Here is a 54,656-nt window from a genome sequence, read left to right as displayed (position 1 = left end):
CACGTCGATGCCGATGGCATAGCCGAGATTGCCGTTGCCTGCTGCCTTGGGCAAATCCACCTTCGGCGTGCCGACCGCCTCGGGATCGCTGCTGTCTGTGGTCGTGGCAGCGGCCGCCATTGCCTGCGCCGCCGGCTCCGCGGGCGCGGCCTCGGTATCGGTGGTCTTGGCCGGCTTGCCGGTTGCCTTCGTCGCGGTCGTCTTGGTGTCGGCGCCTTTGGTGCCATCCCTGGCGCTGGTGCCGTCGGCAGCTTTGGCATCGGCCGGTTTGGCGCCGACCTTGGCCGCCGCATCCGGGCTGCCGGTCGCTGATGAACCATCTCCGGCTGACTGCGCCGACGAAGAGCCCGACGGTCTGCCCGCAGCCTGCCCGCCTGCTCCCAGCGCCGTCCCGCCATTGCCGTAGCCGGCAGCAGAGTTTCCTGTAGCAGAGTCCTGACTCTCCTGCGCAAATGCTACTATTCCTGCATTTCGGCTAATATAAGAGAGGGCAGAAATATCCCCGCCAACGACATTTGCGACAAGCACTGCCACGCCAACAAGCAAACGTTTCATGAGTCCCCCGAGCCAAGTTGCTTATCGATACTCACCTTTCATTTGATGGATACGACACGCTCCCGTCACAAAGCGAATATCCACAGACTTATTTTTCGGAGGGAGAACAGAAAGCTGCGCAAGCTCGGCGAATGTTAGTCGGGTCAAGCATCTTTTCGCATAATGCAACCCATCGCTCTGCAGCGTGGGGGTAGAACGTGGCGGAGAATTTCATGGTGTCGGGCACTGCACTTGTCATCGGCCGAGGGCCGAGCACGGACGACCCGTCAGCTGGCCTATCTCTCGCGCGCCGGAAATAATCCATGCGCGAGCCAAAGAGCACGCCTTGCGCGGTCATATGCGCCACCGGCAAATCGCGCGGCCGCCGCAGCGTCTTGTTGGCGCTTCATTGGTTCGTACGAGCTACGGCTGCAGTCCGGGCAGCCCGGCAGGCCTAGCCCGGTTCCGTCTCGTCCATCATCTGCTTGACGGCATCGGCCGCCCTGCTCATGCCATCTTCGTCGGTGGCCCAACCCGCGAAGCGTTCCAATAGGAGAGCGAACGTCACCGATTCCTGTTCATCCCATTGCGCCAGTGACCCGGCGAAAATCCGCCATTTGGTCTGACGCACCGCCGTCACCAGACGCTCGCTCCTGGCGGTGAGTTTGAGGCAAATGCGCCGGGCATCGAGTTGCGATGCGACAGGAAGGCGTAGCCACGCTCGACGAGGGCCTGGAGAACGCGCCGCAGGCTTTCCTCGGTCTTCTCGACGGCAAGAACTTCGGCAAGCTCATCGTGCGGGTCGCGCAATAATTGCGTCGGGCGAAAGTCAGTCTGGTTGGCGGTCCGCGGCCGGGCGGCGCCCGTCGATCCAAAGGGCGAGCAATGTGCAGGCCGCACCCGACAGCAGATAGGCGCCGGCGGCGATGAGGCCGAAATTGCCGGCCAAAAGCAGGGCTGCAAGCGGCGCGAAGCCGGCGCCGAACATCCACGCCAGATCCGAGGTGATCGCCGAGCCGGTATAGCGATGCTGCCGGGAAAAGCTCGAGGCGACGACGCCCGACGATTGCCCGAAGCTCAGCCCCAGCAGGATGAAGCCCAGCACCATGAACAGCGCTTCGCCGATGGTGCCGCCATCCAGAAGTTGCGGGGCAAAGCCGCTGAAAGTGGCGATGGCGATCGCCGAACCGCCGAGCAACGCACGGCGTCCGACGCGATCGGCCAGCGGACCCGATGCAACGATGGCCGCAATGCCGAACAGCGCGCTCACCGCCTCGATCGCCAGGAAGCGTGCCGGCCCCTCATTGGTGAACAGGAACACCCAGGAGAGCGGAAACACCGTCACCATGTGGAACAGGGCGAAACTCGCCAGCGGCGCGAAGGCGCCGACGACGACGTTGTGGCCCTCGGCCCTGATCGTGTCCCGTATGCGCGTCGGCTGCAGGTCACCGCTCTCGTACAGTTTGGAGAATTCGGGCGTGACGACAATGCGCAGCCTGGCGAACAGGGCCACGACGTTGATCGCGAAGGCGACGAAGAAGGGATAGCGCCAGCCCCAGGTAAGGAAGTCGTCGGCCGACAGATTGGCGACGAAGAAGGCGAAGAGAGCGCTGGCCACGATGAGGCCGATCGGCGCGCCCAATTGCGGGATCATGGCATAGAAGCCGCGCCGATTCGCAGGTGCATTTAGCGCCAGCAGCGAGGGCAGTCCGTCCCATGTTCCGCCGAGCGCCAGGCCTTGTCCGATGCGGGCAAGCGCCAAAAGCCAGATCGCGACCGCACCGATGTCGCCATAGGCCGGCAGAAACGCGATGGCGACGGTCGAGGTGCCGAGCAGGAACAGCGCGATGGTCAGTTTCGCCCCGCGGCCATAGGCGCGATCGATGGCCATGAACAGCACGGAGCCGAACGGGCGCGCGACGAAGGCCAGCGCGAAGATGGAAAAGGAATAGAGCGTTCCCGCAAGCGGATCATGCGTCGGAAATATGAGCTTGGGAAACACGATGACGGACGCAATCGCATAGACGAAGAAGTCGAAGAATTCCGACGTCCTGCCGACGATCACGCCGACCGCTATATCGCCCGCGCTGACCTGGCCATGATGCGAGCCGATCAGCTCGCTGTTCGTTTCGGCAATCGAAGTCTGAGCCATCTTATCCGTCGCCACCGCGTGGAATGAAGTGTCCGGGACCCAATTCTGGGGATTCCCCAAGGGTTCCATTGTGCACTGCACACTGCTCCAAAGCCATGCCGGCTGGGCATTGGACAAATTGTCCAATGTTGCCGCGCCGCCGCGAGCAGTAGCCCTTGATCGATACCGCACTGCAACATGAACGGTTGCCGCGGTCCATCGAGGGCAGCGTTTGATGAAACGATTTGGAGCCTTGCTTCTGTTTCCCCTGGCCGGGCTGTTGAGCGGCTGCGATCTGGTCGTGCTGGCGCCCGCCGGCGATGTCGCGGCCCAGCAGCGCGACCTGCTCGTCGTCTCGACCCTGCTGATGCTCGTCATCATCGTGCCGGTCATGGCGCTGACTGTCTTTTTCGCTTGGCGCTACCGGCAATCCAACGCCTCGGCGACCTATGCACCGGACTGGGATCATTCGACCAAACTGGAACTGGTGATCTGGGCAGCCCCTCTGCTGATCATCATATGCCTTGGCGCCTTGACCTGGCTCGGCACGCATTTGCTCGACCCCTACCGCCGGATCGACCGCATCGAGCCGGGCCAGCCGGTCACGGAGCTGCACAAGTCGCTGCGGGTCGAAGTCGTGGCGCTCGACTGGAAATGGCTCTTCATCTATCCCGACTATGGCATCGCCTCCGTCAACGAACTGGCCGCGCCGGTCAACCAGCCGATCGACTTCCGCATCACCTCGTCGGCGGTGATGAATTCCTTCTACATTCCAGCTCTTGCCGGGCAGATCTATGCGATGCCGGCGATGGAGACCAAGCTGCACGCCGTCATCAACCGGCCGGGCACCTATGTCGGCTTTTCGGCCAATTACAGTGGCGCCGGCTTTTCCGGGATGCGCTTCGCCTTCCACGGCCTGTCCGAGCAGGCCTTCGACCAGTGGGTCGCACAGACCAGGACCGCGTCGGCGGCGCTCAACCGCGAGACCTATCTCGACCTCGAAAAGCCGAGCGAGAACGAACCGGTCCGCCACTATGCCTCCGTCGATCCCGACCTCTATGGCGCCATCCTCAATCTGTGCGTCGAGCGCGGCAAGATGTGCATGAGCGAGATGATGTCGATCGACGCCAAGGGTGGCCTCGGCCTTGCGGGTGTGCGCAACACGCTGCCGCTGCAATACGACAAGCTCGCCCGGCGCGGCGCGGTGTTCGGCAACGAACCGTCCTATGTCGCCAGCATCTGCACGGCGGAGGAGGCGGCTGCGGCGGCGCGCGCGGCCAGCGATGCCACGCCGACGGACTGGCCGGCCAGGAATCTTTCCCCGCTGCGCGGGGCGGGGCTGCTCAGGCCCGGGACCGAGAGCCGTCGCGCCGAGGCGAATACGCCGCCGCTCGGCCTGCTGCGGCAAGAATTGTGAGAGACAGCCGATGCCCGACTCTTTGACCAAATTCATCTTCGGCCGTCTCACCTTGGACTCGCTGCCGCTGCATGAGCCAATCGTCGTCGCCACCTTTGTCGCGGTGGCGCTCGGCGGCATCGCTCTTCTCGGCGTCATCACCTATTTCAAGCTCTGGACCTATCTGTGGCGCGAGTGGTTCACCAGCGTCGACCATAAGAAGATCGGCATCATGTACATGGTGCTTGGCCTGGTCATGCTGTTGCGTGGCTTCTCGGACGCCATCATGATGCGCCTGCAGCAGGCCATCGCCTTCAACGGTTCCGAGGGCTACCTCAATTCGCATCACTACGACCAGATCTTCACGGCGCACGGCGTGATCATGATCTTCTTCGTGGCAATGCCCTTCGTCACCGGGCTGATGAATTTCGTCGTGCCGCTGCAAATCGGCGCGCGCGACGTCTCCTTCCCCTTCCTCAACAATTTCAGCTTCTGGATGACGGTCGGCGGCGCCATCCTGGTCATGGCATCGCTGTTCGTCGGCGAATTCGCCCGCACCGGCTGGCTCGCCTATCCGCCGCTCTCCGGTATCGGCTACAGTCCCGACGTCGGCGTCGACTACTACATCTGGGCACTGCAGGTGGCGGGCGTCGGCACGACGCTGTCGGGCATCAACCTGATCTGTACGATCATCAAGATGCGCGCGCCCGGCATGACGATGATGCGCATGCCTGTCTTCACCTGGACGTCGCTCTGCACCAACGTGCTGATCGTGGCGTCCTTCCCGGTGCTGACGGCGGTGCTCTCGCTGCTGGCGCTCGACCGCTATGTCGGCACCAACTTCTTCACCAACGACTTCGGCGGCAACCCGATGATGTATGTGAACCTCATCTGGATATGGGGTCACCCGGAAGTCTACATCCTCATCCTGCCGCTGTTCGGCGTCTTTTCCGAAGTCACCTCGACCTTCTCCGGCAAGCGCCTGTTCGGCTACACCTCGATGGTCTACGCCACGGTGGTCATCACCATCCTGTCGTACCTCGTCTGGCTGCACCATTTCTTCACCATGGGCTCCGGTGCCAGCGTCAATTCCTTCTTCGGCATCACCACGATGATCATCTCGATCCCGACCGGAGCGAAGATCTTCAACTGGCTGTTCACGATGTATCGCGGCCGCATCCGTTTCGAACTGCCGATGATGTGGACGATGGCCTTCATGCTCACCTTCACCGTCGGCGGCATGACCGGCGTGCTGCTTGCCGTGCCGCCGGCGGATTTCGTGCTGCACAACAGCCTGTTCCTGATCGCCCACTTCCACAACGTCATCATCGGCGGCGTGCTGTTCGGCCTGTTTGCCGGCATTGCCTACTGGTGGCCCAAGGCCTTTGGCTTCAAGCTCGATCCGTTCTGGGGCAAGGTGTCGTTCTGGTGCTGGGTGGTCGGCTTCTGGTTCGCCTTCATGCCGCTCTACATCCTCGGCCTGATGGGCGTGACCCGCCGCATGCGCGTCTTCGATGATCCTTCGCTGCAAATCTGGTTCGTCATCGCCGCCTTCGGCGCGGTGCTGATCGCCTGCGGTATCGCCGCCTTCCTGGTCCAGATCTTCGTTTCCATCCGCAAGCGCGAGGCTCTGACCGATCCGACCGGCGATCCCTGGGACGGCCGCACGCTCGAATGGTCGACCTCTTCGCCGCCGCCCGCCTACAACTTCGCCTTCACGCCGGTCGTGCGCGACAACGACGCCTGGTGGGACATGAAGAAGGCCGGCTACATCAGGCCGCTCTCGGGCTTCAAGCCGATCCATATGCCCAGCAACACCGGCACCGGCGTCATCCTGGCGGCCTTCAGTGTGGCGCTCGGCTTCGGCCTGATCTGGTACATCTGGTGGCTGGCGGCGCTGAGCTTCGTCTGTCTCATCGCCACGGCGATCGGCCACACCTTCAACTATCACCGCGATTTCCATATTCCGGCTGCCGAGGTCACGCAGACGGAGGAGGCGAGGACGACGCTCCTCGCCGCCCAGGGCTAGGGTTTGAGCATGGCTTCGACAGCAACCACGGCCGGAACCGAACCGGTCTTCCACCTGGAAGAAGAGCATGTGCATGCCGAAGGCAGCAGCACCATGCTCGGCTTTTGGCTCTATCTGATGAGCGACTGCCTGATCTTCGCCATGCTGTTCGCGGCCTATGGCGTGCTCGGCGGCAACTACGCGGCGGGACCGGTGCCGAAGGACCTGTTCGATCTCGATCTGGTGGCGGTCAACACCACCATGCTGCTCTTGTCGTCGATCACCTATGGCTTTGCCATGCTGACCATGGACAAGGGGCGGGTCGCTGCGACGCAAGCCTGGCTTGCCGTGACCGGCCTGTTCGGCCTGGCGTTCCTGTCCATCGAGCTCTACGAATTCGCCCACATGATCCATGAAGGCGCGACACCGCAGCGCAGCGCCTTCCTGTCGTCCTTCTTCACGCTGGTCGGAACCCACGGCCTGCATGTCACCTTCGGCATTGTCTGGCTGGTGACTCTGATGACGCAAGTCGCTCGGTTCGGCCTTACCGAGGCGAACCGCCGCCGGCTGATGTGCCTCTCGATGTTCTGGCATTTCCTCGACGTCGTCTGGATCGGCGTCTTCACCTTCGTCTACCTGATGGGGATGTTGCGATGAGCGCTCATGATCATGCCGAGGGTCACGACCACGCCCATGGCGGAGCCGCGCACGGATCGTTCAGGGGCTATCTGATCGGCTTCATCCTGTCGGTGATCCTCACCGCCATCCCGTTCTGGCTGGTCATGAGCGGCGCCATCGACAACAAGCAGGCCACGGCCATCGTCATCATGGCCTTCGCTGTGGTGCAGATCGTCGTCCACATGGTGTTCTTCCTGCATATGAACACCGCTTCGGAGGGCGGATGGTCGATGCTGGCTCTGATCTTCACGCTGATCCTGGTCGTCATCGTGCTGACCGGTTCGCTCTGGGTGATGTACCACCTCAACGCCAACATGATGCCGGGGCTGCACGACATGCGCGAGATGCCATGAGCCCGGCGCCGGGCGCGGGGAGGACCGTGATCGAGGCACGGATCGGGCAGGCCGGCATCAACTTGCGTGCCGAGCCGCGAAAGGACGCCGACAGATCGCCACTGTCGCGGCTTTTCCTCGCACTGCTCGGGCTCCTCGGCGTGCTGGTGTTTCTCGGGCTCGGCATCTGGCAGCTGGAAAGGCGGGTCTGGAAGCTCGACCTGATCGCCCGCGTCGACCAGCGCATCCACGCTCCGGTTGCCGATGCGCCCGGCCCGGAGATATGGGGCGGCATGACCGCAGCCAGTAGTGAATACAGCCATGTGCGATTGGCCGGGCACTTTCTGGGCGGCGCCAACACGCTGGTGCAGGCGGTGACGGAGCTTGGCGGCGGCTATTGGGTGCTGACGCCGATGCGGACCGATCGTGGCTTCGTCGTGCTGGTCAATCGCGGCTTCATTCCCCAGGAGCGCAAGGCCGAGTTCGAACAAGAGAGCGGCGGCTTCGCTTCGTCGACCGTCATTGACGGGCTGTTGCGCATGAGCGAGCCCGGCGGCGGCTTTCTGCGCAACAACGACGCCGCGGGCAATCGCTGGTATTCGCGGGACGTCGCGGCAATCGCCACCACGCACGGCCTGACGGATGTCGCCCCCTATTTCGTCGATGTGGAGGCATCCGGCGTGGACAGCTGGCCGCGCGGCGGCCTGACCGTCGTGACTTTCCGCAACAGCCACCTCGTCTACGCTTTGACCTGGTTCACGCTCGCTGCGCTGCTCGCCGCAGCCCTGGCCGCGCCGATCATCGGCGGCCGCTGGCGGCGAGGACCGGCAAGATGAGCGTCCCGACGCAAACGCTTCGCAACGACAAATCCTTTGCGGTATCCCTTGCGGGCAACGGCGGCACGGTCTCGGATCCCGACGCGGCGGCGGCGAACAGGAAGAACCTGCTCCTGCTCATCCAGCTGCGTTGGCTGGCGGTGGCGGGTCAGGTGCTCACCATTCTGGTGACGGAATATTGGTTCGATATTTCGTTGCCGCTGCCGGAGATGGGCGGCGTGGTGGTCTTCCTAGTCGGCCTGAACATCTTCAGCCTGTTCGCTTCGCGCGGCCGGCGCCCGATCAGCAACGCGCAGCTGTTCGTCGCGCTCATTTTCGACATGGCGGCGCTGACGACTCAGCTTTACCTCAGCGGCGGTGCCTCGAACCCGTTCGTGTCGCTCTACCTGCTGCAGATCACGCTAGGCGCCGCGCTGCTGACACCCTGGTCCACCTGGAGCCTGGTGGCCGCCGCTTCCGCCTGCTTCGTTTTCCTCACCTTCCAGTTCCAGCCGATCGCGATCCCGCATCACGGCGGCAGCGACCTGCTGGCCCTGCATATCAGGGGCATGTTCATCTGCTTCGTGCTGGCGGCTGGCCTGATCGTGATTTTCATGACGCGCATCAACCGCAATCTGCGTGAGCGCGATGCCTATCTCGCAGATCTGCGCCAGCATTCCGCCGAGGAGGACCACATCGTGCGCATGGGCCTGCTGGCCTCGGGTGCCGCGCATGAACTGGGCACGCCGCTTTCGACCATCTCCGTGATCCTCTCCGACTGGCGCCAGATGCGCAGCGTCACGCGCAACCGCGAGCTGGCGGGGGACGTGGCCGAGATGCAGGCGCAGATCGAGCGCTGCAAAAGCATCGTGTCGGGCATCCTCATGTCTTCGGGGCAGGCGCGGGGCGAAGGCACGATCCGCACCAGCATCCGCCATTTCCTCGATGATCTGGTCCAGGAATGGCGTGTCAGCCGCCAGCCGTTCAATCTGGAGTACAGCAACGATTTCGACCCCGACGAGCAGATCGTCTCCGACACGGCGCTGAAACAGGTCATCTTCAACGTGTTCGACAACGCCCAGGAAGCATCGCCCGATTGGGTCGGCGTCACCGCCGAACGGCATGGCGAGAAACTGGTGATTGCCGTGCGCGACCGCGGGCCGGGTTTTGACGAGACTATTCTGGCCGCGCTCGGCCAGCCCTATATGTCGAGCAAGGGACGGCCGGGCGGTGGCCTTGGCCTTTTCCTCGTCGTCAACGTGGTTCGAAAGCTGGGAGGCGATTTTTCGGCGCGTAACATGGAGCGTGGGGCCTGTGTTACGCTGTCACTGCCGCTGGCGGCACTGCACGATGGAGATGATCATGAAGCCTGATCGATCCCTGTTTATCGTCGAGGACGACGCCATCTTCGCAAAGACGCTGAAACGCTCCTTCGAAAAGCGCGACTACGACGTCGTCGTCTGCCACGGCAGGGAAGAGTTGGCTCGCGCCCTCGAAACAGCGGTTCCGGCATACGCCGTCGTCGATCTCAAGCTTGGCGCCGGCGGCTCCGGGCTGGAATGCGTCAAGCTCTTGAGCGCCCGCGATGCTTCGATGAGGATCGTCGTGCTGACCGGCTTTGCCAGCATCGCCACCGCGGTCGAGGCGATCAAGCTCGGCGCATGTCACTATTTGGCGAAGCCCGCCAACACCGATGACATCGAAGCCGCCTTCGGCCGGGCCGAGGGCGATGTTTCCGTCTCGCTGAGCAGCCGCCCCACCTCGATCAAGAACCTCGAATGGGAGCGCATTCACGAAACGCTCGTCGAGACCGGCTTCAATATCTCCGAAACCGCACGTCGGCTTGGCCTGCACCGGCGCACTTTGGCCCGCAAGCTCGAGAAACGCGTGGTGAGATAGCCGGACGCGCTGCGCTGCAAGGGCAGAGACCAGCCTTGAGGCCGCCAGCCGCCCGGCAGGAGTATTCAATGCTTCCCTACGCGGTCTGGGATACATATCTGTCCGGATAGACACCGGAACAGGCAACAGACTTGGCGCAACGATCGGGCAGTGCTGATCTTCCACTTCACGGCGGACGCGTGCCGAAATGGCTGGGCGACCGCATGACGCGCCTTGGCGCCGTCATGTGCGAGGCGATCATCCATCACTATGGCCGCAACGAATTGCTGCGGCGGCTTGCGCATCCGTTCTGGTTTCAGTCCTTCGGCGCCGTCATGGGCATGGACTGGCACTCGTCCGGCATCACGACCAGCGTCGTCGGCGCCCTGAAACGGGGTCTCACGCCGCTCTCAGGCGAACTCGGCATTCATGTCTGCGGCGGCCGTGGCGCGCATTCGCGAAAAACCCCGCATGAACTGGCCGCCATTGGCGAGCGCATCGGCTTCGACGGAGCGCGCCTGGCAACCGTCAGCCGGCTTGTCGCCAAGGTCGACAGCGCCGCCGTTCAGGATGGCTTCGACCTCTATCTGCACGGCTTCATCGTCACCGATGACGGCGACTGGGTGGTTGTGCAGCAAGGCATGAACGGCGACAGCAAGGTGGCACGGCGCTACCATTGGCTGTCCGAAGGTCTGAAGAGTTTCGTCGATCAGCCGCACGCCGCCATCGAAGGCGCCAACCAGGGCGAGATCGTCAACCTGACAGACCATCGTGCCGAGGCTTCGCGCCAGGGCCAGCTGGACTTGCTGCAGGACCTCGGCCCGGATCGCATCCTGCGGGAATTCGCTGCCCTGGAGCCAGGCACCGCACCGGCTCCGGAGCAGCCGCTGCTGCCGCATCTGGTCATGCCGGCTCACCATGATGTTCGCGAAAGCGATGTCGTCATGCGTCGTCTGCATGGAAACATGGCGGCCGCCGCCGAGCGTGGCCCGGCGGACTTTTCCGAGCTTCTGCTGGTTCCCGGCGTCGGCGCTCGCACCGTGCGCGCATTGGCCCTCGTCGCCGAAGTCGTCCACGGCGCGCCGTGCCGTTTTTCCGATCCCGGCCGTTTCTCGCTCGCCCATGGCGGCAAGGACAGGCACCCGTTCCCTGTTCCGCTCAAGGTCTATGACGAGACGATCGGCGTGCTGAAGTCGGCCGTGCACAAGGCCAGGCTTGGCCGCGAAGAGGAAATCGGCGCGCTGCGGCGCCTCGACGATCAGTCGCGGCAGGTCGAGCGATACGTCACCGGCCCCAGCCTGAAGGAAATCGTCGCCGGCGAATTCGACCAGTCGCATCTGCTTGGCGGCCGCAGTGTCTTTGGCTGGGAACCGGCGCCGGACAATGCGCCTGCGGAGCTCAACAAGAAGGCGTGACGGGCCGACCGTGCTCCCGCATCATCATGCCACGCGACGGTACCTGTAATGGTCGCGGATGAATTCATTGAAGAAGCGGCCTTTCGAGGCAGCCTTCTGGAAAGCCGCATAGATTGCCGGGGCAACGTCCGCGTAGTCATAGCGATGGCCGCTCGGCACGAACCAGACGGAGAGGGTCCTGGTCGCGGGATCGTAGTGGGTGTTTCGGATCGCGGTCGATGGCATCTCGGCACCTGACGGCTCAGCCAGATAAATCCGCCAGACATGGTGCGGTTCCCTGCCATCGCCACCGCTGTCACGCACGCAAGAGCGGCTCGATATTGCCTTGCGGTCCAGCCTTCACCATCTAGGCGGGATGTCGCAGCTCAAATTGAAAGCCATCGGCCACGCTCCGGTATTCCAACATGATCTCTTTGGGGCTGCTGAGAATCTGCCCGAGGGCTTTGCCTACCAGCCAGAGTTGATCACGCCGCAGGAAGCGACGGAACTTGCGCGGCATCTTGAGGGACTGCCGTTCCAGGCGTTCGATTTCCATGGCCATCTGGCAAACCGGCGTGTCGTCGGGTTTGGCCTGCGCTACGATTATGACCGGCGCGAAGTCGTCGAGGCGGCGCCGATCCCTGATTTCTTGCTGCCTGTGCGCGAGAAGGTCGCGGCCTTTGCGCGCCGGCCCGGGGAGGTGTTCGCGCAGGTGCTGATCAATGAATACCGGCCTGGCGCCGGTATCGGCTGGCATCGCGACAAGCCGCATTTCGAAGATGTCGTTGGCGTCTCCCTGCTGGCGCCCTGCAGCTTCCGGCTGCGGCGAAAGAGCGGTGATAAATGGGAGCGCCGGACCATCGTCGTCGAGCCAAGGTCGGCCTATCTCATGACCGGGCCTTCACGGACCGAATGGGAGCACAGCATCCGGCCGCTTGCCGAGCATCGCTACTCGATCACCTTGCGGACACTGCGGTCTCAAAAGCCCTGAGCGTCCTGCTGGCCATGAACGCCACGCCGATCTGGTCATTTCACGCCGATGCCGGCGGTCAGGCCGCCGTCTATCTTGTAGTCGGCGCCGGTGCAGAAGCCGGCCTTGGACGAGCACAGGAAGGCGATGAGTTCCGCCACTTCTTCCGGTTCGCCGATGCGGCCTAGCGGATGCGCCGCGCCGAAGCGCCTGTAGGCCTCTTCGACATCGGCATCGCTGCCATTGTCGCCGCGCGCGGCTTTCTCCAGGATCGGCGTGCGGATCGAGCCCGGGCTGACCGAGTTGACCCTGATGCCTGATGCCGCATAGTCGAGCGCCAGCGAACGTGTCAGCGTGTGGATCGCCCCCTTGGTCGTGGCATAGGCGGCGACGTTCTGCTGGCAGGCGAAGCCTTGCACCGAGGCGACGTTGACGATGGCGCCGCCACCGCGCTTGATCATTTCCGGAATGCCGAAATGGGCGGTCAGGTAGATCGATCCGACATTGACCGTCATCGCCCGGTTCCAGGTTTCCCAGTCGGTCGTCGTCGCGGTTCCGTAAGGATGGACCGCGGCGGAATTGACGATGACGTCTATGCCGCCGAATTTCGCGACGCCGGCCGCGACCGCGTCGCGCACCTGATCGGAAACGGAGACGTCAACCGTTTGCACCATCGCATCCGCTCCGGCTTTGGTGAGGCCTTCCTGCATGGCGGTATTGGCGGCCCGGTCGATGCCGCAGGCGATGATCGCAGCACCGCCCTGCGCCAGCCGTCTTGCGGTGGCGAGCGCGATGCCGGTCGTCCCCGTCACCAATGCCACCTTGCCGTCGAAATCCTTCATCGCGGGAGCTCCTTCATGCGCTATCGAAAAACCTGGTTCCGAGTTTGACACTCATCGTAGTCAAACAATAGGTTGCCGGTCTCTCGTAAAAAGGAAAGTTGTAATGGAACAGTGCTGGCGCTGGTATGGTCCGGATGATCCGGTGACGCTTGAACATGTCAGACAGGCTGGCGCCACCGGCGTGGTTTCCGCACTTCACCACATCTACGATGGCAGGGCCTGGCCCGAAGCCGATGTGCTCGAGCGCAAACGGATCATCGAGGCCGCCGGCCTGACATGGTCGGTGGTGGAAAGCATCCCGGTCCACAATTCCTTCAAGATCGGCGCGCCCGAACGCGAGCGCTATGCCGGCTACTATCGCGACAGCATCCGCACGCTCGCCAAGGCCGGCATCAAGACGATCTGCTACAATTTCATGCCGGTGGTGGACTGGACGCGCACCGACCTCATGTATCGCCTGCCGACAACCGGCTATGCCTTGCGCTTCGATGCCATCGATTTTGCCGCCTATGATCTTTTTGTGCTGCAACGCAAGAACGGCGCCGCCAGCTATACCCCTGCGCGTATCGCCGAGGCCGAGAAGCGGCTGAAGGCGCTGGCACCGGAGCAGATCGACCAGATCGAGCGCAACCTCATCGCCGGCTTGCCGGCAACCGAGCGCAAATATGACCGCGACAGTTTCCGCGAGGCTTTGGCCGAGTATGACGGGATCGGGCCTAAGGAATTGCGCGACAACCTCGCCTGGTTCCTGCGCGAGATCATTCCTGTGGCGGAAGAGGAGGGGGTGCGTATGTGCATCCATCCCGACGACCCGCCCTTCTCGCTCTATGGCCTGCCGCGCGTCGTATCGACCGCGCAGGATGCGCGCTTCATCCTCGATGCCGTTGACAGCCCGGCCAATGGGCTGACCTTCTGTACCGGCTCCTACGGCACCCGCGCCGATAACGACATTGTCGCGATGGTCAAGGAATTCGCCGACCGCATCCATTTCGTCCATCTGCGCAACATCACCATCGAGGAGGACGGCTCGTTCTACGAAGCCGAGCATCTCGAGGGCGGCACCGACATGGCGCATGTCATCCTCGCTCTGATGCAGGAGGAGGCACGCCGCCGCAAGGAGGGCCGTGCCGACTGGCGCATTCCGATGCGGCCGGATCATGGCCACCTGCTCGCCGACGATATCGGCAAGAAGAAGATCAATCCCGGCTACTCGCTGATCGGCCGCCTGAAGGGCCTCGCCGAACTGCGCGGCATCATGCGCGCCGTGGAGAAGTTCGGGCTGGCCTGAAGCTTAGTGCAGGTGCCTGAGCTTGTCGGGGTTACGCACGACATAGATGGCCGCGATCTTCCCATCCTCGATGTCGAGTGCGGTGGTCTGGAGTTCGCCATCGGCTTCCAGGGTGACGAACCCCGGCAATCCGTTGATGAAACCGACGCGGACAAGTTTCGAGCCATGCGCGCGCAACCAGGCCGCAACACGTTCGTACTGCGCCATCACGGCATCGAAACCCAGAGCCGGCTCGGTAGCCGCCGGACGCTTGCCGCCGCCGTCGGCGCGGGCGATGACGTCGGCGCTCAGCATGGCGCCGAGCGCCTTCATGTCACCGCTGCGCGAGGCCGTGAAGAAGGCTTCGGCAAGCTCGAGGCCGCGTTGTCTTTCAACAGCAAAGCGGGGTCGCGCCTCGCGGACATGGCCGCGTGCCCGGGCCGCCAGCTGGCGGCAGGCCGCCGGATCGCGATCGACGGCGGCCGAGACCTCGTCAAATCCCAGGCCGAACACATCGTGCAGCAAAAAGGCCGCCCGTTCGAGCGGAGACAGGCGTTCCAGCGCCAGCATCAGCGGCAAGGTGACGTCTTCCACCTCGTCCTCTTCGACGACGGGATCGGGAAGCCAGGGCCCGACATAGGTCTCGCGCTTGTGTCGCGCGGATTTGAGCTGGTCGAGACAGAGCCGCGTCACCGTACGGCGCAGAAATGCCTCCGGTTCGCGCACCGCGGCGCGATCGGCCTTCATCCAGCGGATGAAGGCCTCCTGCACCGCATCCTCCGCATCCGACACCGAACCCAGCATGCGGTAGGCGACGCGCATGAGCTTCGGACGCAGCGGGCCGAAGCCCGCCGCGGCATCGTCGGGCGCTGGGCTCGTCATCAGGCTGCTGCCACCCGGGCGGCCTTCACAGCCGCCGGATCGGCATACAGGCCGAAACCGACAGCGATGCGGTTCCAGGCGTTGATGATGTTGATCGTCAAGGTGAGCTTGATCTGCTCCTCCTCCGTGAAATGCGCCTTCAGCTCTTCATAGCCGCTCGCATGGCCAGCACCTTCCGACAGCCGGGTCAAGGCCTCTGTCCAGTTGAGTGCCGCGCGTTCGCGATCGCTGTAGCAAGGTGCCTCGCGCCAGGCCGGCAAAAGGTAAATGCGCTGCTCGGTTTCACCGTTCTCGCGCGCCTCGGTCGCGTGGAGATTGATGCAGTTGGCGCAGCCATTGATCTGCGAGGCACGCAGCTTCACCAGTTCGGTGAGGCTGTGCTCGAGGCTGGCGGCGGCGGAGAGCTCGATCGAGGAGCGCTGCCAGCTCTTCATCAGCGAAGGGGCGGCGGCGAAGAGGTCGATTTTTGCGGTCATGGTTGGCTTCCTCCTGTTGGTGCCAATCCCATGACGAGCGTGGAAATGCTGATGTGACATCCACGCCAGATTTTTTTATGTCCCGATCTTGGAGGCGGCGCCTGTTGGAAGCGGGCAACGGCTTCTGCCAAGCGGCTTCCATCACCACATCATGAACGGCGCGACATCCGCATCCGACACCTTGCCGGCATTCACGTCGGCGATGGCCTGGTCGACGATGGCCACGCCCTCGGCCACCTCGTCTTCGGTTAGCGTCAGCGGCGGCATGAATTCGTGTCGGAAAGCAGCCAGCCGGCGCCGCGGCACGGCGTTGGTCGGCAACAGCGCGATTGAGGACTTTCGGCGCTGCGCTATTTCAGGAATCAGGTGAAGAGTCGACCGGCCTTTGCGGAGAGTTCGACATTCCGGCCGACCCGGAAGAGCCGGCGACCTGCTGCTCAGTGCCGATCCCTCGAAAGCCGCTCGACTAACCCTATCGCACATCATGGCGGAAGTCCGCCCGACCCGCGAGCACACAGGATGCAATCGCCGAACGCCGGCCGATATTCAGCTTCGCGAAGATCCGCCTGATATGCTCGCGTACGGTGTAACCGCTGATGCCGAGCTGCCGCGCGATCTCTTTGTCCAGCTTGCCGTCAGCGATCAGTAGGGCGATCTGGAGTTCGCGCCGGGTCAGTATTTCGGCGGCCGAAGGCGGAAGATCGGTGGCAACGTCCGGCATGTAGACGGCGTCATAGATCAGGTAGTGCGTGCCGGCACACACGATGCGTCCCACCGGCCGGCGCTGATCAGTATGACCGTTTGGATCCCCGCGATCGTCATCCGCGTAACGGATGGCAACCAGCGAATGGCCGTTCACGACAAAGTTCGACGTATCCGTTCCCGGATCGCACTTTTTCCGTGACGCGGCAATCTCGTCAGCGAAGTCGGAAAGTCTCTGCAAGTTCTCGGCACGTGCAACCATGGCCGAACGCCCCAGTTGGCAGGAAACTCAGTACAATCACAAGCCCTGGCGCCCTAACAAAACTGCCACGCCGCCGAACCCCGGCGCAACCAGTATGAAAGCTGCATTGATGGTTCCGACTATAACACCTTCCGAAATATTAGCATTCCAAAAATCATCATCGGGTCGCCAATTTTCACCTTTCAGCGCCTGAATCCGGCCCGGATCGAACGCAAGAGGTCAGGGGTAAGCCTGACGCCTCGGTTGAACAGGCCGGCCGGGGCAAGCGGCACCCCGGGCCGGCACCCCCAGGCACCACCCGAATGTGGACGTGGACCGGCGGTGTGAACCGCGATCACCACCGGTGGGCCGGCCTGCTGGCGATGGATCCAGACTGGAGCGCCGCTATGTCCCGGACAGGTATCGACGCTGTAGAAAAGCTGCCGTTCCGTGATCCGGTCCAGGCGCTCGGAATGCTCCCATTGCGTGCCGTCCGGCTTGTCGGCCGGATAGCCCGAAATGTGAAGGAGCCGAGAGCTGCGAAGCCTCTCGAGATCCTGGCGGTTCGGCGACCAGAGCTGGAAGTGTCCGGGCGATGGCGAAAAAGGCCGCTCGAGCTCGATCAGCCCGACATCGTGCAGGCCAGAGGGACGGCGGCGGTATGGCGGGTTGACGTGCCATTGCTTGGCCCACTGCCAGCCGAACGGCCGCGCGTCACGCGAGGCTCGACCCGGCGTGACACGGATGCGCACGGCGAGATTGGGCAGGCCGAGCCGTTGCCGGATCGGACTGGTGATGCAGTGCGCCGCGGTCAATAGCCGCGTCGGCGAAATCAGGAAGGCGGTACAGCCGGTCATCCTCCCGTCGCCGAAATCGCGCTCGATGTGGCAGACCGCACTATGCGGAAAGCGGTTGGTGTGCGTGACCCTGGCGCGCCCGTCGGTCGGCCCAACCACCGCATAGTCCGCTTCGTCGGCTAGCCGGTCGAGTTCGAAGGGGGTGGGCGAAAACAGCATCATGTGTCTTGCTCGCGTTCGGCCTCCGGCAGCGCGGTATCCACGGGCATGGCCCCCGGTTGCGCCGCATCATCGATCCCACCTTCATGCGCGGGCTCTTGCGACGCCTCGGCCTGATCCGCGTCAGCACTTGCCGTCAGGCCGAGCAAGCCTCGCAGTCGCTCCATCAGAAGATGAGCCTCGTCGCCGCGGCCTTCGAGATAGGCCGCCGCGCGATCCATGAATTCCTCGTCGGAGTCGAAGGGTATTTCGGCCGGGCGTGGCGAGGCGGCGCGCAGCGCTTTGACCTCCTGAAGAACGATGGCGTCGAGGTCGGCCCATACCGACCTTGCATGCGGTGCGACTTGCCCGTGCATGGGAATCTCCCTTGGTTCAATTGTTGCGCATCAGCGCCATTTCATCGAATGTCGTGCTGTTGGGGTCGTAGAGCAGCGGGCGCTCCCGGTCCTGCAGCCAGCCTTCATAGTTCCTGGCCCGCCTTGGATGCATGGCCTGGCGGGTGAGCCGGGCTGCCTGGACCAGGATCTGGCCCGGCTGCAGATTGCGGATCGCGGTGTTTACCCTGGGGTCGGCTCGGCTCGGCTGCCGGTAATGTTCGATAATTCTCTGCGCGATCGAATTGTTGCCCTTGGTCATGCCGATGCTGAGCGGGCGGTCGCGGTCGATGCCGGCGCGGGTGATGCGATAGACCTGCGGCCCTGGCGCCAGGAACGGCCGCAGCAAAGCATCGACGCGTCCGCCCCGGCTCGCGGCGGTGCGCGCCGCGTCGATCGCGGCCAGCGAGACCGGCGGCGTCCAGCCGCGCCAGCCCGGCAGTTGTGACCCGCGCGCCCGCACCGACGTCTGGCCGCGCGCCGGACGCGGGGCCCGCCCGCGCCGTATGGCTGTCTCATCAAAGGAAGAGGCATCGCCGCAACTGCCGCAGCCACAGCTCGGAAAATGACGGCGTCTGACCTCGACGGCGCGAAAGCCCTGCTGTCGCCGACAGCGCGAGCAGCCGCATGGCGAGCGGTGAGCGACCGTTTGCGCGGCCTCGTTGACCAGCGCGTCGAGTTGTTCGTCGAGATATGACATGCCGATCCCTTTCTCGTAACTCGTTTCTCCGCTCGGGCTCGGATCTAGCCGGATCCGGCGACCATGCTTGGGTCCGCCGCCGTCGCCCGCCGGCGCAGCCTTGCCACGGTTCGTTCCCTTTGCTCGATGGTCGGCAAGGGAAAGGACGGCCGTGCCGGTCGGGGTGGGCGAATGTCCAGGTAGCGCGCGATGTTGGCGTCCGGGCTGAGCTCCAACTGGAGAATCGAGGCCGGCGCTGAAAGCAGCGAGACAACGCCTGGGCCATGACCAGCGACGGTGCTGTCGCTGTGCACGATGACGCCCACCGACACATGCCCTCCCAGCCGCGACCGGCCATAGCGGTTGTCGGCATCCATGATGCCGACAATGTCGCCGAACCGCAGCGACCCGAGCTTGTAGCGCCGCACCATGCCGGGATCGGACATCTGGATATCGTAGTCGCCGCGCAGCACATTGTTGCGGCCGAGACCCGAGCCCATGACGCGGGCGGGGATGCGATGCGTCACCTTGACGTGGATCCTGCCGTTGCGCTCGACCGGCCGCCAGCGGGCGAGCAGCCGCGGCGAGCAGTTCCAGATCGCAACGTCGGGATAGTCGGTCAGGCGCAGGCCAAGCCCATAGGCCCAGACCTGGATGCGATCGCCGATCGCCATCTGCCGCATGGCCGGCAGCGGAAAGTCGATCAGCACGGTGTCGACGCCGCCATGCTTGCCGGTCACCACACCGCGCGCGCCGGCCGCGCGGCCCGTGGTGACGATCGCGTGGTTGCCGACGCAGGAATAGCTCTGCAACGCCTGGTTGGCGGCGTCCGGGCTGCCGCCGGCGGCGCGCGCCTCGTTGCGGATCGACACCGCCGGTTCGACATGGTCGCCGGCCAGCCCGACGCAGGGGTCGCCGACACGATGGTTGAGCACGATGCCGCCGGTGCCCGGCAGCGAGCGCGGCCTGCCATCATATCCGATCCGCCATGGCGTGCCCCTCTCGGTCGGCGAAGCGACCTGTCCCGCGACGCTGATCATCACCAGGTCGCGCGCATTGGTGCGCAGGCCGTGGACCGGGTGGATGCGAGGCGGTTTCATGCCGCAGCCTCCTTCGGCACCAGTTCGTACCAGAGCGCACAGGCATTGCGCCAAGGATCGTCCGGCGTCCCGTCATCGTGGTCGGCCGGATCTTCCAACGCCCAGTCGGTCTCGCTCCAGCCGTCGGGCAGCGCCAGGATGACCGGGGCGACCACCTGCACGATCGCGGCATTGCGGCCGCTCGCGGCGATTGGAGCAGCAGCGGGCCAGAGCGCCGGGCCGGACCACCCCGGGATTGCTCCAGGATGGCGTTTGGTGGGAAATGCCAGCCGCTCGAGATAGTCGCACAATGGCGGCCTGGCGCCGTCATTGCCGGCGATGGTGAGAACATAGGTGCTGTCGGGCTGAAGCGCGGCGGAGAGCGCGACCACGTCGCGCGCGCACTCGTCGAGCGGAGCGGCGGTGCCGGCCACATCGCCAAAACGTGTTTCGAGCGCGGCGCAGCAACCTTCAAAGCGCGGTAACAGGGCTGTTTCCTCACGCTCGGGCAGCGCGCTTTCATACTGGGCGTCACCAATCCAGTGCACCCGGGATGACAGGCGGCCGTTCTGCCACGCCCGGCGCCATGGTTCGAGCTCCAGTGTCAGTTCCTTGAGGATGGCATCGCGCGTGCCGGGGGCGAGCCAACCGCCTCCCATCTGATCGGGCCGACGCCGATAGTATTCGTCGTTGTCGAGCAAGGTGTAGAAGCCGCGCGGCAGCCACACCCGCGCTGATTGCGAAAGCGTTACCGTCACCAGCAGCCCCATCGGTGACAACGCCAGCGGGGCGTCGATGACGATGTTCGGCGGCTTGGCCGCGAAACGCCCCGCAAGAGCAAGTTGGTGGTCCATCGCTGACACCCTTCAGTCCCGGCGAACGGTTCAGGCAGCTATTCGCGACGCGGTGTTGCGGTTCAGTCCATATGACCAGTGCACGCGATCGCCGTCGAGGCCGGGGAAGCGCCGCCCTTCGCGTGTCAGCCGGTAGGCGGCCAGCCATGCGTCGGCCTGCGCGCCCATCTTCTTGGCGTCCGCGTCGAACTCCGCCGGCGTGATCGTCGTGCGGAAATCGTTTTCGGCGATGTATTGCAGGATTCGCCGCCCTGCATCGGCCATCTTGGCGCGTTCCGACATCTCGGTGGCGCCGCCCAGATGACGGTTGGCGACGGCTTCGATGACGTCCCATTTGGTGTTGGCGTCGAAGGATTTCTTGATGTCCGGTGCGTCGAACAACTCGAAAATCTGCTGCACATACTGTCCGGTTTCACGGGTCAGAGCCAGGATGTTGCCATAGCTCGAACGGTCTAGATGATAGCGCAGATCGGTGCCGACGCGCTGTACCGTGGCCAGGGCTGCGAAAGGCCGGTCGTTGATGGTGGAGCTGCCGCGAATAACCTGGCCGATGGTCAGATCCTGGAAGTACTGCGACATCGCATTCATGAAGGCGACCAGCTGGAAGTGGAAGCTGCGGTTGACGATGGCTCCGGCGGGCACCGGTGCGCGGCCATAATTGAAGACGCGGCGATAGGCGATCAGCCGGTCGCGGCGCTTGTAGCGGATTGGCCGCCATTTCTCGAGGATGTAAAGCCCGCGCGCGCCGGGACCGCGCTGGATGCGGATCTGGCCGTTCTGGAACAGCCGGCGCAGCACGTCGACCACCTGGAATAGCTTCATGCGGTCCATCTGGTAGATGTAATAGAGTTCGGCCGATGCCTGCAGCTGCGGCGGGATGATCGATTCGTCGAAATCGTTGCGCAGCAACGGCATCTGCAGCGAATCGAACGGCTTGATCGGTCCATCGCCGAAGCCGACCAGATCGGCGAAGCTGGTTGTTGCTTTGCTGGATGAGCGGTCGAGCAACTCCCCGTAGCGCCCCTCGAATTCGCTCTCGAAAGCGGCGCGGTCGGCCGGCGACAAACCCGCCAACTCGTCCCTGAAGAAGCGCTGGAACAGCCGCTGGATGACCTGGTTGGATTCACTAGCCATAATCAGACCTCATCTTGCTCGAATTGGCGGCTCATAGTTCTCAGGCACTTGGGTTCTCAGGCACTTGGCGGCGGTTGCCCGCCGGACGCTGCGTCCTGGCTGGCGGCAATCGCATTCATCACGGCCGGCGCGAGGTCGAAGAATCGCACCAGTTCGCTATCGGTGACGACCGAGGGCAGGCCGCTGCTAAACGTGTTGGCATCGCGTAGGCGCTTGACGAACTCGTTGCGGCGATTTTCCTGCGGCTTGCCCTTCTGGAATGTCACGATGTCCTGCAACGACATGAATTTCGCGTGGTTGAACCAGAGCCCGGCGTTCGTCCGGCCGACGATGTCGCCCGATGTGTCGACAGCCGCGGCATAGAGCGCCGTGACATTGTCCTTGTCGCGCAGGCCAAGCGACTGCACCGTTTCATCCAGCCTGTCGATCGCCTTGCCGATCTCGCCAAGCTTCTTGTCGATGGCGTCGCCATTGGGCTGGTTCTTCAGCGCGGAGGCAATGGTTTCGACCGCGACGGTCAAGCGGTCGAAGGTCTTCGATTGTTCACCGTCGGGGAACCCCTTGATTGCCTTGGCAACGTCGCCGATGGCCTTCTGGGTCCCCTTGCTGCCGCTGTCGACCTTGTCGGTCAACAGATCGATCGACTGCGGCGTCTCGGCCTCCACTTCGAAGCGGGCTTTGACCCCGGCGTGGAACTTGTTGGCCGGGTGGTAGGGAAACGGAATCTTCGCAGCCATTGTCGTGCTCCTTTGCTGCCCACTCAGGCCGACCAGTAGTCGGGGCGGTTCTGACCCATGCTCGCCATCGAACTGGCGATCGGCGACGGCATCTGGACCGGGCTCGGCAGATTGGTGCCCTGGCCGAACGTATCGGCGAGGATCCGGCGGATCATCCAGCGGATCAGCGACTGGTTGTTGCGGAAATTGAAGACGTTGAAGTCGCATTGTTGGGTCAGCGACCGCACCAGGCGCTCGGTTTGGTCCTCCGCCTGATAGAAAGTGCGCAACTCACGCACCATCAGCCCTTTCAGGCTCGAATCCCAGGCGCCGGGACCACCGAACGGATTGAGCAATTCTCCGGAGATCGTGCCGAGCTTGCTCTTCAGCTTGTCGCTGAATTCGCACAGAAGCACGCCGGGATTCTGCAACTGGTCGGTCAGCTCCAGCACCGCGTCGACGACGATGCCGACGGCGGTCGCACGCCTCTCCTGTTCGCCGAGGCCGTCCGGATCCGTGCCGACCGCATAGAGGTCGATCGCCCTGTCGAGCAGGAACAGCAGGTAATCCAGCAGCACCTGGCAGCTGATATCGTCGTCGTCGCAGCCGCAGCCGGCGAAGCAGTCGACCTGCTCGAGCAGGAAACCGCGCGCGATGGTCAGGTTCATCAGGCGGATGGCGCCCTGGTCTGGGCCGCCCGCGCCGTAGAGGCCGTAGACGATGATCGGCGGACGCGCGACGTAGAGCAGCCGTGAGCTGCCTTTCGAGACGAAGGCGTCGACAAACAGCTGCAGGCTGGAGACGAAAGCCACCAGCGGCGGCGATTCCGGTGGGCCTGAAGTGATCGGCACGTCGATCGGAACCGGGATGCTCTGGCCGAACTGGATCAGGCGCTGGAAGCGGTGGACCAGCATCGCCGATGCGGTCGACAGCTCGCGCAAGCCTTCGACGCTTGCCCCGGTCGATAGGTCGACCAGGTCGTCCATCGCCTGCGACAGCGCGTTCTCCTCCAGCAGCGCGCGCAGGTCCGCCTGGCCGCCGGCCTCCAACTGCTGCACCAGATTGCGGTAGGCTTCGATGCCACGTGGCCAGTCTTCCTGGCCAAGCGTGCTTTCAACCGAACCGGTCAGGCTGCGCAGCGCCATGATGACGGCGTTGCGGCGTGCCTGCAGCTCTCCGGCCGCCGAACGCACGATCGAGGTGCTGCGGGTGATGCCGTTGGACGCCAGCCCCTCGCCGATGGCGACAAGGATCAGCCCGGCCAACACATCGCAGCTCTGGGCAAACCGCCTGAACAGGATGGCGCTGCCGTCGGTGAGCGTGCCGACATAACGCGCCAGGCGCGAATACTCGCCGAGCTGGCGGCGCGCCGACATGGCACGGTCGTGATTGACCGAATCGAGAGCAAGCCTGGCGGCAGCCAGTCCATCATTGGCGAGCTGCCGGATCGAACGGCCCCAGCCGATCATCTCGATGCGGATGTCCTTCAGTGGCGAGGAGGTCGAAAGCGTCTGCAGGTCGCGTTCGAGATCGTCCTGCGCCTGCGCCATCTCGACGGAGGACGGGCCCGTGTTGCGGGCTTGCGGCACATAGTCGGGCACACTCGAATAAGGCAGGCCGGCTTGTTCGCGTCGATCCCTGTCTGCTTCCTCGGGATAGAAGTTCAAGAGAGCGTTGGCGATCTGGTCGGGATCGCGCGGATCACTGACGCGCAGCGTCTTGCGCAGCAGATTGTCCACGGCAACCGTGGCAGGAGACCGAAATTTCGAGACCGGGCTGGCGGCGGCTGTAAATACGTCGACCATGACATCTCACCTCATGCAACGAGTGCGGCTGGGGACGGTTGCGCAGTGGGCCGTCGGTTTGCCTGACGCTGGGCCAGGTTTCTGATGACAAGCTTGGCAATGGCGTCCGGTTCGGCGCCGGCTTCCAGCGCGAAACGGCTGGCCGACACAAGAAAACGTGGCGGCAGGTCGGGCACTTGCCCGGCCGCGATCAGGATTCCGCCACGGCGGATGCGGGCTTCGTCGGCGCGCGTGAAAGGGATGGCGTCGGCCAGCGCGTGCTGCCCAAGACCCCGGCGCGGCTGGTAGGCGATCTCATCGACCACCGCTGGAATGAGGCGAGGGACCGAAGCAAGCAGAACCGGAGGCAGCCTGTGGCCGCGCGCCGGATTGTAAAGGCCTCGCCAGACGCGTTCGGCGCGCGCCGCCTCGGCGGCAAAGCCCATGCGCCGCAGCATCTCGGTCAGGATCAGAACCCGGATCCAGCCGGTTGGATGCGCCCCGCCGGGGCGGTAGGTGAGGGCACGCGCGCCGGGATGGGCGAGGAACTCCATCATGCCCCAGACCGACGCGGTGCCGCCGAGCAGCAGCGCCGCGAGATCGGCGAAGATTTCCTTGTGCCAGCGGCGCAGGATCGTCACCACCAGCGGATCGAATCGCATCGAAGCCAGGCGGTTGGCGACCGCTTGCGCGTTCTCCTGCCACAGGCCCATGTCGGCCTGCAGATTGTGGGCGACTTCATGCAGGAAGACCGACTGCCAGGGATTGTCGCGATCCCAGGGAACGCGGATGACCGGGAACGGGTTGCTGTCGCCGAGCAAACGGGCAAGCGCGACACCACGGCGCTGCGTCGCCGGCGAATAGCCATGTTCCATATAGGTCAGCGGCTTCAAGAGGGGACCTCCGAAGACGCCCGGCAGGGCAGCACGGACGACCGTGTAGCAGTCGAGCGCGATCGCGTCATGGGCGGCGAGCGCCGGCGCAAAGCCTGAACCGCGCTGCGACATGACCTCGAAGAACATGCCGAAGGTCCGGCGCAGCCGATCGATCCTGCGGTCGAGCATGGCCATCTGGCTGAGCGCGGCCTGGGCGGTGCCAGGCGGCCAGCCGCGCTCGATCTCGGCGATATGCCGGTTGATGGCGTTGCCGATGGCCGCCAACCGCTTGTTGGCGGCGTGGAAGTGAGCCCGCGACGGCGCATAGGGCAGGTCTTCGGGACGAAGCCCGATGCGCCTCGGTGTCAGGCGGTTGAGGCGCTGTGCGCGAGCCTTCAGGGCCCGCAGCTTGGTGTCCAGGAACCGCCTGGTCGAAGAACCCGTGCGCATCGCCGCGATCCTTCTTGTTGCACCGACAGGGTTTCAGTTGGGCCGGATGGTGATGCTGACCGGACCGCGGATCACGATACGCCGCCGGCGCCCATGATTTGGGCCATATCCGCCTGGCCAACCGCCGGCAGCCCGCCCCAATGCTCGCCCGGCGATACGCGCCAGGTTGCGTCCCGGAGCCATGCCGGCGCGAACCGCCGCGGCGGTGCGGCGCACGATCTGGCGCCCTCGCTGCAAGGGTCGCGTCAGCTGCCGGCGCAGACCCTGCCCGCGCGCCGCGACACGACGCGCGGTGCGTGCCAGAACCAGCGGCCGGACCGATGCCGGGGTGCGGCGCGTGACCGCGGTACGGCGGACGCTGCTGGCGATGCGCGGCAGAGCGCGGATCGCGGTCGGCCCGCCACGGTTGACGAGCTGGGTGGCAGCTCTGCGCACGGTGCGAACGGCCTGGGTGCGTGCGGCCGCGGGCATGCGTGCGGCCACAGGGCCAAGCACGCGTCTCGTCGCAAGCGCGGCCACCACGGGAATGGCGGCACGATTGCGCACAGCGAGCTCGGCGAAGGCGTCGAGTGCCTCGTCCTCGGAAGCCTCGTCCGCCATCAACTGGCCGACGACATTGGCGACGCCGCCAATCGCTGTGCCGACGCCGGGGATAAGGCTGGCGACCGGCGCCACGGCGCGGGCGATGCGGCCGATTGTGGGAGCGGCACGCCTGACGGTGCGCACAACGCCGCGAACGCCGCGGGCGATGCGGCGGAAGAACTCGTCGCTGTCTTCAGCCGCAAGCGCGTAGCTCATGGCCTGATCCCACGCATCGTCGTCGGACTCATCGCCTTCATCGAAGTCGTCGCCTTCGTCGAACTCGTCACCGGCCTCGAATTCGTCGCCGGCGTCCATCTCGTCGAAGCTCGAGGCCTCGAATTCGTCGCCTTCGTCGAACTCGTCGCCTTCGTCGGCCTCATCGAAGCCGTCGCCCTCGTCCATTTCGTCGAATTCGTCGTAGCTGTCGGCTGGGCCTTCCGCTTCATCAAAGGCAAGGTCGTCGAACATCGATTCGTCATACCCGTCCATCTCGAGATCTCCTCTTGAGCGATCGGCCCCTCAGGGGAGCGGGACCAAAGCGATTAACGCCGGTCGGAATAGTCGACCTCAAGGCAATGGCTCTCAAGTCGGCAGGAACGGGTAGCTGAAAGGTGGTCGCCAATATCAGCGACTGTTCAGTCAACTGATTTTGTGCGCAATCATAATTATACTACGAATATTATTTTATATTTATTTTTGCAGTGTTTGATGAAAGCGACTGATAGTTGCCGTGAAGTTGCCAATCAAATCGCGGACGGCTCGCAAGATTTCGCTCGTCGGCATTGGATTTGCCGGCCGAAATGACGGTGATACCGAAGCGGCACGCCCGGTGCGAGATAAAGCGGTTGCCGCTCCGCCTGAGTTCCCCTGAATGGATCGCGATCATCGTCCGCTTGGCCCTGCGAATGGAAAAATTGTTCGTGACGACCGCGACGAAGAGCCGATCGTTCCTTTCCCGGCGATCCGAAGTCGATAAGACTTGCGCACATTGATCGTGGCCATGGTCGCGCAAAAGTGCCTGCATGTTTGGTCGGCTTGGTTTTCCTGGTGGTGATTTCAAACAACGCCGCCGAAAGCACTGGGAAGGGAGCTTTATATGCCCAGAATAGTGCCTGTCCTCGATCTGAGCCGTCTTGAACAAGGCGCATCGGAGCGTCGGACATTTCTGGCGGACTTGCGTTCCGCCTCGCGCGACATCGGCTTTTTCTATCTAGCCGGACATGGCATCTCCCGGGCGGAGATCAGCGAGGTGCTCACCGCATCGCGCCAGTTCTTTGCCTTGCCGGAGGCCGACAAGCTGGCAATCGAGATGGTCAAGTCCTCGCAGTTTCGCGGCTACACCCGCGCCGGCGGCGAACTGACCAAGGGCAAGGAGGACTGGCGCGAGCAGCTCGACATCGGTGTCGAACGCCAGGCAATCGCACAAGGGCCGGGAGTTCCCGCCTGGACACGGCTGCAAGGACCGAACCAGTGGCCCGCGGCGCTGCCGGATCTCAAGCCGGCGTTGCTTGCCTGGCAGAGCAAGGTGACGGCCGTGGCGATCCGGCTGTTGAAAGCCTTCGCGCAATCGCTCGATCAGCCCGAGGATGCGTTCGACCCGATCTATAGCAGCGAGCCGAACCATCGCATGAAGATCGTGCGCTACCCCGGCCGCGATGCAACCGGTGGCGACCAGGGTGTCGGCGCACACAAGGACGGCGGGTTCCTGACCCTGCTGCTCCAGGATGACAATAAGGGGCTGCAGGTCGACTATGACGGAAGCTGGGTCGATGTGGACCCCATTCCCGGTACGCTCGTCGTCAACATCGGCGAGTTGCTCGAACTCGCCTCGAATGGCTTTTTGCGCGCAACGGTGCATCGTGTGGTGACGCCGCCTGCCGGCGTCGAGCGCATTTCGGTGCCGTTCTTCTTCAGCGCCAGGCTCGATGCGACGATCCCGCTGCTCGGCCTTTCCGAGGAATTGGCGGCGCAGGCGCGCGGGCCGGCCAGCGATCCAGACAATCCGCTGTTTCGCGATGTCGGAACCAATGTGCTGAAAAGCCGGCTGCGCTCGCATCCCGACGTCGCGCGGCGCCATTATGCCGATCTGCTCGAAAGGGAAAGCCGGGTTGGCTGAGCCTTGGGCCAAAGAAAGGACAGGATTTTTGCCATCCTGGCCGATTTTTAGAAAATCATCCGTCGTATCCGGCCGAGAACCGGTCCAAAAGAGAAAAATCCGTTCGGTGTTTTCCTCCCATTTCGCCGAGCGGTGTTCCCCTCTGAAGGTTATGACCTTCATTTTGGCCGGGCCGTTTTCGCGCCCGGCCTTTTTCTTGGCTTGCGCGTTGCCGTCGCCGTGCTGATCCGGCAAGTTTCAAGACAGCTCATTCGCCAGCTATCGACCGCAGTCCCGTGGAAAGAAGGAGAAGTCTCATGACATCCAATGTCGCCGTCATCGCCGGTGCGGGTTCCGGCCTGAGTGCCTCGCTGGCGCGCCTTCTCGCGAAGGAAGGGTTCAGCGTCGTTCTGGCCGCGCGCAACATCGAGAAACTCGGTGCCTTGCAGGCTGAGACCGGTGCGCAGGCCGTGGCGACGGATGTCTCCGATCCCGCATCGGTCGAGCATCTGTTCGACGTCGCCGACAGGGCCGGCACGCTTTCGCTGGTGGTTTTCAACGCCAGCGGCCGCGCTCGTGGGCCGATAGCCGAGCTCGATCCCGAGGCGGTCCGGCAGGCTTTGCTGGTTGGCGCCTATGGCGGGTTCCTGGTCGGCCAGCAGGCGGCCCGACGGCTGGTGGCTCTGGGCTCGGGTTCGATCCTCTTCACCGGGGCGACGGCCAGCGTCAAGGGGTTCGCCGGCTCGGCCGGTTTTGCGATGGCCAAATTCGGCTTGCGCGGGCTGGCGCAGTCCATGGCCCGCGAACTGGCGCCGAAGAACGTCCACGTCGCGCATTTCATCATCGATGGCGGCATCGCTTCGGCCGCATCCGGACAGGAGTCCGGGCCGCCGGATCGCCGTTTGTCTCCGGACGCGATCGCCGAGGCCTATCTCTCCATCCATCGCCAGCACCGCAGCGCCTGGACCTGGGAAATGGAGCTCAGGCCCTGGGTCGAAACCTTCTGATGGGGTGCGCAGGGGTGCGACTTTGGTGCAAGCTGTGGGCACCGTTCGGAGGAGTCGACATTGGATGAGGATATCACTATATACCGGCGGCTTCGCGGGCTCGCGCCTAGAAGCGAAACGTCAAAAGGCGGCTGTAGAGACAGCCATTGAGATTACCAAACGGACTGAAAGCCGTAAAAGGTAGAAGCAATTGCTCGGAGCGGGCCAGATCCCGCCAACGGTACAGTCCTTCAGAATCAGAAAATGTTTTTCACCCCTCTATTTCCTTCAGCTCTGTGGACCCTGGACGGCATTGACTTGCCGGGTGGCCGCGACTCGGCTGGAATGGGAACATGCATCCTTTGCGGGATGCCGACGTTTATGATTACCAACCGGCTTTGCCGCCAGGGAACAGCAGTATGAGTGAACACGCGATCGAGTTCTTGCGGGGATGGATCGGCGAAAAGGTCCATTGCCAGTCCCAGGCCCGGATCGACAAGCAGGCCGAGACATTGGCCAAGGAATGCGCCGCCAAGGCGGCAGAGGTCGGCATCCCGCTGGAGGACATCCAGGAAGAAGTCGGCGATATCCAGGAACTCATTGCGTCCCGGCTCGAGGAAGCGGCCGAAGCCGACGAGCACCAGCAGGCGGCTAGCAAGGCCGCTGAATAGATTTTAACGGCCAATCGGTTTGAATGCGCGGGCCCTTCGGCCCGCGTTTCTGTCTCAGCCGAACTTTTCTTTCAACCCAAACTTTTCTTTCAACCAAGCCTTCGGCAGCGCCGGCACGAAATTGCCGTCGCGCCCGGTCATGTCGTCATTGGCGACCAGGGCGTTGAGAATCGATTCCTCTACCGCCTGGATGACGGCATCGAAGAACGGGTCGATGTCGGTGTCCGGGATGAAATCGGCATTGGCGATCCGGCCCGACAGCGCCAGCGCCGCGGCAGGATTGGCGGTCGAGAAGGCGATAAAGATGTCGCCTGAGCTGTGATAGCCGAAGCCGCCGGTCATGGCGACGCCAAGCGGCACGCGGCGGGCCAGCCGCTTCATCTGATGCGGCAGGAACGGCGCATCGGTGGCGATGACGGCGATGATCGAGCCTTTTTCCGCATGCCGCGCGTCGTCTCGGATCACCGATTCGGCGAGCGCTGGCTCAACGCGCTGGCCGCGAAGCGTGAAATTGCGCAGCTTGCCGAAATTCGACTGCACGAAGGCGCCCACCGTGTAGGAATTTCCCTGCCACCCGACGACGCGCGATGCCGTGCCCGAACCGGCCTTGAAGCCGAAGGTGATCATGCCGGTGCCGCCGCCGACGCTGCCTTCCTCGATCGCACCGCCAGCGGCACCGTCAAGTGCCTGGGCCACATGCTCAAAGGTCAAATGGTGACCGTTGATGTCGTTGAGGAACCCGTCATAGGTCTCCGCCGCCACCGGCAGGCCCCAGCCGCTGTCGAGCGCGGCCGGCAGTACGCGTTGCATCCAGCGCAGCGTTCCGTCACGCGAAACACCGCAGGAATGGGTGTTGGTGATGGTGATCGGGAAGTTGAAGGCGCCGGTTTCCTCGACGATGTGCGAGCCGGTCAGCTCGCCATTGCCGTTCTGGCTGAAAATACCGGCGAAGACCGGCGTGGCCAGACCTGGGCGCGGCCTGGGCAGGATGGCGGTGACGCCGGTGCGCACCGGTCCCTTGCCGACGACCAGCGCGCCGTCGCCGGAAATCAGCGTCGCATAGCCGACAGCAACGCCAGGCACATCTGTGATTGCGTTGAACGCGCCCGGCGTGCCGTCAAAACCGATGCCGAAGCTCCGGGCGCGCGGTTTGCCTGACGGCGTTTTCAGGTGATGCGAACTATCGGTCATGGGCGTCTCAGAATAGGGAGCCTTGGTTGCCAGGTTCCCTGGTCTTGGTCGTAGGCCTCGCAACCGGCTTTGGCCGCGCCGCACCGCTGGTTGCCACAGCATCCGCCGTGCCGTCGGCGAACTCCAGTGAAAGCGCCATCCCCGATGCCACATCAGCCGCCTGCTTGATGACGGCGCCGTCGGCATCCTTTACGAGCGCGAAGCCGCGCGCCAGGACGGCTTTGTGCGAAAGCGTGGTCAGCAGGCGCTCGGCTTGGCTCAACTGGCCGCGCAGGCGTTCGAGCCGCAGCGATATGACCCGATCCTGCCGCCTGGCGAGCGCCGCCAGCGCGTCCCCTTGCAGTTTCTGCCTGCGTACGATCGGTGCCGGCGACAGCCGCGTCGCGGTGCGCGCAAAGCGCGTGCGGCGCTCACGCACGATGGCGAAGAACGCCGCCTGCGCGCGGGCGAGGTCACGGCCGGTCAGCGTGCGCGCCTCGTTTATGCGCCGCGACAGCGTGGCCGGCGTCAGCCTTTGGCCCTGGAGACGCGCCCGCTTGCGATCGACGCTGACGGACAGGCCGCGCCCCAGCCGGCTCGTCGCCTCGTCGAGGCGCCGGCGCGGCAGCGCCAGCAACTGATCGGGCGAGGGCAGCGCACGCGCCGCTGCACGCGCGGCCTGCCGCTTGCGTTCGAAATTGCGCAGCACCGCGGCCTTGAGCCGCGCGCCAAGACTGGCCAGCGTCGCCTCGAGGTCGGCCTTCACCGGCACGGCGATTTCGGCCGCGCCCGTCGGTGTCGGTGCCCGCACATCGGCGACGAGGTCGATCAGTGTCCAGTCGGTTTCGTGGCCGACGGCCGAGATCACCGGAATGCCGGAGGCGGCAACGGCGCGGGCCAGCGCCTCGTCGTTGAAACCCCACAAATCCTCGAGGCTGCCGCCGCCGCGCGCGACGATCAAAAGATCCGGGCGCTGGATAGCGCCGTCCCAGGCCAGCGCGTTGAAACCGGTGACGGCATTGGTCACTTCCACGCCTGACGTCTCGCCCTGCACGCGCACCGGCCAGACCAGCACATGCAGCGGAAAGCGATCCTTGATGCGGTGGATGATGTCGCGGATGACGGACCCGGTCGGCGAGGTGACGACGCCGATGACGCGCGGCATGAACGGCAGCCGGCGTTTGCGGCCGGCATCGAAAAGCCCTTCCGCCTGCAGCCGGCGCTTGCGCTCTTCGAGCAGCGCCATCAGCGCCCCGGCGCCGGCCGGCTCCAGATTGTCGATGACGATCTGGTAGTTGGACTTGCCGGGATAGGTGGTGAGCTTGCCGGTGGCGATCACCTCCATCCCTTCCTCGGGGCGGAATTTCAGCCGGCTCATCGTGCCTTTCCACACCACGGCGTCGAGCCGGGCGCGGTCGTCCTTCAGCGCGAAATAGGCATGGCCGGAGGAATGCGGCCCGCGATAGCCGGAGATTTCGCCGCGCACCCGCACATTGCCGAAGACGTCCTCGACCGTGCGCTTCAGCGCGCCGGAAATCTCGCTCACCGTGTATTCGGTGGCGTTGGTGCGTGATTCGGATGCTGCGTCGCTCATCGGCCGATTGGGGGACGGTTGGCCTCCCGCGTCAAGGCGCCAGTGTCTGCTCAAATGTTATAACGCGATCTTAAGGCTGGTTTGGTTGACTGGCGCCCAACGAAGCTGGCCAAGGACGCATGAGCGCACGCGCACATCGCAGCCCATTGACGTATCAGGTCACGCTGACCGTGCTGGCGCTTGCCGCTTTTGCGCTGGTCATGGTCGTGGGCTTCGGCTTCTACGCCGCCGAGCAGGCTGACCGCGTTTCATTGGAGCGCCAAAAGATCTTCTTCGCCAACGGCTTGCAGGACCAGATCGCCGCCGTCGAGCGCGAGCAGGAAAGTGTCTCGGTCTGGGACGATTCCGTCACCAACGCCAAATCGGGCAATCAGGCGTGGATGGCCGAAAACCTCAGCGTCTGGATGTATTCCTACTACGGTCACAACCGGGTCTATGTGCTGGATGATGTCAACCGTCCGATCCACGCCATGCAGGAAGGCAAGGTGGTGCCGGCTTCCGTCTATGGTGCGGATGAGCCCGCGCTGCTGCCGACCATCGAGAAGCTGCGCCAACTGATCGCGCAACCGCCGAAAGAGAACGCATCCGGCGGCCCGGTCAAAATGGTCGCCGAGGATCTGGTGTCGCTCGACGGGAAACCGGCCATCCTCAGTGTCATGCCGCTGGTGCCGAGTTCGGACCGGGTCACCCAGGCGCCGGGAAGCGAATATCTGCATGTCTCGGTGGAGTTCATCAACGCTGCCGTCATCGGCAAGATCGCCGAAAAATACCTGCTCGATGGCGCCCACCTGCTGCCTCTGTCGCAATCGGTCGGCTCGGCTGCCATTCCGCTGATGGATTCGCGCGGGGTCATTCTCGGTTATATCGGCTGGGATCAGGAGCGCCCCGGTCTGACACTGATACGCAAGGCCGGCCCGGCATTGATCGCCGGCATGCTGCTTGCCGCCGGTGCGCTGGCTTTTCTCTTGCGGCGCCTGCGGCGGACATCGTTGGCGCTGCAGACAAGTCAGGCGGACGCACAGTATCTCGCCTTTCACGATACGCTGACGGGGCTCCCCAACCGGGCGCTTTTCGAGGATAGGCTGCGACGGGCTTTACTTACGACCGGGCGCGATACCGCAAGGACGGCGCTGCTCTATCTCGACATCGATCGCTTCAAACATGTCAACGATACGCTCGGTCATCCCGCCGGCGACGAACTCGTGCGCCAGACGGCGGCCAGGCTGCAGAGGACGATCCGCGAGATCGATACGGTGGCGCGGCTCGGCGGCGACGAGTTCGCGATCATCCTGGTCGATATTCGCGACACCAGGGTGGCCGAGGATATTTCGGGACGGCTGCTGCGGAAATTGCAGGAGCCTTTCCGGCTGATGGACGACCAGGTCTTCGTCAGCGCCAGCATCGGCATAGCCTTGGCGTCGGGTCCAAAAGTCGATGCCGACGATCTGCTGCGCAAGGCCGATATTGCACTCTACGAAGCCAAGAAGAATGGCCGCGGCCGCTATCAGGTCTTCGCCGGTGACATGGACGACCTGTTGCTGCGCAAGCGCAAGGTCGAGAACGCGCTCCGTCGCGCCCTCCGTGGCGGAACCGAGATCAAGCTGGCGTATCAGCCGATCTTCGCCGCCGATGGCGGGACGATCGTCGGGGTCGAGGCGCTGATCCGCTGGGCGCATGAGATCCATGGCGCCTTGCCGCCGCAACAGTTCATCGCCATTGCCGAGGAACGCGGCATGATCGGCGAGCTTGGCCAATGGGTGCTGCGCGAGGCCTGCCGTTTCGCAGCCGGCACGCAATTGCCGTGGGTGGCCGTCAACGTCTCACCGCTGCAATTGCGCGACGCAGGTTTTGCCGGGCAGGTCGCGTCGATGCTGGCCGAGACCGGCCTACCGCCGGCGCGATTGCAGCTCGAGATCACCGAAAGCGTGCTTCTGGAAAATAACGACACGACCAGGATGGCTCTGGAGGCCTTGCGCCGATCAGGCGTTGGCGTGGTGCTCGATGATTTCGGCACCGGCTATTCATCGTTGAATTACCTGCGCCGTCACCTCATCGACAAGCTCAAGATCGACCGTTCCTTCGTGCGCCTTCTCGACCAAGACGCCAACTCCGCCGCGATCGTCAAGGCGTTGATCGACCTAGCGATAGCGCTCGATGTCGAAGTCACCGCGGAGGGCGTCGAGACCGAGGAGCAAAAGGCGCTGCTCGTCGGCATGGGCTGTCATCAGATGCAGGGTTACCTGCTCGCGCCGCCGCTCGAGCCTGCCCAGTTGCTGCTCTTGCCGGGCCTGTCGCCCATTCAGAGCGGACCAGCGTCGATGCGCGCGTAATTCTTTCCTACCAGCCCGGCAGGATCTGGTTCGGCCTGGTCCGCTTCATCTTGGCGAAGGCGAGTGCCGCGAAGTCGAATGATCCCGTCTCCTCGCCAAGCGGCACCGAGATGTTGTCCAGGCTTTCCGAGATATGGCGGGCGAGCGCATCGACGATCTCCGGCCGTGAGGTCTGGCCGCGCATGATGCCGATGCGGCAGTCGGGCAGGGCGCCGAAGCCGTCGGCCTCGCCCAGCACCCGCATGCCGGGCCTGAGCGCGCATTCCGGCAGCACCGAGATCGCCAGGCCCGAAAGCACGGCGGCGGTGATCACGGTCGCCGAGAAACTGGTGAACAGGATGCGATAGTCGCGGTTCTGCTGGTCCAGCACATCGACGGCGGCGCGTCGCCAGATGCAGTTCGGCCGGCCAAAGGCCATTGGCAGCGTGACCTGTTCATGCGTCGCATGGTTGGCCGAGCTGACCCACAGCAGCGGCTCGCGCCGCACCACTTCCGACTGGCCGCGCACATCATTGTGCGTCACCAGCGCCAGGTCGAGATTGCCGCGCTTGATATGCTCGACCAGCCCCGGCGTCGGCTCGCAGATGACAGTCAGTTCGACGCGCGGATTGGAGCGGGTGAAGCGTGCCATGATCTCGGGCAGGAAACGGTCGGCATAGTCGTCCGGCGTGCCGATACGGATCGTGCCTTCGAGCCGCTGGTCGTCGAAGGCGGCGAGCGTCTCGCGGTTGAGATAGAGCAGCCGCCTTGCATAGGAGAGCAGCTTGTCGCCTTCCTCGGTCAGCTTGTTGTTGCGCCCTTCCTTCTCGAACAGCGGCTTGCCGATCCGCTCCTCCAGCCGGCGCATCTGCATCGACACCGCCGACTGGGTGCGGTGCACCTCTTCGGCTGCCCGCGTGAAGCTGCCGGTATCGGCGATCGAGATGAAGGTTTGCAACTGATCGAGATCGAGCGGCGCTTTCATCAGTCCATTCCATCATTGATGTTGATGCTAAAGATTAGAAACATTCGTTGGATTAATCAATCGGTCGATGGCAAATTGGCATTGTCCACATGAAGGCATGTGAATCGAAGCCGGAACGGCCGCTGTCGCCAGCGCCGATCGCTTGGCTTTGCCCGCTCGACTCCGAAGGAGACTGCTATGACCACGATCGATTTCGCCACCGAGACCTCGCGCATCACCTCGCGTCCGGCCGTTGCGACGCGCGTGGCCAACACCGTCTCCAACGTCTACCGCGCCTGGAAAAATCGCCGCGCCTTCTATCGCCTTGGCGAGATGTCGGATGCCGAGCTCGCCGATATCGGCCTGACGCGCGCCGACCTGCATGTCGCCATCGACGTGCCGTTCGGCCGCGACCCGACGGTGATCCTGCGTCAGATTGCCAGCGATCGCGTGGAAACGATCGAGGATCTCGCCCGCCAGGTGGCCTGATTTAGTTTCGGTCCTGTTGAACCTTTTCGGGGTTCGGCGCGACCAAGGATTATGCAGGCTCCCCACTCCCTGCCGGTTCCCCGCCGGCCTGCCTGCACGCTGCCCGGTCCTCCCAAGGACCGGGCTTTTCTTTTCGGCTTGCTCAGAAATGGCCCGTAGACTTGGCGCCTACCGCCGGCCCATGTCCCGCTTGAACTGGTCGAAGATCGTTTCCACGCCCTTCTGGTAGTCGTCGCGCTGCTGGGCGCCGGTCTCGAACATCTTGCCGAAAATATCATCGAACGGATTCCTTGGCCGGCCGCTCGGGTTGGTCTGCGGCTGCGGCGCCTGGCGCTGTTGCGGTGCTTGAGGTTGCGGCGCCGGCTGGCCGCCGGGCATGCCGAAGCCGCCGCCCCCGCGCAGCATCTCTTCGAAGATTTTCCCAAGCGGGTTGTCGCCGTATGGGCTCTGCGTCTGTTGCGGCTGCGGCTGCGGCTGCGTCCGGCCTTGCGGCTGTGGCGTACCGCCGCCGAACATGTCCTGCAGCACCTTGCCCAACGGATTGTCGCCATAGGGGTTGGGTGCCGGCTGCGGCTGGCTTTGCGGTTGCGGGGCGCCGCCGCCGAACATGTCCTGCAAGACCTTGCCAAGCGGGTTGTCCATCGGGGTCTGCGGCGCCTGGCGCTGCTGTGGCGCCGGCGCCTGCATACCGCCTTGCCGCATCATCTGCTCGATGATCTCGCCCAGCGGATTGCTGCCGCCGCCGAAACCGCCGGCGGCCTGCATCTGACCTGTCGTCTGCTTGAACAGTCCGCCCATCACCATCGATGCGATGGCGGGCAGCATTTGCTGCAGGATTTGCTGGCTGACGCCGCTCGCTTGCGCTGCCTGGCTGGCCACGGCGCGCGACAGGTCCTTCGAGCCGAACAGATGTCCCAGAATGCCATTGCCTTCATCAACGCCTTGCGGCGAGAAGGCGCGAGTCGCATCCTCGAAATATTTGGCGTGCTGGCCGCTTGCCATCGCCGTCATGAAGGCGCCGAACCCGTAAGGATCGGCGGTGTTGCGCTGCAACCCCTGTGAAAAGGCCGGCAGCAGAGCGGCGACCGCCGCCTGTGTCTGCTGCATCGAAAGCCCATATTGTTGGGCAAGCGCCTGCATGCCGTTGCCGTTCTGGGCCTGCGTCAGCATGTCGAACAAGGTAGGCATCGGCTTCTCCTCCTGAATTCCTCGGAAGGGAGCCTAATTCGTTTCAACGCTCGATTGAAGTGGCTTTTGCCGCTGGGTTAATAGGCGTATTCCATGAACACCGGCTCGATCGAGCCGCCCCAGCGCGTGTGGTAGGCGGAAAGCATTTCCTCGGCGCTGGTCGTGCCGCGTGCAACCACTTCGTCCAAAGTGTTGAGGAACGAGGTTTCGTCATAGCCGTCACGGTTCTTCTTGCCGCGGTTCTTCAGCCCCGTGCGCGAAATGGCCATGACGTCGCGTGCGATCTCGCGCAGCGTGGTGTTGCGGAAGGGCGCCGCAATGCCAAGCTCAGGCACGGCGTTGCGCATGGCCAGCACTTCCTTGTAGGTCCAGCTCGCGGTCAATGCTTCCGCTGCGTCGAGCGCCGCCTCATCGTAGAGCAAACCGACCCAGAAAGCCGGCAGCGCGCAGATGCGCCGCCACGGGCCGCCGTCGGCGCCGCGCATTTCGAGGAAACGCTTCAGCCGCACGTCGGGGAACAGCGTCGACAGATGGTTCGCCCAGTCGCCCATGGTCGGCAGCCCATCCGGCACTTCATTGCGCGCGGCGCCGGCCATGAACTGGCGGAAGGTGATGTGCGTCATATCGTGATAGTGGCCGTCGCGGATGACGAAATACATAGGCACGTCGAGCGCCCATTCGACATAATCGGCAAACCCGAACTCGGGCGAGAAGCAGAATTCGAGCAGGCCGGAGCGCTGGTTGTCGGTGTCGCGCCAGATGTCGCCGCGCCAGCTCTGCAGTCCGTTCGGGTGGCTCTCGGTAAAAGGCGAATTGGCGAACAATGCCGTCGACAGCGGCTGCAGCTTCAGCGACACCTGCATCTTGCGGCGCATGTCGGCCTCGCTCTCGAAGTCGAGGTTCACCTGGATGGTACAGGTGCGGTACATCATGTCGAGGCCCTTGGTGCCGACCTTGGGCATGTAGCGGGTCATGATCTCATAGCGCGACTTCGGCATTTTCGGCGTTTCGGCCAGCGACCATTTCGGGCTGCCGCCGAGGCCGAGGAAGCGGATACCCATCGGCTCAGCGATCTCGCGCACCTGCGCCAGATGCGCATTGCCTTCGCGACAGGTCTGATGAATCGTCTCCAGCGGCGCGCCGGACAGTTCGAACTGGCCGCCGGGCTCCAGCGAAATGGCGCCCTGGCCCGTCGGCTCGACCAGGCCGATGATGCGGCCGTCGTCCATGATCGGATCCCAGCCGAGTTTGTGCTGCATGCCTTCGAGGATGGCGCGGATGCCGCGCTCGCCGCCATAGGGCACGGGCGCGTTGCCATCGACATAGAAGGGGAATTTCTCGTGCTCGGTGCCGATGCGCCACTTGTCGCGCGGTTTGTTGCCTTCGGCCAGGTGCTCGACGAGTTCGTCAAAGTCTTCAATTGGCCGGAAATCGGTAGTGTCGCGCGCCATTGTTGTGCCCTCAGAGGCGGTTGGACCACCGCCGGCGGTAAATGGACGAAATGTCAGCAGCCGATCAAGCGAAAAATCCTGAGCCAGAGGTCAAGAGGAATTGAATGCTACGATCGGGACCGCCTCTTGCAAGAAATGACCTCCTACCAGTCTCCGACAGTTGCCTGGATCACCGCAAGTGCCGCGACAGCCGCCGTATCGGCGCGCAGGATACGCGGGCCGAGCGGAATGGCGGTCACGAAGGGCAGGGCGCGCAGCATCTTGCGCTCGTCGTCGGAAAAGCCGCCTTCCGGCCCAACCAGCAGCCCCAGCTTCTTCTCCTTTACCGCCTGCAAGGCAGGCAGCGGATTGTTGGTCGAAGCATCCTCGTCGCAGAAGATCAGCCGCCGCTCCTTGTCCCAGCCGGTCAGCAGCCGCTCGAATTTTTCCGCCTCGCGAACCTCCGGCACCGCCAGGATGCCGCATTGTTCGGCGGCCTCGATGACATTGGCGCGCAGTCGGTCGATGGACGGCTTGGCCACTTGCGTGTGCTGGGTGATCACCGGCTGCAGGATACCGGCGCCCATCTCGACTGCTTTCTGCACGAGATAGTCGAGCCGGCCCTGCTTCAGCGGCGCGAAACAATAGACGAGGTCGGGCAGCGGCGGCTGCGGCCGTTGCAGCACCAGCACTTTCAACCGCACCGCTCTTTTCGTCTTTGCCGCGATGGCCGCCGACCATTCGCCGTCGCGGCCATTGAACACCAGGATCTCGGCGCCTTCGCCCAGCCTCAACACATGCAGGAGATAGTGGCTCTGCTGCTGGCCGGCGTCGAACTCGATCTCCGAACCGAGATCGTCAGGCACGAACAGGCGTTGCATCTTGTAATTGGCGCGCATGGCCGAGGAATGAGCGAGCCGACCGCCGGCGTCAAGTCTCGGCGGATTGATGCCACACCGGACGAAAGCCATGCCGCAGGACGTTGAGCGTTGTCGCTGGCGTCAGCATGACAAGCGCCTTGTCTTCCAGTTGGCCAAGGTCGGCGGGTGGGCGATATCCGGCAAAGGACCATTGCAACGCCTTGCCGTGGCGCAAGGCATAGGCGTTGCCGCCAGCAGCGATCACCACGCCGTCTGGCAGGTCGGCCAACTCGTCCATCGCCATAGCCGGAGGTTTGCCACCCGAAGTCAGCCGCTCCTTGTGCAGCCTTTTGTCGACTTGCGGCGCCCGTGGTTCGGCAATGCCGAAGGCTTCGCCGAAGCGGCTGACAAAGTCCCTAGCCCGTTCGCGCTGGCAAAAGAAGCAGGGGCGGTGCCCCGCTGCCAGCGCCGTCACCTCGTCGAGGAAGAACAACTCGGTCCAGCCGGCCTTGCCGCCGGCACGGTTTCGGCCCATCGGCTCGCGCCGCACATTGCGGAATTGGCACACGCAGATGATCCAGGCCTGCAGTGCCCAGCGCTTCTTCAACAGTGTCTTGGTCTCCGGATCGTGGATAATGCCGCGATTGCCGGTGAACAGGCCACGCTCGGGCACGGCGTGGATGGCGCCGAACGGATCGACCCGGTTCTGCAGTGGCATAGTTCTCTCCTGGGATACGCATCTTGGCTGCAATGCGGGCGGCATGATATCGCTCGTCCCGTCATTTTCATGTCAGCAGGGTTTTGCGATGCGGGTGCTGGTGGTCCAGAACTACGACAATACCGGCCTCGGTCAGGTTGGTGCCGCCCTTGCCGAAGCCGGTGCCGATCTCGATCTGCGCCTCCCCTACAAGGGCGATCCTCTGCCGGAGGACGCGACCGGACACGATGCCATGGTGGTGCTCGGTGGTGGTCAGAATGCGCTGGCCGACGATGAATATCCCTATTTTCCGGCGCTGCTCGAACTGACCCGCGATTTCGCCGACAAGGATCGCGCCGTGCTCGGCATCTGCCTCGGCAGCCAGCTCGTCGCCCGCGCCTTCGGCGGTGAGAACCGCATCGGCGGCGCCAACGAATTCGGCTGGCGCGGCGTGTCGTTGACGCCGGACGCCAAGGCCGATCCGGTGCTGGGCGCACTGCCGGCAAAGTTCCCGATCTTCCAGTGGCACGACGACACCTTCGTGCTGCCGGAAAACGCCGTGCGGCTCGCCGGCAATGATGTCGCCGAAAACCAGGCGTTTCGCGTCGGCCGCGCCGTCTATGGCTTCCAGTTCCATTTCGAGGCCGACCGGCCGATGGTGAGGGACTGGAGTTCCTCCTTTGCCCCGACCATTGCCGCCCGCCATCCCGACTGGGCGGGCAAGCTCGATGGCGAGATGGCCCGCAACGGACCCGACGCCGATGCCGCCGGCCTCGCGATTGCCCGTGCCTGGGTGGCCACGATCTAAGAGCCTGCCCTCGCGCTCCGCGTGACATAATTGGCACGCAGCCGTGAAACCGGCTGGGGAAAACCCTTTCATCCTTGGCTTGTGTCCGCCCGCCATCCTAGAAGGCGCGCGCTCTGCATTGGCTGTGCAACCGGGATGAACCTTTTGTGTGACCCGTGCGACACACCGCCGATACAGAACGCGCTTAGAAGCGCGAAATCGTCGAAACTTTGAAGCGAATTCTCCGTTTCAACGCATTGGTAACCGCCTGGTGCACAGATGCAGCAAGCTCAACAAGCTCAACAAGAGATGACGTCCGTGAAAGCAGCGCTTCTGTCCTTTGCCATGTTGTCCGCCATCGTGCTGTGCGGTCTCGGTATCTATTCCGCCGATGCCGCCAACAACCACAACGCCGTCGACGGCTACGGCGTCACCGCCTCGCTTCGCTAAAAGCCAGTCTGCTCGCGACGCATCATTGCGCCGCGGCTGGGCTCAAGCTTCCTTTATCGCCATTTCCAGGATGCGCTTGTCCGCCCCGTCGACGACGAGGGCGGTCAGCATGCCTGACTGCCAGGCAAGCGTGTCGACATTGACGCGGTTGGCCATCACTTCCGCCTCGGGGACGGGTGTGTGGCCATGCACCACGATCTTCGGGAACAGGCCGGTGTGATCGTGGAAAACGTCGCGGATCCAGATCAGGTCCTGCGGATTCTGCTTGTCCAGCGGAATGCCTGGCCTGACGCCGGCATGGCAGAAGAAGAAGTCGCCGAACGTTACTGAGAACGGCAACGAGCGCAGGAAGTCGACATGGCCTGGTGGCATGGCCTCGAGCAAGGCCTGATGTCCGCGTCGCATCGTCTCCATCTTGCCGAACCAGCTGGCGTCTGCCGTCAGCGACACGCCATAGGACAGCGCCGTCTGCACGCCGCCAAAGCGCATGAAAAGCCCTTCCGGGTCGGGGGTTCCCAGAAAATCGAGAAAGCCGATGTCATGGTTCCCGGCGAGCATCAGATGGCGCGGATCGCGTTCCCGGGCCTTGATCAGGAAATCGATGACTCCTTTGGAGTCCGGTCCGCGGTCGACATAGTCGCCGAGGTGGATCACCCGCCAGTCGCGAGCCGGTTTCCATTCCAGCTCGCTCTCGATCCGCTGGTGCATGGCGGCCAGCAGGTCGCGCCGGCCATGCACGTCCCCGATCGCATAAAGACGCACACCTTCCGGCCCATGCGCGTCGAGAAAATGGATGCCGGGTTCCGCCAACGTATCGTGGTCTCCGTGGTCTGATGTCACGGACTTAGCGTCGAAGCTGGTCCTTGCCCATGTCGGTGACCAGACGCTTTCCGCACAGCGCCAGCGTGATGTCCATCTCCTTGCGGATGATTTCCAACGCTTTGGTAACCCCTTCCTTGCCGAGCGCGCCGAGACCATAGAGAAATGGCCGGCCGATATAAGTGCCCTTGGCTCCGAGGCAGAGCGCCTTCAGCACGTCCTGGCCAGAGCGGATGCCGCCGTCCATATGCACTTCTATTCTGTCGCCGACCGCGTCCGCAATCTCTTCCAGCGCCATGATCGAGGACGACGCGCCATCGAGTTGGCGCCCGCCATGGTTGGAAACCACGATCGCGTCGGCGCCGGTCTTGGCCGCCATCAGCGCATCTTCCTTGTCGAGGATGCCTTTGAGGATCAGCTTGCCGCCCCAGCGTTCCTTGATCCAGGCGACGTCCTTCCACGACAGCTGCGGATCGAATTGCTCCGTCGTCCAGGACGACAGCGAAGAGACGTCGCCGACACCCTTGGCGTGGCCGACAATGTTGCGGAAGGTGCGGCGCTTGGTGCCGGCTATGCCCAGGCACCAGCGCGGCTTGCTGGCCAGATCGATGATGTTGGCCAACGTCATCTTGGGCGGTGCCGAAAGCCCGTTGCGCACATCCTTGTGGCGCTGGCCGAGGATTTGCAGGTCGAGCGTCAGCACCAGCGCCGAGCATTTCGCCGCCTTGGCGCGGTCGATAAGGTCTAGCACGAAATCCTTGTCGCGCAGCACATAGAGCTGGAACCAGAAAGGCTTCTTCGTCACCGAGGCGACATCCTCGATCGAGCATATGCTCATCGTCGACAGGGTGAACGGCACGCCGAATTCCTCGGCCGCCTGCGCCGCCAGCATCTCGCCATCGGCATGCTGCATGCCGGTCAGGCCGGTCGGCGCCAGCGCCACCGGCATCGACACTTTCTGGCCGATCATGGTCGATTCCAGCGAGCGGTTGCTCATGTCGACCAGCACGCGCTGGCGGAATTTGATCTTCTGGAAGTCTTCCTCGTTGGCGCGATAGGTGCTCTCGGTCCAGGCACCGGAATCGGCATAATCGAAGAACATCTTCGGCACGCGCCGGCGCGCGAGATCCTTGAGGTCTGCGATGGTGAGAATGTCGCTCATGATGGGTCCCCGCTTGGATCGAATTGATTAGGAGCGTCTGCGTGCCGGTTCGGTATCGCCGGCTTCGGAGCGCTGCCGCAGCCTGAGCCGCGACACGCGTTGCCAGTCGCCACTGCGCTCGGCTTCGGCCATCGACCGCTCGACATAGGTCATGTGGTCCATGGCCGCCTGGCGGGCGCCGGCCGGATCGCCGGCCTTGACCGCGGCGTGGATTGCCTTGTGTTGCGCCAGCAGCGCCTCGCGCGCGCCGGGCACGGTGAAGACCAGCAACCGGTTCTGGAACACGCCTTCCGACAAAAGCCGATAGCAGGAGCGGAGCGTGTGTAGGAGCAGGATGTTGTGTGCGCATTCGCAGATCGCGTGATGGAATTCGACGTCTATTTCGGCCTCGTCGTCGAAATCGCCGGTGCGATGCGCCTCGTCCATGCGCGCCATGATGCGATCGAGCAGCGCGAGGTCCTCCGGTGTGGCGCGCCGCGCCGCATATTCGGCGGCGATGCCTTCGATCTCACGGCGGTACTCCAGATAGTCGGTCACCGCCTTGCGGTGCATCGAGATCAGATCCGCCACCGGTTTGGTGAACAGCTGGCCGATAATGTCGGCGACATGCGTGCCGCCGCCGGCCTTGGTCGTCAGCAGCCCGCGCCCTTCCAGCGCCTTCAATGCGTCGCGCAGGATCGGCCGCGACACGTCGAACTGGCGTGCCAGCTCGCGCTCGCCCGGCAAGCGGTCGCCGGTGCGCAGCACGCCTTCGAGGATGAGGCTCTCGATCTGCTGCACCACCTCATCGGCGGTGCGCGAATGCTCGATCCTGGAAAAAATGTCGCTCAACAGGTGTGCCTGGGAATTGAACCGGTGTCGCGCAGGATAAAGCCTGCGTCGCCAACTGGTCAAATTATTTATCCAATTGGTCGAAGTGGGTCGGTTTTGCCGCTCGAAGCTATATCGTCTTCGGCTAAACTTTGCTGTTTGCGTCATCTGGCTATTGGCTCTAGAGGGACGCCAACGCAAGAGGGTTCACAGAAACCCGGGGGACAAGCCGTGTCAGACGACCCGTCCAATCTCGAGTTCCAGCCGCGCGCCAAGGGCAGCGTCATGGGTTTCCCCGCGCATGAGGGCCGGCCTGGTGCGCTGGGCGAGGTGCATGCAAGGCCGCATCCGCTGATCGAAAAGCCGCGCGTCCTGGTGCAGCTCGCCTTCATGACCGAAGGCGGCTCCGGCGTCGACCATGCCGTGCTTTCCGAACTGTCGCGGCGCCTCGGTATCGCCGCGCCCGACCGCCAGGCCCGCCACCACGCGATGAAATGGGGCAAGGGCTCGCTGCGCTGGGAGCGGCATACGGAATTCTCAACCTATCTGTGGGAAGGGCCGCTCTCCGAAAGCGGCAGGGCACAGGAGGACTCGCCGTTCGGCAACGGGTTTTCTCCGCCGGGAACCGTGATTTCCGGCATCAGGCTCGAAATCCGCAAATGGACGCAGGTCAGCGAACGGCTGATCGCTGGCTTCGATCCGACCAGCCTGTGCTACTCGCTGGTCGAGCGCGGCAACGCAGCCATCGTCACCGATTTTCGCCAGGACGGCGACGGGATGACCCGCATGCTGGTGCTCGATCGCGGCCTGACGCCAGCGCGCACCGGGGCGCTGTCGCAGCGGCTGATCGACATCGAAACCTACCGCACGTTGGCCATGCTCGGCCTGCCGCTGGCGCTGACCTTGTCGGGCCGCGCGCGCCGCATCGAGGACAGGCTCGCCCAGACCACGCTGGAAATGAAGGTCGCCGAAACCCGCGACAGCCAGACACTGCTGGCAGACCTGACCGAGCTTGCCGCCGAGTTGGAGGCAGACGCCGCCTCCAGCCTTTATCGTTTCGGCGCCAGCCGCGCCTATGACGGCATCGTCGTCGAGCGGCTGGAAGCGCTGGAGGAAGAGGCCGTGCCCGGCTACGACACCTGGGGCGGGTTTTTGCAGCGCCGCGTTGCGCCTGCCATGCGCACATGCCGCTCGGTCGAGGAGCGCCAGGCCAATCTGTCGCGCAAACTGACCCGCGCCACGACGCTGCTGCGCACCTGGGTCGATGTCGAGGTCGAGAAGCAGAACCGCGACCTGCTTGCCTCGATGAACAACCGCGCCCGCCTGCAACTGCGCCTGCAGCAGACCGTCGAAGGCCTCTCGGTCGCCGCCGTCTCCTACTATGTCGTCGGCCTCATCGGCTATGTCGCCAAGGGCGCCTCGATCTTCGGTCATGCCTTTGCGCCGGAAGTCGTCACCGCCGCCTCGGTGCCGGTCGCCATCCTGCTGGTCTGGTGGGGCGTGCGCCGCGTGCGCCGGATGCATTCCGAACCGGCGAAGCATCCCGGCGAATAGCGGCAGATTGCCGCTGCGGAAGCTTGTTTCGGTCGGACGTGGGAGCCTCCTACCACTGCAGTATTTGCAACCGGCGTGCTTCACTGGTAAAAGATTTTGACCAGTCAAGCGAAATGGGGCTGCTGATGTCCGGCCTTGCGATGCCGAAACCAGACGACGCCACGCTGCGCCGGCGCGACGAGATCGTCGCCGACATGCGCATCATCGTGCCGGGCGAGGGCGTCGTCGACGCGACCAATCAGATGCGCGCTTTCGAGAGCGATGGGCTGACCGCCTACCGTCAGCTGCCGCTGGTCGTCGTGCTGCCCGAGACGGTGGCGCAGGTTTCCCGCGTGCTGAAATACTGCAACGACCGCAACATCCGCGTCGTGCCGCGCGGCTCCGGCACCTCGTTATCGGGCGGCGCGCTGCCGCTGGAAGATGCGGTGCTGCTGGTCATGAGCCGCTTCAACCGCATTCTGACCATCGATTTTCCCAACCGCATCGTCGTTGCCCAGCCGGGCGTGACCAATCTCGGCATCACCACCGCCGTCGAGCAGGAGGGCTTCTACTACGCCCCCGATCCATCCTCCCAGATCGCCTGTTCGATCGGCGGCAATGTCGCGGAAAATTCCGGCGGTGTGCACTGCCTGAAATACGGCCTCACCGCCAACAATGTGCTCGGCATCGAGATGGTGCTGATGAACGGCGAGGTGGTGCGGCTCGGCGGCAGCCATCTCGACGCCGAAGGCTACGACCTGCTTGGCGTCATGACCGGTTCGGAAGGGCTGCTCGGCGTCGTCACCGAGGTCACGGTCCGCATCCTGAAGAAACCGGAGACGGCGCGCGCCCTGCTGATCGGCTTTCCGACCAGCGAGCAGGGCGGCCAGTGCGTCGCCGACATCATCGGCGCCGGCATCATTCCCGGCGGCATGGAAATGATGGACCGGCCGGCGATCCACGCGGCCGAGGATTTCGTCCATGCCGGCTATCCCCTCGATGTCGAGGCGCTGTTGATCGTCGAACTCGACGGGCCGGGCGTCGAGGTCGATCATCTCATCACAGCGGTCGAGGCGATCGCCATCCGCAACGGCTCGACCACCTGCCGCATATCGCAATCCGAGCAGGAGCGGCTGAGCTTCTGGGCCGGCCGCAAGGCGGCCTTCCCCGCGGTCGGCCGCATCTCGCCCGACTATTACTGCATGGACGGCACCATCCCGCGCAAGGAACTGCCGCGCGTGCTGGCCGGCATGCGCGAGCTTTCGGAAAAATATGGTCTCGGCGTCGCCAATGTCTTCCACGCCGGCGACGGTAATCTGCACCCGCTGATCCTCTACGATGCCAATGTTCCGGGTGAACTCGACAAGGCGGAAAGTTTCGGCGCCGATATTCTGCGGCTCTGCGTCAAGGTCGGCGGCGTGCTCACCGGTGAACACGGGGTTGGGGTCGAGAAGCGCGACCTGATGCCGGAAATGTTCAACCAGATCGACCTCGACCAGCAAATGCGCGTCAAATGCGCTTTCGACCCCAACCATTTGCTTAACCCGGGAAAGGTGTTCCCGCAGCTGCGTCGCTGCGCCGAGCTTGGACGGATGCATGTGCACCGGGGGCAGGTGGCGTTTCCGGATATTCCGAGGTTTTGAGGTGCATGTTGGTGCTTGAACACCCCCTCTGTCCTGCCGGACATCTCCCCCGCAAGGGGGGAGATCGACTCCGGCAGCCTCCTTCGCCAACTGTCTACGTTGGGGAGCGGGCGCGACATTGAAGCGGCCAATCTCCCCCTTGCGGGGGAGATGTCCGGCAGGACAGAGGGGGGTGTGAAGGAACTCGACGTCTCTGCACTTGCAAGTCGCATGTCACGCCAATGACCACCTTCACCCCGACCACGTCAGACGAAGTCCTGTCCTCCGTCGCCTGGGCGGTGGCGGAAGAGGCCCCGCTCGAAATCCTTGGCCATGGGTCCAAGCGCGGCATCGGCCGTCCGCTGCAGACGCAGCACACGCTCGACCTGTCGAAACTTACGGGCGTCACGCTCTATGAGCCCGCCGAACTGGTGCTGTCGGCAAAGGCCGGCACACCGCTGGCCGACATCGAAAAGCTGCTGGCGGAAAACGGTCAGCAGCTCGCCTTCGAGCCGATGGACTACGGCCCGCTGCTCGGTGGCGAGCCCGGCAAAGGCACCATCGGCGGCGTGCTTGGCGCGAACCTCTCCGGCCCGCGCCGGCTGAAGGCAGGTGCGGCACGCGATCATATCCTCGGCATCAACGTCGTGTCCGGCCGTGGTGAGGCCTTCAAGTCGGGTGGCCGCGTGGTCAAGAACGTCACCGGCTACGACATGTCGAAGCTGATGGCCAACAGTTGGGGCACGCTGGCCGTGTTCACCGATGTCATCTTCAAGGTGCTGCCATCAGCCGAAACCGAAGTGACGCTCGCCGTCCGTGGCTTGCTCGACGATGCCGCTGTCGCTGCCATGGCCGTGGCGCTCGGCTCGAGTGCTGAAGTGTCGAGCGCTGCCCATCTGCCGGAGCGTATTGCCGCGCGTGTCGCCGGCGGCGCGCTCGGCAGCGAGGCCGCGACGCTGCTGCGCGTCGAAGGTTTTGGTCCGTCCGTCGCCTATCGCATCGCCGCGCTGAAGACGCTGCTCGGCAAGGCCGGGCCGCTGGAGGAGATTGCCGGTGAGGTTTCAAGGCTGATCTGGCGCGATGTGCGCGATATCAGGCCCTTCGCCGACGGCAGCGAAAAACCGGTCTGGCGCGTGTCGATGACGCCTGCGCAGGGCCACCAGATGGTGCTGACCCTGCGCATGCAGGCCGCCGTCAGTGCCTTCTATGACTGGCAGGGCGGGCTGGTGTGGTTGCGCATGGAAGAGGGCGACCCGGAAGCCGCTTTGCTGCGCGGCCTGTTGCGCAAACATGGTGGCGGCCACGCGACGCTGGTGCGCGCCGCACCCGCCTATCGCGCCGCTTTGCCTGTCTTCGAGCCGCAGCCGCCGGCGCTGGCTGCGCTCAGCCAGCGGCTGAAGACGGAATTCGACCCGAAGAACATCCTCAATCCCGGCCGCATGGCCTAGGACATCAGCGATGCAGACGAATTTCTCATCCGCCCAGCTTGCCGATCCGCATGTCGCGGAATCGGAAAAGATCCTGCGCAAATGTGTGCATTGCGGCTTCTGCACCGCCACTTGCCCGACCTATGTGACATTGGGCAACGAGTTGGATTCACCGCGCGGGCGCATCTATTTGATCAAGGACATGCTGGAGAACGGCCGCCCGGCCGACAAGGAGATCGTCACCCATATCGACCGCTGCCTGTCGTGCCTTGCCTGCATGACCACCTGTCCGTCAGGCGTCAACTACATGCATCTGGTCGACCATGCGCGTGCTCATATCCAGGAGACCTACAAGCGCCCGCTGCCCGACCGCCTGACCCGCGCCATGCTGGCCTTCGTGCTGCCTTATCCCTCGCGCTTTCGTGCCGCTCTCAAACTGGCGAAACTGGGCAAGCCGTTCATCGGCCTGTTCGACAAGGTGCCGGCATTGAAGCCGCTCGGTGCGATGCTCAAGCTCGCGCCGGCCTCGATCCCGGCAGCTTCGCCGATGGCCTCGCCCGGCGTCCATGCCGGGCAGGGGGCCAAGAAAGGTCGCGTCGCCATCCTCACCGGCTGCGCGCAATCGGTGCTTGACCCGGCCATCAACGACACGACGATTTCACTGCTCACACGCCTCGGCGTCGAAGTCGTGGTGCCGCCGGGCGAGGGCTGCTGCGGCGCATTGGTTCATCATATGGGGCGGGAGCAGGCAGCCTTTGCCTCGGCCAGGCAGAATGTCGACGCCTGGACGCGTGCCATCGACCAGGGCGGGCTCGACGCCATCATCATCACCGCATCCGGTTGCGGCACGACGATCAAGGACTACGGCTTCATGCTGCGGCTTGATCAGGCCTATGCCGACAAGGCCGCGCGCGTGTCGGCGCTGGCCAAGGACATCACCGAATATCTGGCCGCTTTCGACTTGCCCGAGCCGGTGCGCAAGCCCGGCACCATCGTCGCCTATCACTCGGCCTGTTCCATGCAGCACGGCCAGAAGATCACCCGCCAGCCGAAGGAACTGCTGGCCAAAGCCGGCTTCATCGTGCGCGAGCCGCGCGAGGGCCATCTGTGCTGCGGCTCCGCAGGCACCTACAACATTCTGCAGTCCGAAATTTCGGCAAAACTGCGCGACCGCAAGGTGAAAAACATCGAGGCGACGGGCGCCTCGATCGTCGCCACCGGCAACATCGGCTGCATCACGCAGATTGCATCTGCCGCGAACATGCCGGTCGTTCATACGATCAAGCTGTTGGACTGGGCCTATGGCGGGCCGAAGCCGGACGGCGTCTCCGAGGGAAACCTGATCGCTGCTGAGTAGCGTGGCGCCGCCCTGTTTTACTCCGCCGCGAGCCTGTCCGCCGTGCCGTAAGTCGCCTCATAAAGCGCGCGCTGGCGGCTGAGCGCCACCATCGTGTTGCGCAGCAGGATCGCCACCGTGATCGGGCCGACGCCGCCCGGCACCGGCGTGATCCAGGAGGCAACCTCACGCACGCTTTCGGTGTCGACATCGCCGACGATGCGGCTCGTGCCGTCCGGGCCGATCTCGGAATTGATGCCGATGTCGATGACGGCGGCACCGGGCTTCACCATGTCGGCCTTGATCAGCCGCGGCTTGCCGACCGCAACGAACAGCGCGTCGGCGCGCCGCGCATGGGCGGCGACCGACCGCGTCATGTGGTGGCAGACCGTCACCGTTGCGCCTTCGCTCATCAACAGGAAAGCGATCGGCTTGCCGACGATTTCCGAATGGCCGACAATGACCACTTCCAGTCCCTTGAGATCGAGCCCGGTCTCCTTGAGCAGTTCGACGGAGGCGGCCGCCGTGCAGGGCGCGAGATCGAGCTGGTTGTAGACGATGTTGCCGATCGAGGCCGGGTGCATGCCCTCGACATCCTTGAGCGGATGCACGGCCGCCTGCAGCGTCCTGATCGGAATGTGTGCCGGAACAGGCCGCTGGATGATGATGCCGGTGACGCGCGGATCGGCGTTCAGGCCGTGGATTGCCGCTTCCAGTTCACCCGATGTGATGGTGGCGGGGAAACGCCGTTCCTCGAAATCGATGCCGGCAAGCTGAGCCTTGGCGCGCTGGTTGCGCACATAGACGTCGACCGCATCGGTATCGCCGACGGTGATCGAGATCAGCTTGGGCGGAAAACCCTCGGCTTTGGCAATTGCCGCATCCTCGCGCACGGCGGCGATGATGCGCTGGGCTACCGGGCCGCCCTTGAGATAGCGGCTGTCGTCGGACAGGGACATGGGGTGGACTCTTTTTCTTGCGTTGGCGCCGACATAGCAAAAGACCGTCGAAAATGGCAGCACGAAAGCGAACCGCCATGCCTTCTGCGCGACGCAACGACGCGGGGCGATGTCGCAGGCACTGGACGCCGATCAAAAAAGAAGGGCAGCGCGGTTTCCCGTGCTGCCCTTCCTGACCGACCGCATCCCCATACGGCCCGTCCCCCGTTATTCCTTCCGACCTCAGGAAACCAAGTGGTTCCCGATGAGGTGATTCGTCATCATATCACCTCGACCGTGGTTCCGACATTGACCCGTTCATAGAGATCGACCACGTCTTCGTTGCGCATGCGGATGCAGCCTGACGACACCGCGCCGCCGATCGTCCATGGCTGGTTGGTGCCGTGGATGCGGTATTCTGTGGTACCGAGATAGAGTGCGCGCGCGCCGAGCGGGTTTTCCATGCCACCGGCCAGATAGGTCGGCAGGTAACGGCCCTTGGCGGCCTCGCGCTTGATCATCTCCGCCGGCGGGCGCCAGTCCGGCCACTCACGCTTGTTGGTGATCTTGTGCGTGCCCGACCATTCGAAGCCGGGCTTGCCGGTGCCGACGCCGTAGCGCCGTGCCTTGCCGTTCTTCTCGACTAGGAAGAGGAAATTCTGCGTCGTGTCGATGACGATCGTACCCGGCTTCTGCGAGCCGTCATAGGCGACTTCCTGCGGCAGGTAGATCGGGTTGATCTGCGGGCGCATGACCATGCGTTTGGCCGGTGCCTGTACCGCGGCCGTCTGCACGCGGTCTGGCTGCGCCGGTTGCGCGTAGCGCAGGCGCGGCTGCTGTACGATTTGGCGGTTCTGCCGCACGATGCCGGGCGCCTTGCCAAGCTGCAGCACCCAGGGGGCGGAAAGGTCGGGGCTCACCATCACCGGCGGCCTGTCGGCATAACGGTCGCCAGCGGCTGCTTGTGTGACGCCGGCAAACACAGCCACGGCGCCGAGCACGGAAAACAAAACTCTCTTCATCGGGAACGCACCTTGATCGTCTTGATACAACCGGGTGGAAACGCTCCCCGGTTCAGCGATCATTGACGTGCGAGCAGCAACCGAAACATGAATCGGAATGCGTAAAATGCGGTTCTGTCAGTAAACCTTTTGGTGTGGTTACCGCCGGGTTCAGGAATCTGGTAAAGCCACAGTAAATGCAGCGCAAAAGCGCGTTAACGGATGGATTTTTGCGAATGAGCAATGAAAACACCGGCCTGCTTGCCGGTCCCGACGGTGTCGCGCGCTGCTTCTGGCACGGCAATCTGCCCGACTATCTGCACTACCATGATCATGAATGGGGCCGGCCGGTGGCCGACGACCGCAGGCTGTTCGAAAAGATCTGCCTCGAAGGGTTTCAGTCGGGACTGTCGTGGCTGACCATCCTGCGCAAGCGTGAGAATTTTCGCGAGGCCTTCGCTGGCTTCGACTTCGACAAGGTCGCCGCCTTCACCGACAAGGATGTCGAGCGCCTGCTCGGCAATGCCGGTATCATCCGCCATCGCGGAAAAATCGTCTCGACCATCAACAACGCCAAACGCGCCCGCGAAATGGTCGACGAGTTCGGCTCACTGGCCGCCTGGTTCTGGAAGTTCGAACCCGGCCGGGACGAGCGACCCAGGATCGTCGATCTCGCCCACCTGCGCGCCAACCCGACGACGGCGGTTTCGACCCGGATATCGAAGGAATTGAAGAAGCGCGGCTGGAGCTTTGTCGGCCCGACCACGGTCTATGCCTTCATGCAGGCCATGGGCCTGGTCAACGACCATCTCGAAGGCTGCGTCTGCCGCAAGGCGGTCGAGAAGGAACGGAAGGCTTTCAAACGGCCGAAGTAGGGCTCACTTCTCGAACCGTCCCTTGTGCCCGCTGCCATTGATGTCCCACACCAGGCTGCGGCCGGAAATGGTCAGCACCAGTCCGCCAAAACCGCTGTCATCAGGCGTGTGGTGCGTCGATGCCGAACTGCGGCCGGCCGGAATGACCTCGACGGTCGATCCCTTCTTCACCCAGCAGCCCTTGCCGTACTGGTCGTTGGCGCCGTAGGCCAGCATGAACTCGAAGCTGCCGTCTTTCCTGAGCAGCAGTTCGGAGCCGACCTCCATGACGCCACGCAGATAGTAATGCCCGGCAAGGCCGGCGTCGCCCGTCTGGCAACCGCCGGCACTGGCCGGATTGGCGAACCCGAGTAAAAATGCGCAGCCAAGCGCGTATGCGTAGCTCAGTCGCATGCTCAATCCCCGATCAAGAAAACATGGAACCCGACGAAGCGGGCCGTTTCAGGTGCCGTTGACGCTGGCCAGGAACAGCCCGGCGACGATCGCCACCACCGTGGCCACGGTCGGATAGATCACCAGCAGGCCGGTCACCAGCGCATCGCGTAGGGAAGACCCCTTGCCGGTTTCGGCCGGTACATCGAACGGTCCGGCAACCTGGCCAAACAGTTTCGGCGTATGGATGCCGGCCGGGCGCAGGCGTGCTGGCAATTCGCCGGCATCGCTGTTGGCATGGAATTTCACTGCGCTGGTCATGTCCCGAACCCTTTCATGTCCTGCGCTATATCGGCCGCGATTGTGTCGGCACGATGCCGTGCTGATGGCGGGATTGTTTCATTTTCGGTGCGTTTCTGTTTCAAGGAGGTTCGACTCCTCCTGTTCTCACCGGGCATGGTGCGAGGTGCCGACCCTTGCCGCTCCCGGCTGCATCGGTTAGGAAACGCGCGCTGCGGAATGGGAAATTTCCTATCCACGCAGCGCCACGAAACACCGGGTGCTCATCTCATGGCCGACAAATCGGAAAAGACGAAAGCGCGATTGCCGCGCGGTTTTGCCGACCGCAGCGCCGAGGACATCCGTGCCGTCGAGAAGATGATGGCGACGATCCGCTCGGTCTATGAGCTTTATGGTTTCGAACCCGCCGACCAGCCACTGATCGAATACACCGACGCGTTAGGCAAATTCCTGCCCGATCAGGACCGGCCGAACGAAGGCGTGTTCTCCTTCCAGGACGATGACGAGCAGTGGCTGTCGCTGCGCTACGACCTGACCGCGCCGACGGCGCGCTTCGTCGCCGAGAATTACGAGCGCCTGCCGAAACCCTATCGCAGCTACCGCTCCGGCTGGGTGTTCCGCAACGAGAAGCCAGGCCCCGGCCGCTTCCGCCAGTTCATGCAGTTCGACGCCGACACGATCG

The 54,656-nt window shown here is 63.9% G+C and carries 57 protein-coding genes and 1 pseudogene (2 of these 58 cut by a window edge); 24 read left to right on the top strand and 34 right to left on the bottom strand.

What is annotated here, in order from left to right; all coding sequences use genetic code 11:
- Window positions 1-555, bottom strand: the 5' end (the start) of a protein-coding gene (locus tag AC56QX_RS34655; RefSeq protein WP_497113016.1) for an RHS repeat-associated core domain-containing protein. It extends 5,823 nt beyond the left edge of the window; only the first 555 of its 6,378 coding nucleotides appear in the window; its start codon is at window positions 553-555; its stop codon lies beyond the left edge, outside the window.
- Window positions 556-988: 433 nt separating this feature from the next.
- A complete protein-coding gene (locus AC56QX_RS34650; RefSeq protein ID WP_497113015.1) occupies window positions 989-1,174 on the bottom strand; it encodes a hypothetical protein in 186 nt (61 codons plus the stop codon).
- 86 nt (window positions 1,175-1,260) lie between these two features.
- Between AC56QX_RS34650 and AC56QX_RS34645 the strand changes: the two are divergent.
- Window positions 1,261-1,347: pseudogene (locus tag AC56QX_RS34645) on the top strand (zinc-binding dehydrogenase); the annotation flags it as partial.
- Window positions 1,348-1,363: 16 nt separating this feature from the next.
- Here AC56QX_RS34645 and AC56QX_RS34640 read toward each other — a convergent pair.
- On the bottom strand, window positions 1,364-2,686 hold the full coding sequence (locus AC56QX_RS34640) for an MFS transporter (protein WP_497113014.1): 1,323 nt from the start codon (window positions 2,684-2,686) through the stop codon (window positions 1,364-1,366).
- A gap of 214 nt (window positions 2,687-2,900) precedes the next feature.
- On the opposite strand from AC56QX_RS34640, the gene cyoA reads away from it, so the two are divergent.
- The 8 genes from cyoA (at window position 2,901) to AC56QX_RS34600 (ending at window position 11,187) form a co-directional block, all read left to right on the top strand.
- Window positions 2,901-4,082, top strand: a complete 1,182-nt coding sequence (gene cyoA, locus AC56QX_RS34635; protein WP_497113013.1) for a ubiquinol oxidase subunit II — start codon at window positions 2,901-2,903, stop codon at window positions 4,080-4,082.
- A 10-nt stretch (window positions 4,083-4,092) separates the two neighbouring features.
- The gene (gene cyoB, locus AC56QX_RS34630) at window positions 4,093-6,090 is read left to right on the top strand and encodes a cytochrome o ubiquinol oxidase subunit I (RefSeq protein WP_497113012.1); all 1,998 of its coding nucleotides are present in this window, start codon (window positions 4,093-4,095) and stop codon (window positions 6,088-6,090) included.
- A gap of 9 nt (window positions 6,091-6,099) precedes the next feature.
- The gene (gene cyoC, locus AC56QX_RS34625) at window positions 6,100-6,726 is read left to right on the top strand and encodes a cytochrome o ubiquinol oxidase subunit III (protein WP_497113011.1); all 627 of its coding nucleotides are present in this window, start codon (window positions 6,100-6,102) and stop codon (window positions 6,724-6,726) included.
- A complete protein-coding gene (gene cyoD / locus AC56QX_RS34620) occupies window positions 6,723-7,100 on the top strand; it encodes a cytochrome o ubiquinol oxidase subunit IV (RefSeq protein ID WP_497113010.1) in 378 nt (125 codons plus the stop codon). The genes cyoC and cyoD overlap by 4 nt, the downstream gene beginning before the upstream one ends.
- Window positions 7,097-7,915, top strand: a complete 819-nt coding sequence (locus AC56QX_RS34615) for an SURF1 family protein (protein WP_497113009.1) — start codon at window positions 7,097-7,099, stop codon at window positions 7,913-7,915. Before cyoD ends, AC56QX_RS34615 begins: the two co-directional genes overlap by 4 nt.
- The gene (locus AC56QX_RS34610) at window positions 7,912-9,267 is read left to right on the top strand and encodes an ATP-binding protein (protein WP_497113007.1); all 1,356 of its coding nucleotides are present in this window, start codon (window positions 7,912-7,914) and stop codon (window positions 9,265-9,267) included. The genes AC56QX_RS34615 and AC56QX_RS34610 overlap by 4 nt, the downstream gene beginning before the upstream one ends.
- Window positions 9,257-9,793 (top strand): response regulator transcription factor, encoded by a 537-nt coding sequence (locus AC56QX_RS34605; protein WP_497113006.1) that lies wholly within the window; start codon window positions 9,257-9,259, stop codon window positions 9,791-9,793. The genes AC56QX_RS34610 and AC56QX_RS34605 overlap by 11 nt, the downstream gene beginning before the upstream one ends.
- Window positions 9,794-9,924: 131 nt before the next feature.
- Window positions 9,925-11,187 (top strand): DUF763 domain-containing protein, encoded by a 1,263-nt coding sequence (locus AC56QX_RS34600; protein WP_497113005.1) that lies wholly within the window; start codon window positions 9,925-9,927, stop codon window positions 11,185-11,187.
- A gap of 24 nt (window positions 11,188-11,211) precedes the next feature.
- On the opposite strand, the gene AC56QX_RS34595 is transcribed toward AC56QX_RS34600, so the two are convergent.
- The gene (locus AC56QX_RS34595) at window positions 11,212-11,490 is read right to left on the bottom strand and encodes a KTSC domain-containing protein (RefSeq protein WP_497113004.1); all 279 of its coding nucleotides are present in this window, start codon (window positions 11,488-11,490) and stop codon (window positions 11,212-11,214) included.
- Window positions 11,491-11,542: 52 nt separating this feature from the next.
- Between AC56QX_RS34595 and AC56QX_RS34590 the strand changes: the two genes are divergently transcribed.
- On the top strand, window positions 11,543-12,157 hold the full coding sequence (locus AC56QX_RS34590; RefSeq protein WP_497113003.1) for an alpha-ketoglutarate-dependent dioxygenase AlkB: 615 nt from the start codon (window positions 11,543-11,545) through the stop codon (window positions 12,155-12,157).
- Between the two features lie 35 nt (window positions 12,158-12,192).
- Here the strand turns inward: AC56QX_RS34590 and AC56QX_RS34585 are convergent, their stop codons facing one another.
- A complete protein-coding gene (locus AC56QX_RS34585; RefSeq protein ID WP_497113002.1) occupies window positions 12,193-12,978 on the bottom strand; it encodes an SDR family NAD(P)-dependent oxidoreductase in 786 nt (261 codons plus the stop codon).
- A gap of 103 nt (window positions 12,979-13,081) precedes the next feature.
- Between AC56QX_RS34585 and uxuA the strand changes: the two genes are divergently transcribed.
- Complete coding sequence (gene uxuA / locus AC56QX_RS34580; protein WP_497113001.1) at window positions 13,082-14,266, top strand: mannonate dehydratase; 1,185 nt, start codon at window positions 13,082-13,084, stop codon at window positions 14,264-14,266.
- 3 nt (window positions 14,267-14,269) lie between these two features.
- Here the strand turns inward: uxuA and AC56QX_RS34575 are convergent, their stop codons facing one another.
- The 15 genes from AC56QX_RS34575 to AC56QX_RS34505 all read right to left on the bottom strand — a co-directional run bounded on the left by AC56QX_RS34575 (window position 14,270) and on the right by AC56QX_RS34505 (window position 27,113).
- Window positions 14,270-15,127, bottom strand: coding sequence for a sigma-70 family RNA polymerase sigma factor (locus AC56QX_RS34575; RefSeq protein WP_497113000.1), 858 nt, complete (start codon window positions 15,125-15,127; stop codon window positions 14,270-14,272).
- Window positions 15,127-15,603, bottom strand: coding sequence for a carboxymuconolactone decarboxylase family protein (locus AC56QX_RS34570; RefSeq protein ID WP_497112999.1), 477 nt, complete (start codon window positions 15,601-15,603; stop codon window positions 15,127-15,129). Before AC56QX_RS34570 ends, AC56QX_RS34575 begins: the two co-directional genes overlap by 1 nt.
- A 141-nt stretch (window positions 15,604-15,744) precedes the next feature.
- Window positions 15,745-15,924 (bottom strand): hypothetical protein, encoded by a 180-nt coding sequence (locus AC56QX_RS34565; protein ID WP_497112998.1) that lies wholly within the window; start codon window positions 15,922-15,924, stop codon window positions 15,745-15,747.
- Between the two features lie 151 nt (window positions 15,925-16,075).
- Window positions 16,076-16,567 carry a LuxR C-terminal-related transcriptional regulator gene (locus AC56QX_RS34560; RefSeq protein ID WP_497112997.1) on the bottom strand — a complete coding sequence of 164 codons (492 nt, stop codon included), beginning with the start codon at window positions 16,565-16,567 and terminating at the stop codon, window positions 16,076-16,078.
- Between the two features lie 182 nt (window positions 16,568-16,749).
- On the bottom strand, window positions 16,750-17,565 hold the full coding sequence (locus AC56QX_RS34555; protein WP_183456597.1) for a trypsin-like serine peptidase: 816 nt from the start codon (window positions 17,563-17,565) through the stop codon (window positions 16,750-16,752).
- Window positions 17,562-17,918: a hypothetical protein gene (locus AC56QX_RS34550; protein WP_497112996.1), complete on the bottom strand. Its 357-nt coding sequence runs from the start codon at window positions 17,916-17,918 to the stop codon at window positions 17,562-17,564. The genes AC56QX_RS34555 and AC56QX_RS34550 overlap by 4 nt, the downstream gene beginning before the upstream one ends.
- 16 nt (window positions 17,919-17,934) lie before the next feature.
- On the bottom strand, window positions 17,935-18,636 hold the full coding sequence (locus AC56QX_RS34545; protein ID WP_475435776.1) for a hypothetical protein: 702 nt from the start codon (window positions 18,634-18,636) through the stop codon (window positions 17,935-17,937).
- A gap of 44 nt (window positions 18,637-18,680) precedes the next feature.
- A complete protein-coding gene (locus AC56QX_RS34540) occupies window positions 18,681-19,715 on the bottom strand; it encodes a DUF4438 domain-containing protein (RefSeq protein ID WP_497112995.1) in 1,035 nt (344 codons plus the stop codon).
- Window positions 19,712-20,548 (bottom strand): hypothetical protein, encoded by an 837-nt coding sequence (locus AC56QX_RS34535; RefSeq protein ID WP_497112994.1) that lies wholly within the window; start codon window positions 20,546-20,548, stop codon window positions 19,712-19,714. Before AC56QX_RS34535 ends, AC56QX_RS34540 begins: the two co-directional genes overlap by 4 nt.
- A gap of 30 nt (window positions 20,549-20,578) precedes the next feature.
- Complete coding sequence (locus AC56QX_RS34530; RefSeq protein ID WP_497112993.1) at window positions 20,579-21,682, bottom strand: hypothetical protein; 1,104 nt, start codon at window positions 21,680-21,682, stop codon at window positions 20,579-20,581.
- Window positions 21,683-21,738: 56 nt separating this feature from the next.
- The gene (locus AC56QX_RS34525) at window positions 21,739-22,419 is read right to left on the bottom strand and encodes a hypothetical protein (protein ID WP_497112992.1); all 681 of its coding nucleotides are present in this window, start codon (window positions 22,417-22,419) and stop codon (window positions 21,739-21,741) included.
- Window positions 22,420-22,442: 23 nt separating this feature from the next.
- Window positions 22,443-24,203 carry a hypothetical protein gene (locus AC56QX_RS34520; RefSeq protein ID WP_497112991.1) on the bottom strand — a complete coding sequence of 587 codons (1,761 nt, stop codon included), beginning with the start codon at window positions 24,201-24,203 and terminating at the stop codon, window positions 22,443-22,445.
- Between the two features lie 11 nt (window positions 24,204-24,214).
- Window positions 24,215-25,507, bottom strand: coding sequence for a hypothetical protein (locus tag AC56QX_RS34515; protein WP_497112990.1), 1,293 nt, complete (start codon window positions 25,505-25,507; stop codon window positions 24,215-24,217).
- Window positions 25,508-25,540: 33 nt separating this feature from the next.
- On the bottom strand, window positions 25,541-26,578 hold the full coding sequence (locus AC56QX_RS34510; protein ID WP_497112989.1) for a hypothetical protein: 1,038 nt from the start codon (window positions 26,576-26,578) through the stop codon (window positions 25,541-25,543).
- 190 nt (window positions 26,579-26,768) lie between these two features.
- Window positions 26,769-27,113 carry a hypothetical protein gene (locus AC56QX_RS34505; RefSeq protein WP_497112988.1) on the bottom strand — a complete coding sequence of 115 codons (345 nt, stop codon included), beginning with the start codon at window positions 27,111-27,113 and terminating at the stop codon, window positions 26,769-26,771.
- Window positions 27,114-27,185: 72 nt separating this feature from the next.
- Between AC56QX_RS34505 and AC56QX_RS34500 the strand changes: the two genes are divergently transcribed.
- The 3 genes from AC56QX_RS34500 (at window position 27,186) to AC56QX_RS34490 (ending at window position 29,841) form a co-directional block, all read left to right on the top strand.
- The gene (locus AC56QX_RS34500; protein WP_497112987.1) at window positions 27,186-28,205 is read left to right on the top strand and encodes an isopenicillin N synthase family dioxygenase; all 1,020 of its coding nucleotides are present in this window, start codon (window positions 27,186-27,188) and stop codon (window positions 28,203-28,205) included.
- Window positions 28,206-28,501: 296 nt separating this feature from the next.
- Window positions 28,502-29,191, top strand: a complete 690-nt coding sequence (locus tag AC56QX_RS34495) for an SDR family NAD(P)-dependent oxidoreductase (protein ID WP_497112986.1) — start codon at window positions 28,502-28,504, stop codon at window positions 29,189-29,191.
- A 398-nt stretch (window positions 29,192-29,589) separates the two neighbouring features.
- Window positions 29,590-29,841, top strand: coding sequence for a hypothetical protein (locus AC56QX_RS34490; protein WP_497112985.1), 252 nt, complete (start codon window positions 29,590-29,592; stop codon window positions 29,839-29,841).
- 54 nt (window positions 29,842-29,895) lie between these two features.
- Here the strand turns inward: AC56QX_RS34490 and AC56QX_RS34485 are convergent, their stop codons facing one another.
- Together AC56QX_RS34485 and xseA are read right to left on the bottom strand one after the other, a co-directional pair.
- Window positions 29,896-31,032, bottom strand: a complete 1,137-nt coding sequence (locus AC56QX_RS34485) for a DmpA family aminopeptidase (protein ID WP_497112984.1) — start codon at window positions 31,030-31,032, stop codon at window positions 29,896-29,898.
- Between the two features lie 7 nt (window positions 31,033-31,039).
- On the bottom strand, window positions 31,040-32,605 hold the full coding sequence (xseA, locus tag AC56QX_RS34480; protein ID WP_497112983.1) for an exodeoxyribonuclease VII large subunit: 1,566 nt from the start codon (window positions 32,603-32,605) through the stop codon (window positions 31,040-31,042).
- Window positions 32,606-32,724: 119 nt separating this feature from the next.
- Here xseA and AC56QX_RS34475 point away from each other — a divergent pair, with 119 nt between their 5' ends.
- Entirely contained in the window at window positions 32,725-34,935 is a 2,211-nt protein-coding gene (locus AC56QX_RS34475) for a bifunctional diguanylate cyclase/phosphodiesterase (protein ID WP_497112982.1), read from the top strand.
- 7 nt (window positions 34,936-34,942) lie between these two features.
- Here AC56QX_RS34475 and AC56QX_RS34470 read toward each other — a convergent pair whose 3' ends face one another.
- Window positions 34,943-35,899, bottom strand: coding sequence for a LysR substrate-binding domain-containing protein (locus tag AC56QX_RS34470; protein WP_497112981.1), 957 nt, complete (start codon window positions 35,897-35,899; stop codon window positions 34,943-34,945).
- Between the two features lie 177 nt (window positions 35,900-36,076).
- Here AC56QX_RS34470 and AC56QX_RS34465 point away from each other — a divergent pair, with 177 nt between their 5' ends.
- Window positions 36,077-36,367 (top strand): YjiS-like domain-containing protein, encoded by a 291-nt coding sequence (locus AC56QX_RS34465; protein WP_027042589.1) that lies wholly within the window; start codon window positions 36,077-36,079, stop codon window positions 36,365-36,367.
- Window positions 36,368-36,535: 168 nt separating this feature from the next.
- On the opposite strand, the gene AC56QX_RS34460 is transcribed toward AC56QX_RS34465, so the two are convergent.
- The 4 genes from AC56QX_RS34460 to AC56QX_RS34445 form a co-directional block, all read right to left on the bottom strand.
- Window positions 36,536-37,555 (bottom strand): DUF937 domain-containing protein, encoded by a 1,020-nt coding sequence (locus AC56QX_RS34460; protein WP_497112980.1) that lies wholly within the window; start codon window positions 37,553-37,555, stop codon window positions 36,536-36,538.
- A gap of 77 nt (window positions 37,556-37,632) precedes the next feature.
- On the bottom strand, window positions 37,633-39,006 hold the full coding sequence (locus AC56QX_RS34455) for a glutamate--cysteine ligase (RefSeq protein WP_497112979.1): 1,374 nt from the start codon (window positions 39,004-39,006) through the stop codon (window positions 37,633-37,635).
- A gap of 143 nt (window positions 39,007-39,149) precedes the next feature.
- Window positions 39,150-39,884: a 16S rRNA (uracil(1498)-N(3))-methyltransferase gene (locus AC56QX_RS34450; RefSeq protein WP_497118045.1), complete on the bottom strand. Its 735-nt coding sequence runs from the start codon at window positions 39,882-39,884 to the stop codon at window positions 39,150-39,152.
- Between the two features lie 31 nt (window positions 39,885-39,915).
- Window positions 39,916-40,563: a hypothetical protein gene (locus AC56QX_RS34445; protein ID WP_497112978.1), complete on the bottom strand. Its 648-nt coding sequence runs from the start codon at window positions 40,561-40,563 to the stop codon at window positions 39,916-39,918.
- Between the two features lie 88 nt (window positions 40,564-40,651).
- Between AC56QX_RS34445 and AC56QX_RS34440 the strand changes: the two genes are divergently transcribed.
- Together AC56QX_RS34440 and AC56QX_RS34435 are read left to right on the top strand one after the other, a co-directional pair.
- On the top strand, window positions 40,652-41,350 hold the full coding sequence (locus tag AC56QX_RS34440) for a type 1 glutamine amidotransferase (protein WP_497112977.1): 699 nt from the start codon (window positions 40,652-40,654) through the stop codon (window positions 41,348-41,350).
- 297 nt (window positions 41,351-41,647) lie between these two features.
- Window positions 41,648-41,779, top strand: a complete 132-nt coding sequence (locus tag AC56QX_RS34435; RefSeq protein WP_257784452.1) for a hypothetical protein — start codon at window positions 41,648-41,650, stop codon at window positions 41,777-41,779.
- A 42-nt stretch (window positions 41,780-41,821) separates the two neighbouring features.
- On the opposite strand, the gene AC56QX_RS34430 is transcribed toward AC56QX_RS34435, so the two are convergent.
- The 3 genes from AC56QX_RS34430 to AC56QX_RS34420 are packed head-to-tail and all read right to left on the bottom strand — an operon-like array spanning window position 41,822 to window position 44,591.
- The gene (locus AC56QX_RS34430) at window positions 41,822-42,589 is read right to left on the bottom strand and encodes a metallophosphoesterase (protein ID WP_497112976.1); all 768 of its coding nucleotides are present in this window, start codon (window positions 42,587-42,589) and stop codon (window positions 41,822-41,824) included.
- 34 nt (window positions 42,590-42,623) lie between these two features.
- Window positions 42,624-43,760 (bottom strand): alpha-hydroxy acid oxidase, encoded by a 1,137-nt coding sequence (locus AC56QX_RS34425; protein ID WP_096454485.1) that lies wholly within the window; start codon window positions 43,758-43,760, stop codon window positions 42,624-42,626.
- A gap of 27 nt (window positions 43,761-43,787) precedes the next feature.
- Window positions 43,788-44,591, bottom strand: coding sequence for an FCD domain-containing protein (locus AC56QX_RS34420; protein ID WP_497112975.1), 804 nt, complete (start codon window positions 44,589-44,591; stop codon window positions 43,788-43,790).
- Window positions 44,592-44,801: 210 nt separating this feature from the next.
- Between AC56QX_RS34420 and AC56QX_RS34415 the strand changes: the two genes are divergently transcribed.
- The 4 genes from AC56QX_RS34415 (at window position 44,802) to glcF (ending at window position 50,509) form a co-directional block, all read left to right on the top strand.
- Window positions 44,802-46,124 carry a DUF3422 family protein gene (locus tag AC56QX_RS34415; protein ID WP_497112974.1) on the top strand — a complete coding sequence of 441 codons (1,323 nt, stop codon included), beginning with the start codon at window positions 44,802-44,804 and terminating at the stop codon, window positions 46,122-46,124.
- 125 nt (window positions 46,125-46,249) lie between these two features.
- Complete coding sequence (locus AC56QX_RS34410; RefSeq protein ID WP_497112973.1) at window positions 46,250-47,746, top strand: FAD-linked oxidase C-terminal domain-containing protein; 1,497 nt, start codon at window positions 46,250-46,252, stop codon at window positions 47,744-47,746.
- Between the two features lie 221 nt (window positions 47,747-47,967).
- Window positions 47,968-49,173 carry an FAD-binding protein gene (locus AC56QX_RS34405; protein ID WP_497112972.1) on the top strand — a complete coding sequence of 402 codons (1,206 nt, stop codon included), beginning with the start codon at window positions 47,968-47,970 and terminating at the stop codon, window positions 49,171-49,173.
- Window positions 49,174-49,183: 10 nt separating this feature from the next.
- Entirely contained in the window at window positions 49,184-50,509 is a 1,326-nt protein-coding gene (glcF, locus tag AC56QX_RS34400; protein ID WP_497112971.1) for a glycolate oxidase subunit GlcF, read from the top strand.
- Between the two features lie 17 nt (window positions 50,510-50,526).
- Here the strand turns inward: glcF and AC56QX_RS34395 are convergent, their stop codons facing one another.
- A complete protein-coding gene (locus AC56QX_RS34395) occupies window positions 50,527-51,447 on the bottom strand; it encodes a bifunctional 5,10-methylenetetrahydrofolate dehydrogenase/5,10-methenyltetrahydrofolate cyclohydrolase (RefSeq protein WP_477222458.1) in 921 nt (306 codons plus the stop codon).
- Window positions 51,448-51,707: 260 nt separating this feature from the next.
- Complete coding sequence (locus AC56QX_RS34390) at window positions 51,708-52,448, bottom strand: L,D-transpeptidase (protein WP_497112970.1); 741 nt, start codon at window positions 52,446-52,448, stop codon at window positions 51,708-51,710.
- A gap of 215 nt (window positions 52,449-52,663) precedes the next feature.
- On the opposite strand from AC56QX_RS34390, the gene AC56QX_RS34385 reads away from it, so the two are divergent.
- Window positions 52,664-53,302: a DNA-3-methyladenine glycosylase I gene (locus AC56QX_RS34385; RefSeq protein WP_497112969.1), complete on the top strand. Its 639-nt coding sequence runs from the start codon at window positions 52,664-52,666 to the stop codon at window positions 53,300-53,302.
- 3 nt (window positions 53,303-53,305) lie between these two features.
- Here the strand turns inward: AC56QX_RS34385 and AC56QX_RS34380 are convergent, their stop codons facing one another.
- Both AC56QX_RS34380 and AC56QX_RS34375 read right to left on the bottom strand, forming a co-directional pair.
- A complete protein-coding gene (locus AC56QX_RS34380; RefSeq protein ID WP_497112968.1) occupies window positions 53,306-53,695 on the bottom strand; it encodes a hypothetical protein in 390 nt (129 codons plus the stop codon).
- 48 nt (window positions 53,696-53,743) lie between these two features.
- A complete protein-coding gene (locus tag AC56QX_RS34375; protein WP_497112967.1) occupies window positions 53,744-53,995 on the bottom strand; it encodes a hypothetical protein in 252 nt (83 codons plus the stop codon).
- A 249-nt stretch (window positions 53,996-54,244) separates the two neighbouring features.
- Here AC56QX_RS34375 and hisS point away from each other — a divergent pair, with 249 nt between their 5' ends.
- On the top strand, window positions 54,245-54,656 hold the 5' end (the start) of the coding sequence (gene hisS / locus AC56QX_RS34370; protein ID WP_497112966.1) for a histidine--tRNA ligase. Its footprint extends 1,094 nt past the window's final position; 412 of the gene's 1,506 nt are visible here — the first part of the coding sequence; the start codon lies at window positions 54,245-54,247; its stop codon lies beyond the right edge, outside the window.

The organism is Mesorhizobium sp. RCAM 06353, from assembly GCF_059683585.1.
The sequence above is the reverse complement of the archived record's forward strand: the minus strand, read 5'-3'. Positions and strand labels throughout refer to the sequence as shown.

What these genes read in the sequence shown, in the direction of transcription:
- AC56QX_RS34490 (WP_497112985.1), top strand. Translation starts at nt 29,590, where the DNA reads ATGAGTGAACACGCGATCGAGTTCTTGCGGGGATGGATCGGCGAAAAG.
- AC56QX_RS34445 (WP_497112978.1), bottom strand. Translation starts at nt 40,563, where the DNA reads ATGCCACTGCAGAACCGGGTCGATCCGTTCGGCGCCATCCACGCCGTG.
- uxuA (WP_497113001.1), top strand. Translation starts at nt 13,082, where the DNA reads ATGGAACAGTGCTGGCGCTGGTATGGTCCGGATGATCCGGTGACGCTT.
- AC56QX_RS34610 (WP_497113007.1), top strand. Translation starts at nt 7,912, where the DNA reads ATGAGCGTCCCGACGCAAACGCTTCGCAACGACAAATCCTTTGCGGTA.
- AC56QX_RS34440 (WP_497112977.1), top strand. Translation starts at nt 40,652, where the DNA reads ATGCGGGTGCTGGTGGTCCAGAACTACGACAATACCGGCCTCGGTCAG.
- AC56QX_RS34555 (WP_183456597.1), bottom strand. Translation starts at nt 17,565, where the DNA reads ATGATGCTGTTTTCGCCCACCCCCTTCGAACTCGACCGGCTAGCCGAC.
- AC56QX_RS34405 (WP_497112972.1), top strand. Translation starts at nt 47,968, where the DNA reads ATGACCACCTTCACCCCGACCACGTCAGACGAAGTCCTGTCCTCCGTC.
- AC56QX_RS34505 (WP_497112988.1), bottom strand. Translation starts at nt 27,113, where the DNA reads ATGCAGGCACTTTTGCGCGACCATGGCCACGATCAATGTGCGCAAGTC.
- AC56QX_RS34640 (WP_497113014.1), bottom strand. Translation starts at nt 2,686, where the DNA reads ATGGCTCAGACTTCGATTGCCGAAACGAACAGCGAGCTGATCGGCTCG.
- AC56QX_RS34560 (WP_497112997.1), bottom strand. Translation starts at nt 16,567, where the DNA reads ATGGTTGCACGTGCCGAGAACTTGCAGAGACTTTCCGACTTCGCTGAC.
- AC56QX_RS34615 (WP_497113009.1), top strand. Translation starts at nt 7,097, where the DNA reads ATGAGCCCGGCGCCGGGCGCGGGGAGGACCGTGATCGAGGCACGGATC.
- AC56QX_RS34525 (WP_497112992.1), bottom strand. Translation starts at nt 22,419, where the DNA reads ATGGCTGCGAAGATTCCGTTTCCCTACCACCCGGCCAACAAGTTCCAC.
- AC56QX_RS34590 (WP_497113003.1), top strand. Translation starts at nt 11,543, where the DNA reads ATGTCGCAGCTCAAATTGAAAGCCATCGGCCACGCTCCGGTATTCCAA.
- glcF (WP_497112971.1), top strand. Translation starts at nt 49,184, where the DNA reads ATGCAGACGAATTTCTCATCCGCCCAGCTTGCCGATCCGCATGTCGCG.
- AC56QX_RS34475 (WP_497112982.1), top strand. Translation starts at nt 32,725, where the DNA reads ATGAGCGCACGCGCACATCGCAGCCCATTGACGTATCAGGTCACGCTG.
- AC56QX_RS34395 (WP_477222458.1), bottom strand. Translation starts at nt 51,447, where the DNA reads ATGTCCCTGTCCGACGACAGCCGCTATCTCAAGGGCGGCCCGGTAGCC.
- AC56QX_RS34570 (WP_497112999.1), bottom strand. Translation starts at nt 15,603, where the DNA reads ATGACCGCAAAAATCGACCTCTTCGCCGCCGCCCCTTCGCTGATGAAG.
- AC56QX_RS34605 (WP_497113006.1), top strand. Translation starts at nt 9,257, where the DNA reads ATGAAGCCTGATCGATCCCTGTTTATCGTCGAGGACGACGCCATCTTC.
- AC56QX_RS34410 (WP_497112973.1), top strand. Translation starts at nt 46,250, where the DNA reads ATGTCCGGCCTTGCGATGCCGAAACCAGACGACGCCACGCTGCGCCGG.
- AC56QX_RS34485 (WP_497112984.1), bottom strand. Translation starts at nt 31,032, where the DNA reads ATGACCGATAGTTCGCATCACCTGAAAACGCCGTCAGGCAAACCGCGC.
- AC56QX_RS34465 (WP_027042589.1), top strand. Translation starts at nt 36,077, where the DNA reads ATGACCACGATCGATTTCGCCACCGAGACCTCGCGCATCACCTCGCGT.
- AC56QX_RS34515 (WP_497112990.1), bottom strand. Translation starts at nt 25,507, where the DNA reads ATGCGCACGGGTTCTTCGACCAGGCGGTTCCTGGACACCAAGCTGCGG.
- AC56QX_RS34520 (WP_497112991.1), bottom strand. Translation starts at nt 24,203, where the DNA reads ATGGTCGACGTATTTACAGCCGCCGCCAGCCCGGTCTCGAAATTTCGG.
- cyoB (WP_497113012.1), top strand. Translation starts at nt 4,093, where the DNA reads ATGCCCGACTCTTTGACCAAATTCATCTTCGGCCGTCTCACCTTGGAC.
- AC56QX_RS34585 (WP_497113002.1), bottom strand. Translation starts at nt 12,978, where the DNA reads ATGAAGGATTTCGACGGCAAGGTGGCATTGGTGACGGGGACGACCGGC.
- AC56QX_RS34530 (WP_497112993.1), bottom strand. Translation starts at nt 21,682, where the DNA reads ATGGCTAGTGAATCCAACCAGGTCATCCAGCGGCTGTTCCAGCGCTTC.
- xseA (WP_497112983.1), bottom strand. Translation starts at nt 32,605, where the DNA reads ATGAGCGACGCAGCATCCGAATCACGCACCAACGCCACCGAATACACG.
- AC56QX_RS34450 (WP_497118045.1), bottom strand. Translation starts at nt 39,884, where the DNA reads ATGCGCGCCAATTACAAGATGCAACGCCTGTTCGTGCCTGACGATCTC.
- AC56QX_RS34540 (WP_497112995.1), bottom strand. Translation starts at nt 19,715, where the DNA reads ATGAAACCGCCTCGCATCCACCCGGTCCACGGCCTGCGCACCAATGCG.
- cyoA (WP_497113013.1), top strand. Translation starts at nt 2,901, where the DNA reads ATGAAACGATTTGGAGCCTTGCTTCTGTTTCCCCTGGCCGGGCTGTTG.
- AC56QX_RS34425 (WP_096454485.1), bottom strand. Translation starts at nt 43,760, where the DNA reads ATGAGCGACATTCTCACCATCGCAGACCTCAAGGATCTCGCGCGCCGG.
- AC56QX_RS34460 (WP_497112980.1), bottom strand. Translation starts at nt 37,555, where the DNA reads ATGCCTACCTTGTTCGACATGCTGACGCAGGCCCAGAACGGCAACGGC.
- AC56QX_RS34500 (WP_497112987.1), top strand. Translation starts at nt 27,186, where the DNA reads ATGCCCAGAATAGTGCCTGTCCTCGATCTGAGCCGTCTTGAACAAGGC.
- AC56QX_RS34390 (WP_497112970.1), bottom strand. Translation starts at nt 52,448, where the DNA reads ATGAAGAGAGTTTTGTTTTCCGTGCTCGGCGCCGTGGCTGTGTTTGCC.
- AC56QX_RS34510 (WP_497112989.1), bottom strand. Translation starts at nt 26,578, where the DNA reads ATGGACGGGTATGACGAATCGATGTTCGACGACCTTGCCTTTGATGAA.
- AC56QX_RS34535 (WP_497112994.1), bottom strand. Translation starts at nt 20,548, where the DNA reads ATGGACCACCAACTTGCTCTTGCGGGGCGTTTCGCGGCCAAGCCGCCG.
- AC56QX_RS34385 (WP_497112969.1), top strand. Translation starts at nt 52,664, where the DNA reads ATGAGCAATGAAAACACCGGCCTGCTTGCCGGTCCCGACGGTGTCGCG.
- AC56QX_RS34545 (WP_475435776.1), bottom strand. Translation starts at nt 18,636, where the DNA reads ATGTCATATCTCGACGAACAACTCGACGCGCTGGTCAACGAGGCCGCG.
- AC56QX_RS34495 (WP_497112986.1), top strand. Translation starts at nt 28,502, where the DNA reads ATGACATCCAATGTCGCCGTCATCGCCGGTGCGGGTTCCGGCCTGAGT.
- AC56QX_RS34455 (WP_497112979.1), bottom strand. Translation starts at nt 39,006, where the DNA reads ATGGCGCGCGACACTACCGATTTCCGGCCAATTGAAGACTTTGACGAA.
- AC56QX_RS34575 (WP_497113000.1), bottom strand. Translation starts at nt 15,127, where the DNA reads ATGACGAGCCCAGCGCCCGACGATGCCGCGGCGGGCTTCGGCCCGCTG.
- AC56QX_RS34375 (WP_497112967.1), bottom strand. Translation starts at nt 53,995, where the DNA reads ATGACCAGCGCAGTGAAATTCCATGCCAACAGCGATGCCGGCGAATTG.
- AC56QX_RS34470 (WP_497112981.1), bottom strand. Translation starts at nt 35,899, where the DNA reads ATGAAAGCGCCGCTCGATCTCGATCAGTTGCAAACCTTCATCTCGATC.
- AC56QX_RS34380 (WP_497112968.1), bottom strand. Translation starts at nt 53,695, where the DNA reads ATGCGACTGAGCTACGCATACGCGCTTGGCTGCGCATTTTTACTCGGG.
- cyoC (WP_497113011.1), top strand. Translation starts at nt 6,100, where the DNA reads ATGGCTTCGACAGCAACCACGGCCGGAACCGAACCGGTCTTCCACCTG.
- cyoD (WP_497113010.1), top strand. Translation starts at nt 6,723, where the DNA reads ATGAGCGCTCATGATCATGCCGAGGGTCACGACCACGCCCATGGCGGA.
- AC56QX_RS34550 (WP_497112996.1), bottom strand. Translation starts at nt 17,918, where the DNA reads ATGCACGGGCAAGTCGCACCGCATGCAAGGTCGGTATGGGCCGACCTC.